57 protein-coding genes and 1 riboswitch (1 of these 58 cut by a window edge) are annotated in these 56,998 nt (G+C 50.9%); of the genes, 44 read left to right on the forward strand and 13 right to left on the reverse strand.

Annotated features, from left to right (window positions below; genetic code table 11):
- Positions 1-687: 687 nt before the first annotated feature.
- The gene (locus tag DFP94_RS21150; protein WP_114498466.1) at positions 688-1,059 is read right to left on the reverse strand and encodes a hypothetical protein; all 372 of its coding nucleotides are present in this window, start codon (positions 1,057-1,059) and stop codon (positions 688-690) included.
- 212 nt (positions 1,060-1,271) lie between these two features.
- Between DFP94_RS21150 and DFP94_RS21155 the strand changes: the two genes are divergently transcribed.
- The 4 genes from DFP94_RS21155 (at position 1,272) to DFP94_RS21170 (ending at position 4,979) form a co-directional block, all read left to right on the forward strand.
- Positions 1,272-2,018 carry a zinc-ribbon domain-containing protein gene (locus DFP94_RS21155; RefSeq protein WP_114498467.1) on the forward strand — a complete coding sequence of 249 codons (747 nt, stop codon included), beginning with the start codon at positions 1,272-1,274 and terminating at the stop codon, positions 2,016-2,018.
- Between the two features lie 315 nt (positions 2,019-2,333).
- On the forward strand, positions 2,334-2,639 hold the full coding sequence (locus DFP94_RS21160) for a hypothetical protein (protein WP_114498468.1): 306 nt from the start codon (positions 2,334-2,336) through the stop codon (positions 2,637-2,639).
- An 84-nt stretch (positions 2,640-2,723) separates the two neighbouring features.
- Positions 2,724-2,823, forward strand: a riboswitch (purine riboswitch).
- A gap of 182 nt (positions 2,824-3,005) precedes the next feature.
- On the forward strand, positions 3,006-3,596 hold the full coding sequence (locus DFP94_RS21165) for a xanthine phosphoribosyltransferase (RefSeq protein WP_114498469.1): 591 nt from the start codon (positions 3,006-3,008) through the stop codon (positions 3,594-3,596).
- A 51-nt stretch (positions 3,597-3,647) separates the two neighbouring features.
- Positions 3,648-4,979 (forward strand): nucleobase:cation symporter-2 family protein, encoded by a 1,332-nt coding sequence (locus DFP94_RS21170; protein WP_114498470.1) that lies wholly within the window; start codon positions 3,648-3,650, stop codon positions 4,977-4,979.
- A 15-nt stretch (positions 4,980-4,994) separates the two neighbouring features.
- Here the strand turns inward: DFP94_RS21170 and DFP94_RS21175 are convergent, their stop codons facing one another.
- From DFP94_RS21175 to DFP94_RS21185, 3 genes are read right to left on the reverse strand one after another with little or no spacing between them, the layout of a single operon-like run.
- A complete protein-coding gene (locus DFP94_RS21175; RefSeq protein ID WP_114498569.1) occupies positions 4,995-5,333 on the reverse strand; it encodes a DUF4870 domain-containing protein in 339 nt (112 codons plus the stop codon).
- Positions 5,334-5,376: 43 nt separating this feature from the next.
- On the reverse strand, positions 5,377-6,549 hold the full coding sequence (locus DFP94_RS21180) for an MGDG synthase family glycosyltransferase (RefSeq protein ID WP_114498471.1): 1,173 nt from the start codon (positions 6,547-6,549) through the stop codon (positions 5,377-5,379).
- Positions 6,550-6,564: 15 nt separating this feature from the next.
- Positions 6,565-7,524 carry a serine hydrolase domain-containing protein gene (locus tag DFP94_RS21185; RefSeq protein ID WP_114498472.1) on the reverse strand — a complete coding sequence of 320 codons (960 nt, stop codon included), beginning with the start codon at positions 7,522-7,524 and terminating at the stop codon, positions 6,565-6,567.
- Between the two features lie 400 nt (positions 7,525-7,924).
- Here DFP94_RS21185 and DFP94_RS21190 point away from each other — a divergent pair, with 400 nt between their 5' ends.
- From DFP94_RS21190 to DFP94_RS25620, 19 genes are all read left to right on the forward strand, one after another.
- Positions 7,925-8,113 carry a hypothetical protein gene (locus DFP94_RS21190; protein WP_114498473.1) on the forward strand — a complete coding sequence of 63 codons (189 nt, stop codon included), beginning with the start codon at positions 7,925-7,927 and terminating at the stop codon, positions 8,111-8,113.
- A 154-nt stretch (positions 8,114-8,267) separates the two neighbouring features.
- Positions 8,268-9,017 (forward strand): type I methionyl aminopeptidase, encoded by a 750-nt coding sequence (map, locus tag DFP94_RS21195; protein WP_114498474.1) that lies wholly within the window; start codon positions 8,268-8,270, stop codon positions 9,015-9,017.
- 364 nt (positions 9,018-9,381) lie between these two features.
- The gene (gene coxB, locus DFP94_RS21200; protein WP_114498475.1) at positions 9,382-10,440 is read left to right on the forward strand and encodes a cytochrome c oxidase subunit II; all 1,059 of its coding nucleotides are present in this window, start codon (positions 9,382-9,384) and stop codon (positions 10,438-10,440) included.
- 94 nt (positions 10,441-10,534) lie between these two features.
- Positions 10,535-12,385, forward strand: coding sequence for a cytochrome c oxidase subunit I (gene ctaD / locus DFP94_RS21205; RefSeq protein ID WP_181873256.1), 1,851 nt, complete (start codon positions 10,535-10,537; stop codon positions 12,383-12,385).
- Complete coding sequence (locus DFP94_RS21210) at positions 12,382-13,011, forward strand: cytochrome (ubi)quinol oxidase subunit III (RefSeq protein ID WP_114498477.1); 630 nt, start codon at positions 12,382-12,384, stop codon at positions 13,009-13,011. The genes ctaD and DFP94_RS21210 overlap by 4 nt, the downstream gene beginning before the upstream one ends.
- A gap of 3 nt (positions 13,012-13,014) precedes the next feature.
- Complete coding sequence (locus DFP94_RS21215) at positions 13,015-13,335, forward strand: cytochrome C oxidase subunit IV family protein (RefSeq protein WP_114498478.1); 321 nt, start codon at positions 13,015-13,017, stop codon at positions 13,333-13,335.
- Positions 13,336-13,437: 102 nt separating this feature from the next.
- On the forward strand, positions 13,438-14,352 hold the full coding sequence (ctaG, locus tag DFP94_RS21220) for a cytochrome c oxidase assembly factor CtaG (protein WP_114498479.1): 915 nt from the start codon (positions 13,438-13,440) through the stop codon (positions 14,350-14,352).
- 71 nt (positions 14,353-14,423) lie between these two features.
- The gene (locus DFP94_RS21225) at positions 14,424-14,888 is read left to right on the forward strand and encodes a DUF420 domain-containing protein (protein WP_114498480.1); all 465 of its coding nucleotides are present in this window, start codon (positions 14,424-14,426) and stop codon (positions 14,886-14,888) included.
- Between the two features lie 819 nt (positions 14,889-15,707).
- Positions 15,708-16,430 (forward strand): ABC-2 transporter permease, encoded by a 723-nt coding sequence (locus DFP94_RS21230; protein WP_114498481.1) that lies wholly within the window; start codon positions 15,708-15,710, stop codon positions 16,428-16,430.
- A gap of 43 nt (positions 16,431-16,473) precedes the next feature.
- Positions 16,474-16,887 (forward strand): GntR family transcriptional regulator, encoded by a 414-nt coding sequence (locus tag DFP94_RS21235; protein ID WP_114498482.1) that lies wholly within the window; start codon positions 16,474-16,476, stop codon positions 16,885-16,887.
- On the forward strand, positions 16,884-17,801 hold the full coding sequence (locus tag DFP94_RS21240; protein WP_245955040.1) for an ABC transporter ATP-binding protein: 918 nt from the start codon (positions 16,884-16,886) through the stop codon (positions 17,799-17,801). Before DFP94_RS21235 ends, DFP94_RS21240 begins: the two co-directional genes overlap by 4 nt.
- 20 nt (positions 17,802-17,821) lie before the next feature.
- The gene (locus DFP94_RS21245) at positions 17,822-18,727 is read left to right on the forward strand and encodes an ABC transporter ATP-binding protein (protein WP_114498571.1); all 906 of its coding nucleotides are present in this window, start codon (positions 17,822-17,824) and stop codon (positions 18,725-18,727) included.
- Positions 18,720-20,018, forward strand: coding sequence for an ABC transporter permease (locus DFP94_RS21250; RefSeq protein ID WP_114498483.1), 1,299 nt, complete (start codon positions 18,720-18,722; stop codon positions 20,016-20,018). Before DFP94_RS21245 ends, DFP94_RS21250 begins: the two co-directional genes overlap by 8 nt.
- A 334-nt stretch (positions 20,019-20,352) precedes the next feature.
- Positions 20,353-20,847, forward strand: a complete 495-nt coding sequence (locus DFP94_RS21255; RefSeq protein WP_114498484.1) for a low molecular weight protein-tyrosine-phosphatase — start codon at positions 20,353-20,355, stop codon at positions 20,845-20,847.
- Between the two features lie 364 nt (positions 20,848-21,211).
- On the forward strand, positions 21,212-21,487 hold the full coding sequence (locus DFP94_RS21260; protein ID WP_114498485.1) for a metal-sensitive transcriptional regulator: 276 nt from the start codon (positions 21,212-21,214) through the stop codon (positions 21,485-21,487).
- Positions 21,488-21,556: 69 nt separating this feature from the next.
- Positions 21,557-21,868 carry a rhodanese-like domain-containing protein gene (locus DFP94_RS21265; RefSeq protein WP_114498486.1) on the forward strand — a complete coding sequence of 104 codons (312 nt, stop codon included), beginning with the start codon at positions 21,557-21,559 and terminating at the stop codon, positions 21,866-21,868.
- A 3-nt stretch (positions 21,869-21,871) separates the two neighbouring features.
- Positions 21,872-22,240, forward strand: coding sequence for a rhodanese-like domain-containing protein (locus DFP94_RS21270; protein ID WP_245955042.1), 369 nt, complete (start codon positions 21,872-21,874; stop codon positions 22,238-22,240).
- 255 nt (positions 22,241-22,495) lie between these two features.
- Positions 22,496-23,647 carry a phosphodiester glycosidase family protein gene (locus tag DFP94_RS21275; RefSeq protein ID WP_114498573.1) on the forward strand — a complete coding sequence of 384 codons (1,152 nt, stop codon included), beginning with the start codon at positions 22,496-22,498 and terminating at the stop codon, positions 23,645-23,647.
- Positions 23,648-23,732: 85 nt separating this feature from the next.
- Entirely contained in the window at positions 23,733-23,888 is a 156-nt protein-coding gene (locus DFP94_RS25620) for a hypothetical protein (RefSeq protein ID WP_181873251.1), read from the forward strand.
- A 228-nt stretch (positions 23,889-24,116) separates the two neighbouring features.
- On the opposite strand, the gene DFP94_RS21280 is transcribed toward DFP94_RS25620, so the two are convergent.
- From DFP94_RS21280 to DFP94_RS21295, 4 genes are all read right to left on the reverse strand, one after another.
- Positions 24,117-24,824, reverse strand: a complete 708-nt coding sequence (locus DFP94_RS21280) for an AIM24 family protein (protein WP_114498487.1) — start codon at positions 24,822-24,824, stop codon at positions 24,117-24,119.
- A gap of 72 nt (positions 24,825-24,896) precedes the next feature.
- Positions 24,897-25,322, reverse strand: a complete 426-nt coding sequence (locus DFP94_RS21285; protein WP_114498488.1) for a hypothetical protein — start codon at positions 25,320-25,322, stop codon at positions 24,897-24,899.
- A gap of 212 nt (positions 25,323-25,534) precedes the next feature.
- Positions 25,535-26,398, reverse strand: a complete 864-nt coding sequence (locus DFP94_RS21290) for a DegV family protein (protein ID WP_114498489.1) — start codon at positions 26,396-26,398, stop codon at positions 25,535-25,537.
- A 126-nt stretch (positions 26,399-26,524) separates the two neighbouring features.
- Entirely contained in the window at positions 26,525-27,427 is a 903-nt protein-coding gene (locus DFP94_RS21295; protein WP_114498490.1) for an AraC family transcriptional regulator, read from the reverse strand.
- Positions 27,428-27,584: 157 nt separating this feature from the next.
- Between DFP94_RS21295 and DFP94_RS21300 the strand changes: the two genes are divergently transcribed.
- Complete coding sequence (locus DFP94_RS21300; protein ID WP_425459272.1) at positions 27,585-28,997, forward strand: MATE family efflux transporter; 1,413 nt, start codon at positions 27,585-27,587, stop codon at positions 28,995-28,997.
- 356 nt (positions 28,998-29,353) lie between these two features.
- Positions 29,354-32,632 carry a discoidin domain-containing protein gene (locus DFP94_RS21305; RefSeq protein WP_425459274.1) on the forward strand — a complete coding sequence of 1,093 codons (3,279 nt, stop codon included), beginning with the start codon at positions 29,354-29,356 and terminating at the stop codon, positions 32,630-32,632.
- A 67-nt stretch (positions 32,633-32,699) separates the two neighbouring features.
- Here the strand turns inward: DFP94_RS21305 and DFP94_RS21310 are convergent, their stop codons facing one another.
- Positions 32,700-34,571: an LTA synthase family protein gene (locus DFP94_RS21310; RefSeq protein WP_114498492.1), complete on the reverse strand. Its 1,872-nt coding sequence runs from the start codon at positions 34,569-34,571 to the stop codon at positions 32,700-32,702.
- 587 nt (positions 34,572-35,158) lie between these two features.
- On the opposite strand from DFP94_RS21310, the gene DFP94_RS21315 reads away from it, so the two are divergent.
- Complete coding sequence (locus DFP94_RS21315) at positions 35,159-37,186, forward strand: endonuclease MutS2 (RefSeq protein WP_114498493.1); 2,028 nt, start codon at positions 35,159-35,161, stop codon at positions 37,184-37,186.
- Between the two features lie 178 nt (positions 37,187-37,364).
- Here DFP94_RS21315 and DFP94_RS21320 read toward each other — a convergent pair whose 3' ends face one another.
- Positions 37,365-37,865 carry a GAF domain-containing protein gene (locus DFP94_RS21320; RefSeq protein ID WP_114498494.1) on the reverse strand — a complete coding sequence of 167 codons (501 nt, stop codon included), beginning with the start codon at positions 37,863-37,865 and terminating at the stop codon, positions 37,365-37,367.
- Between the two features lie 118 nt (positions 37,866-37,983).
- On the opposite strand from DFP94_RS21320, the gene DFP94_RS21325 reads away from it, so the two are divergent.
- Both DFP94_RS21325 and DFP94_RS21330 read left to right on the forward strand, forming a co-directional pair.
- Positions 37,984-38,292 (forward strand): hypothetical protein, encoded by a 309-nt coding sequence (locus tag DFP94_RS21325; protein WP_114498495.1) that lies wholly within the window; start codon positions 37,984-37,986, stop codon positions 38,290-38,292.
- 151 nt (positions 38,293-38,443) lie between these two features.
- The gene (locus DFP94_RS21330) at positions 38,444-38,650 is read left to right on the forward strand and encodes an aspartyl-phosphate phosphatase Spo0E family protein (RefSeq protein ID WP_114498496.1); all 207 of its coding nucleotides are present in this window, start codon (positions 38,444-38,446) and stop codon (positions 38,648-38,650) included.
- Positions 38,651-38,655: 5 nt separating this feature from the next.
- Here the strand turns inward: DFP94_RS21330 and DFP94_RS21335 are convergent, their stop codons facing one another.
- Entirely contained in the window at positions 38,656-39,636 is a 981-nt protein-coding gene (locus tag DFP94_RS21335; RefSeq protein ID WP_114498497.1) for an alpha/beta hydrolase, read from the reverse strand.
- Between the two features lie 195 nt (positions 39,637-39,831).
- On the opposite strand from DFP94_RS21335, the gene DFP94_RS21340 reads away from it, so the two are divergent.
- The 7 genes from DFP94_RS21340 to DFP94_RS25625 all read left to right on the forward strand — a co-directional run bounded on the left by DFP94_RS21340 (position 39,832) and on the right by DFP94_RS25625 (position 45,695).
- Positions 39,832-40,419 carry a GNAT family N-acetyltransferase gene (locus DFP94_RS21340; RefSeq protein ID WP_114498498.1) on the forward strand — a complete coding sequence of 196 codons (588 nt, stop codon included), beginning with the start codon at positions 39,832-39,834 and terminating at the stop codon, positions 40,417-40,419.
- A complete protein-coding gene (locus tag DFP94_RS21345; protein WP_245955048.1) occupies positions 40,416-41,159 on the forward strand; it encodes an energy-coupling factor transporter transmembrane component T family protein in 744 nt (247 codons plus the stop codon). Before DFP94_RS21340 ends, DFP94_RS21345 begins: the two co-directional genes overlap by 4 nt.
- 98 nt (positions 41,160-41,257) lie before the next feature.
- Complete coding sequence (locus tag DFP94_RS21350) at positions 41,258-41,860, forward strand: ECF transporter S component (RefSeq protein ID WP_114498575.1); 603 nt, start codon at positions 41,258-41,260, stop codon at positions 41,858-41,860.
- Positions 41,861-41,863: 3 nt separating this feature from the next.
- Entirely contained in the window at positions 41,864-43,498 is a 1,635-nt protein-coding gene (locus DFP94_RS21355; protein ID WP_114498500.1) for an ABC transporter ATP-binding protein, read from the forward strand.
- A 123-nt stretch (positions 43,499-43,621) separates the two neighbouring features.
- On the forward strand, positions 43,622-45,109 hold the full coding sequence (locus tag DFP94_RS21360) for an MDR family MFS transporter (protein ID WP_114498501.1): 1,488 nt from the start codon (positions 43,622-43,624) through the stop codon (positions 45,107-45,109).
- Between the two features lie 46 nt (positions 45,110-45,155).
- Positions 45,156-45,500 carry a hypothetical protein gene (locus DFP94_RS21365; protein ID WP_114498502.1) on the forward strand — a complete coding sequence of 115 codons (345 nt, stop codon included), beginning with the start codon at positions 45,156-45,158 and terminating at the stop codon, positions 45,498-45,500.
- An 18-nt stretch (positions 45,501-45,518) separates the two neighbouring features.
- Positions 45,519-45,695 carry a hypothetical protein gene (locus DFP94_RS25625; protein ID WP_181873252.1) on the forward strand — a complete coding sequence of 59 codons (177 nt, stop codon included), beginning with the start codon at positions 45,519-45,521 and terminating at the stop codon, positions 45,693-45,695.
- A gap of 413 nt (positions 45,696-46,108) precedes the next feature.
- Here the strand turns inward: DFP94_RS25625 and DFP94_RS21370 are convergent, their stop codons facing one another.
- Positions 46,109-46,576, reverse strand: coding sequence for a MarR family winged helix-turn-helix transcriptional regulator (locus tag DFP94_RS21370; RefSeq protein WP_114498503.1), 468 nt, complete (start codon positions 46,574-46,576; stop codon positions 46,109-46,111).
- Positions 46,577-46,839: 263 nt separating this feature from the next.
- Between DFP94_RS21370 and DFP94_RS21375 the strand changes: the two genes are divergently transcribed.
- From DFP94_RS21375 to DFP94_RS21385, 3 genes are all read left to right on the forward strand, one after another.
- Complete coding sequence (locus DFP94_RS21375) at positions 46,840-48,138, forward strand: MFS transporter (RefSeq protein ID WP_245955050.1); 1,299 nt, start codon at positions 46,840-46,842, stop codon at positions 48,136-48,138.
- A 97-nt stretch (positions 48,139-48,235) separates the two neighbouring features.
- Positions 48,236-48,964 (forward strand): ABC transporter ATP-binding protein, encoded by a 729-nt coding sequence (locus DFP94_RS21380; protein WP_114498505.1) that lies wholly within the window; start codon positions 48,236-48,238, stop codon positions 48,962-48,964.
- Positions 48,965-48,983: 19 nt separating this feature from the next.
- Complete coding sequence (locus tag DFP94_RS21385) at positions 48,984-50,243, forward strand: ABC transporter permease (protein WP_114498506.1); 1,260 nt, start codon at positions 48,984-48,986, stop codon at positions 50,241-50,243.
- On the opposite strand, the gene DFP94_RS21390 is transcribed toward DFP94_RS21385, so the two are convergent.
- Complete coding sequence (locus tag DFP94_RS21390) at positions 50,238-51,512, reverse strand: BaiN/RdsA family NAD(P)/FAD-dependent oxidoreductase (protein WP_114498507.1); 1,275 nt, start codon at positions 51,510-51,512, stop codon at positions 50,238-50,240. The genes DFP94_RS21385 and DFP94_RS21390 overlap by 6 nt on opposite strands.
- 137 nt (positions 51,513-51,649) lie before the next feature.
- On the opposite strand from DFP94_RS21390, the gene DFP94_RS21395 reads away from it, so the two are divergent.
- The 6 genes from DFP94_RS21395 to DFP94_RS21420 all read left to right on the forward strand — a co-directional run.
- Positions 51,650-53,395, forward strand: coding sequence for a two-component system sensor histidine kinase NtrB (locus DFP94_RS21395; RefSeq protein ID WP_114498508.1), 1,746 nt, complete (start codon positions 51,650-51,652; stop codon positions 53,393-53,395).
- Between the two features lie 163 nt (positions 53,396-53,558).
- The gene (locus DFP94_RS21400; RefSeq protein ID WP_114498509.1) at positions 53,559-53,993 is read left to right on the forward strand and encodes a BrxA/BrxB family bacilliredoxin; all 435 of its coding nucleotides are present in this window, start codon (positions 53,559-53,561) and stop codon (positions 53,991-53,993) included.
- Positions 53,994-54,108: 115 nt separating this feature from the next.
- Positions 54,109-54,918 (forward strand): NAD(+) synthase, encoded by an 810-nt coding sequence (gene nadE / locus DFP94_RS21405; protein WP_114498510.1) that lies wholly within the window; start codon positions 54,109-54,111, stop codon positions 54,916-54,918.
- A gap of 212 nt (positions 54,919-55,130) precedes the next feature.
- Positions 55,131-55,772 carry a YIP1 family protein gene (locus DFP94_RS21410; RefSeq protein WP_114498511.1) on the forward strand — a complete coding sequence of 214 codons (642 nt, stop codon included), beginning with the start codon at positions 55,131-55,133 and terminating at the stop codon, positions 55,770-55,772.
- A gap of 29 nt (positions 55,773-55,801) precedes the next feature.
- Entirely contained in the window at positions 55,802-56,869 is a 1,068-nt protein-coding gene (locus tag DFP94_RS21415) for an efflux RND transporter periplasmic adaptor subunit (protein WP_245955051.1), read from the forward strand.
- Positions 56,866-56,998: the 5' portion of an ABC transporter ATP-binding protein gene (locus DFP94_RS21420; protein WP_114498513.1), read on the forward strand. Its footprint extends 557 nt past the window's final position; 133 of the gene's 690 nt are visible here — the first part of the coding sequence; the start codon lies at positions 56,866-56,868; the stop codon falls past the right edge of the window. The genes DFP94_RS21415 and DFP94_RS21420 overlap by 4 nt, the downstream gene beginning before the upstream one ends.

Below are 56,998 nucleotides of genomic sequence, written 5' to 3' on the forward strand. Positions count from 1 at the left end.
TGCTGTGCTGTACTCTCATATGGACTACCTCCAGCTAATTTTTATTGTATATTGTTTAGCCTGTAAGTGTCCAAGGTGATTAGGGGGCTTTATAGTTTAGCTGTAGTTTATCCGGTTAATTTGAGAAAAAGGGACTTTCCCTCCAAATTAACTGTAGGTTTTCCAGCTAAATTATAGGCAGAGTCGCTCTTTCGTTTAGTCGCCTTGGTAAAGAGCGATGAACTTAGCAAGAAGCAACTCTAATGATATCAGGCAACTCCAGCGGTATTAAGTAACTCTAACGGCATCCAGCAACTCTAACAGTATCCAGCAACTCTAATGGTATCAGGCAACTCCAGCGGTATTAAGCAACTCTAATGGTATCAGGCAACTCCAGCGGTATCAAGCAACTCTAACGGCATCAAGCAACTCTAATGGTATGAGGCAACTCTAACGGGATCCAGCAACTTCAGCAGTATTAAGTAACTCTAACGGCACCCGGCAACTCTAACAGTATCAAGCAACTCCAACGGTCCAAGTAACTCTAACGGTATCAAGCAACTCCAACGGAATCCAGTAACCCACGGAAACAAACAACTCCAGCTATCTAGCAACTTAAATCCAAAGAATGGCCTGTAACCGCAAGAAGCCGTCCCCAAGATCGGATTGATCCAAGAACGGTTCTTTATCGGTTCGGAAGAGGGGGCATCATTTGTTCAAGGGCGTACCGCCGCCATATCCGGGATGGTTATAGTCCGTGTTCGAAAGGCTGCTTAGCACGCCCATTTCTATGATGGACCTGCGGGTACGCTCGCTTCCGGTACGGTAAAGGAGAACGTATAGTTCGGTTAGCTGCCGGTTGAAGTGTTCGGTAGCCTCGTCATGATCGGTAGACTTGTAAGGGACGGGCGCGCGTTTGAAGGTATACTCGTCCTCTTTTGACAAGCCGGCGATTTTGTCCTGGAGTAGGGCGAGGTCTTCGTCATCGAGAAGCACTTCGAATTCGGTGGAATCGTTCGGTACTTCCTGAATGAGACGGTGCGACACGGATACATAGTAGGGGGTCTTTTGAATAGCCATTGCCAAATCCTCCTCTCTGAAGAACTATGGAATCTACTCTTTTTTACACGAAGCCTATTCCCCTGAATCAAAGGGCTGATTTTCACAGGAGCGCCAAATCTGGTATGATTACTTCTAGAATTTATAATCCTACATGGATTTTGTAAGGTAAGGCGGGGAGTTTCCTTGCCGGTAAGGTGTTAAGGAAACAAATGAATGGGAGGATTTCAGTCATGAATTTTTTACAGCGAATTAAAGACGGTGCTGGGAAAGTGACCGATCGCGCGCAAAACGCAGTGGAAATCGGGCGTCTGAACACACAAATTTCGAATATCGAACGTGAAATGGGACTTTACTTTCAACGAATGGGCGAGGTCTTCTACGAGGGATACTCCCGTAAGGATATGTCCAATGCGGAAAAGGAAATGGTGGAGCTCGCTAAAACCTGCGATTTGCTTTCGGAGGAACGGGATGAAATCCGCTCGAAGATCGCCGAATTGAAAAATGAACGCCTTTGCGGCGCCTGCGGCAAAGCGATTACCGAGGATGCGCTGTTTTGCCAATACTGCGGCCATAAGCTGGAAAGATCCAAGCCCGCCGCTGCGGCCGACCGGGTGAAAGAGCCGGATCACGAGCCTGTGCCGACGCAGGAACCGGTGAAGGAAGTAAAGCCGCTGACCGACCCGCTTGCTTTGTTTGAAGGGCCTGCGAACGATGACACCATTATTTACAGGGAACCTAAGGCGCAGCCGGTGGACGAGGAACAAGAGGCTCGGCACCAGCGCGAATTGGAACGAGAGCGGGAGCGCCAGGAGGAACTGGACCGCCGCATACGTACCTGGAAAGAGGATGTTGTGCCGAGGGATCAGGTTTCTTCGACTTTAGAGAGTGCGGTTCCGACGACGAGTTGTCAAATCTGCTCCGCGATACTGGTAAAAGGAACCAAATGGTGCCCGCACTGCGGTTCAGAGCAGATCTAAGTACGTCTTTTTCGAAAAATTCACCAAGTTGTAATATGTGGCGCCTCGTGGCTTGCGGGTTAAGCCGTAGTAAGAGGTAGGCGCAGAAATCGCCGGCACGGAGATCAGAGAATTTTTCTCTGGCACCGTGCCGCTTGCGTTTCTTTCCGGGAAATAGGTCACCGGGATGAGGCGCGGTAAGCGGGGGAACGCTTATAAAGATAGTGTCATTAGCTGCATATGATCGTGCGGCGAGTCCTGACCAGACGAACGGGCATTTTTTATGTAGGTTAATACGATTTTGAAAGCATTTATTTTGAAAGGGGAGTTTAAGCAATGGAATGCATTGTTCATTTTGAGGTGCATCATCTTCACGAAATCAAGGAATTAAGAGGTCTGATCTTTCTGGAGGAGGGACAAACTCCTTCCGAGATTGATTTTCTGACGATGTTCGAAGAAATGGGATATAAACTCCGTTTGGAAGATAAGGAAAATCTGGTGTTCACGCCGGTGGAGCCCGGTGCGAACTACAGTAAGATACGGGTGAAACGCCTCGACACAGGCGAGAAGAGCTACAAGGAAGATAAAGAACTGCGATCGCTGTTGGGCAATTTGCTGCCGGGTGAATCCAGACCGCTGTAGTTGCAAAAAGGCAGTTGAAAAAATTCCTCTTTATTTCCCCACCCGGTTTGCGTTATACTTCTAACATTGCATGAAAAGAAGACTTTCATTTTCATATATTTTTCTCGTATATGTGCAGGAATTGGCCTGCATGTCTCTACCTGATCACCGGAATGATCGGACTACGGGGTGAAACCACGGTTGTGGCGGCTGGATTGAGCTGTGTACTTGTGCAGCAGCTTGAACAGAAAGCGGCAACCTGGTTTTTTGCCTTTATCAGTCCATTTTCCGGTTAGGGAGCCGGGAGATGGGCTTTTTCATGCTGTCCAGTGACTATTTGAACAAGCAATTTTAGTAGCGATTATCGATATGAGGAGGAAACGGCAGATGAAATTGTTGAAAGACAAAGTAATGGCGGAGGGCATCGTGCTCGGGGATCAGGTGCTTAAGGTGGATTCCTTCCTGAACCATCAGATGGATCCGGTATTGATGAGGGAAGTAGGCGGCGAGTTTGCCCGGAGATTTGCCAGTGAGGGTATTACTAAGGTGCTGACGATTGAATCGTCGGGTATTGCCCCTGCGATTATGACTTCGTTGGAACTTGGGGTACCGATGATTTTTGCCCGGAAACATAAATCGCTCACTTTGAAAGAGGATATTCTGGTCGAGAAGGTATATTCGTTCACGAAGCGGGAGACCAATGAAATTACGGTATCGAAGAAATTTTTGCATCCTAATGACCGGGTGCTGATCATCGATGATTTCCTGGCTAACGGCGAAGCCGCATTTGGACTGACCCGGATCGCGGAGCAAGTAGGAGCCAGCGTCGCGGGTATCGGCATCGTGATCGAAAAATCGTTTCAGCCGGGGGCCAGACTGCTGGAGGAAGCCGGTTACCGGGTGGATTCGCTGGTTCGGATTGCTTCTTTGGAGAACGGCACCGTTACTTTTGTGGAAGAAGTGCATGAACAGCTGTAACAAAAAAAATAAGCTAGATCATGGGGGACCATGGGGAGGAGTATTACTACAATGGAACGCGAACGTATTTTTCAAAGAAACCGGCATCCGTTCAAAACGTTTTCGCTGGGAATTCAGCATGTGCTGGCTATGTATGCGGGGGCCATCATCGTGCCGCTCATTGTCGGCGGAGCGCTGAATTTTACCCACCAGGAATTGACATATCTGATCTCGATCGATTTGCTTGCCTGCGGGGTAGCCACCTTATTGCAAGTATGGGGTAACCGCTTCTTCGGCATCGGACTGCCGGTGATGCTGGGTTGTGCGTTCCAGGCCGTTTCTCCGATGATTGCCATCGGGGGGGAAGCGGGGATGGGCGTTACGGCCATCTATGGAGCGATTATCGCTTCGGGTTTGTTTGTGTTCCTGTTCTCCGGCTTGTTCGGTAAGCTGATCGCCTTCTTTCCGCCGGTTGTTACCGGATCGGTCGTTACGATCATTGGGGTGACTTTGATCCCTGTGGCTTTGACCGACCTTGGCGGCGGGAATTTGTCGAAACCGGATTTCGGCAGTCCGAGTAATCTGGCGCTGGGATTCGGAGTACTCGCTTTCGTTATTTTGATGAACCGGTATGCCAAGGGTTTTATGCAATCCATTTCCGTTCTGCTCGGATTGCTTGCGGGGACGCTGGTGGCAGGCCTGATGGGTAAAGTGGATCTGACGCCATTAAAAGAAGCAAGCTGGTTCCATATGGTCCAACCGTTCTATTTCGGAGTGCCGACGTTTCACGTCTCAGCCATTTTAACGATGATCCTTGTCGCGATCGTCAGCGTGGCTGAATCCACCGGGGTGTTTATGGCCTTGGGCAAAATCGTGGATAAGGATATTACCTCAAAAGACCTTTCGCGCGGGTATCGGGCCGAAGGCCTGGCCATTATGCTCGGCGGCGTGTTCAACTCTTTTCCATATACGACGTATTCCCAAAATGTTGGGCTTGTCCAAATGAGCAAGGTAAAAACCCGCGACGTCATCGCCGTAGCCGGCGGCCTGCTGATTCTGATCGGCTTTGTGCCGAAGATTGCCGCCCTGACCCAACTCGTGCCGACATCCGTGCTTGGCGGAGCGATGATCGCCCTGTTTGGATTGGTGTTATCCTCGGGGATCCGAATGCTCGGAGACCAGGTCGATTTGAACCGGCACGAGAATCTGCTGATTATTGCTTGCTCGGTCGGTATGGGGCTCGGCGTGACGGTAGTTCCGCAAATTTTTGACGCTTTGCCGGGTTGGCTGCGTATCTTGGTAGACAACGGGATCGTAGCGGGAAGCTTTACGGCGATTGTGATGAATTTACTGTTTAACGGCTTAAGTGGGGGAAAACAGCAGGAAGCCTCGGCAGAGCAGTAGTCCTGTTGCCATGGCTTACATGCGATTCAACTGCTTCTCGGCCAATTCGCCGATCCAGGGGAGCTTTAACCATTTACCCTGCAGGGCGGCCAACATCATGATCACCCATAACACCAGGCCCAGCATGGAGAGCAGCAGATTGACGGCAACGCCGATGATCGGTAAAAATCCGGCTAATGCATGCGCGACCATCAGTCCGGCAAACAGGATGACGGACTGCAGGGCATGAAACAGCACGAAACGGCTTCGGCGTTCAATGGCCAGAAAGACGACGCCGCCGACGAAGGCGAATAGATAACACAAAAATCCGGCTACATTTTCGTAAAGCCCGGTTGAAGATTTGAATGGGGACACGGTAAACACCTGCTTTCCAATGACGGATAACCTTCCTTAGTACTCAATGTATGACGAGCCTAGGGTCGGCAGAACCGATGGAGTCAGGTGTTTTCCCTTCGGGCTGAAACCATGTTGCCATAATATCGTTCACGATTGCCTCTGCGGCTTCCGGCTTGCGGAGGCTTTCCATTTTGGCCTTGACGTTGGACAAGCGGTCCCCGTCCAGGAGCAAGGCCTCGATCTCTTGCCGCAGAGAGTCGGCATCATAGACTATGGGGGCAATCCCTTTATGCTGCAAATAACGGGCGTTATTCAGCTCTTGGCCCGGAACAGGCCGGTATAGAAAGAGCGGCAGCCGGCAGGCTAATGCTTCAGATAGCGTGATTCCGCCAGGCTTTGTAATAATGCAGTCGCTGGCCTGCATTAAAAGAGCAATCTCATTTACGAAGCCGAATGCATGAAAGTCCGGGTGTTCGCCATACACGGAACTTAGATCCTTGTACAGCTCCTCGTTCCGCCCGCAAACGGCCAAAACTTGATACTTCCCCCCCTCGAGGAGCATTTTGCAGATATCCTTGTTTCCTTGCATAACTCCGTAAGCCCCAGCCATCAAAAGCACGGTTTTTTTAGCGGGATCCAGCCTTTCGCGGAAAACCGGGGCCGCTTCCCGGACGTGATGAAAATCCGAGCGAAGCGGAATTCCGCTAGCCAGCACGCGGTCTCCGGAAACGCCCCGGCGCATCATTTCCGTTCTCATATCTTCGGTCGCTACGTAATACCGGTCGACGCCAGGATGGATCCATCGGGCATGCACATCGAAATCGGTAATAATATTCACGACAGGCAGGGACAAGCGACTCTTTTTCAAAATATCAGGCAAAGCCATCTGAGGGAAGGTGTGTATGAAGAGATCCGGTTCATGCCGGAACATGGCTTCTTTCAACTTGGATGTACCGAACGAATTCAACGCACGCAGGAGAGCAGCCTCTGGGGGCAGATCCTTGGTCATTTCATAAGCAGCCCCGTAAACGGACGGCAACATCTTGAAACTGCTGTGATAAATGAATTTCGTCAGTTCGTTCAGTACAGGATGCGCTTCCGCCAGTAAATCAAGCAGGACGATTTCTTCGATTCCCTTGCTTTGAAAGCAAGCCTCAATCGCTTTGGATGCGCGGTAATGGCCGTCTCCGTAGCTGGCGTATAAAATCATGATTTTCGGCGGTTTGGCGCTCATGGAGAACCCTCCTGTTTACATGGGATGAAGTGCGGGCAAGATGATTTTTTCCAGCAGTGTTTTCGGATTTTTAAAACGGTTGACCCGGCTCTCGGAAGTGAAAACGACGACAGCTTCGAGATCGGGAACGATATAAATTTGCTGCCCGCCATGTCCGTGGGCATAGCTGTAACGAATGCCGCCGGTTTCCGCGCTCCACCAGTGAAACCCATACTGTCCATATCCGTTAAAGGACGGAGCATGGGGCGACATCGACCTGTCGAGCCAATCGCGTGAAAGCAGGGTCCGGCCTTCCCAGCACCCGCCTTGAAGACATAGGAGGCCGATTTTCAGCAGGTCTCTAGTTGTCATATAGAGTCCGATATGTCCGCTGGAATGGCCCTCCGGGCTTGACGTCCAGATGACTTTGGATATCTGGAGCGGACGAAACAGGTAACGGCGCGCGTACTCCAAGGCGCTGTATCCTGTCCATTTTGTAAGCAGGACCGATAGCAAGTGCGACCCGGCGCTGCAGTACTGGAATTTCCCGCGCTGCTCCGGTATTACCGGGAGTCGCAAAATAAAATCGGCCCAGTTTCGGCTGAGATGAAACCGGCGGAGAAACCGTTCCCCTAACCTGGGGCCGGTTTGCCAATACAGCCCGGTCGTCATTGTCAGCAGTTCTCGGAGCGTCAGCTCTGACCATAACGGATCGGGGCGTTTCGGTGCGTGGTCATTGACGCTGTTCCAAACCGGTTGGTCAAGGTCGGGAAGACGACCATGGGCGTCGGCAATTCCCAACAAAATAGAAAGTACGCTTTTGGTCGCGGACCTGAGGTCATGCAGGGTTGAGACGTGATATCCGCTATAATAGGCCTCGAACCTTGCTGTTCCGCCTTGGGCCGCGAGAAAGCTCCGTATTTTGGGATAATCTTTGCGGATTGCTTGATCGGCCGCGATCCAGGCCTCTTTCGCAATGGCTGAGTTCATATGCATGGTGTCCTTCCCTTAATATTACGGCGGATTGATTAACTCCGGATAAAATGGGAGCGAATAAATGCCGATATAAACTTATCTTAACCAGAGTTGTCAAAACTAAATAAGAAAGATTAAACTGGAATAAGAAATAGGTATTTGGAAGAAAGCTGTAACATGAAGCTGAATATGTTACAATATGGGAGGTAGTGGTCTTTTCTACTTTTTCATCAAGACATACTGACAATTGCAAGAAGCTGTTCTAACCATGCCCTGATTCACCGGGAAACTGTTCGGGTATGTATAGTGTCATGCGCCAGCTGAATTGGCTTATCCGCAGGCTGACTTCATGAATAACTGCTTTTTACGCATTCTCGAGATCGGAGCATTGAACTAGAATCGTTCTGGGAGGGAATTTGGTATGGCAACGAAAGGTCACAATGAGGTGAAGGAAAGTTTGCGGGAAATGACCCGGATCTTCAAACCGAAAGACCCGAAAAAGTTCGTGAAGGAATACGTCCGCAAATACCGGATTACCGGAGGGTATGAGGAAGAATTGACGCATCTTGTTGAAATGGAGATGGGGAAGCTGGATTCATCCGTTTCCTGAAGGACTGAACAGGTTTTGACAACCAATTAAATGGTTAACTACCGTCCCGGCGATAGCCGGGGCGTTTTTTCATTGGATTCTACATATATTAGAATATCGAGGTTGAATTTAATGAGCTACAGCACAGCTTTGTGTCGCGAAAGGAGTTTGAACATTGAAAATCAACTTAAAGTCAAAAGAAGAAATCGCGCGGATTCGCGAGGCGGGGGCCATTTTGGCGGAATGCCACAGAGAGATCGCCAAGCTGATCGCACCTGGAGTCACGACTGCGGGAATCGACGCCTTTGTCGAGTCGTTTTTGGCCGGGAAGGGGGCGACCGCCGAACAGAAGGGCTACCGGGGATTTCCTTATGCTACTTGCGCATCCATTAATGAAGTAGTGTGCCATGGTTTTCCCCGGGACGTGAAGTTACGGCAGGGAGATATCGTAACGATTGACATGGTCGTTAACAAGAAGGGGTGGCTTGCGGATTCGGCATGGTCTTACCGGGTCGGGGAGGTTGGTCCGGAGGCCGACCGACTGCTCAAAATTACCGAGAAGGCGCTCTATGCCGGAATCGCACAGGCGCTGCCGGGTAATCGCGTCGGCGATATTGGGTACGCTGTCCAGCGGGTTGCCCAGGAGGCCGGGATCGGGATTGTAAAACCGTTGATCGGGCACGGGATCGGTCAAAAAATGCATGAACCACCGGATGTTCCGAATTTCGGCCGTCCTCATACGGGCGCCAAGCTGCAGCCCGGCATGGTCATTACCATCGAGCCGATCTTTACGCTTGGTGAGACCGGAGCGGTGCTGTGGGACAATGACGGCTGGACGATCCGGTCGGCGGACGGCAGCCTGGGGGCTCATTATGAACATACTTTGGCAATTTTGGAAGAGGGTCCAGTAATACTTACGTCCTAATCAGAGAGCTAAGCTCTCTTTTTTTTGTATTTTAATAATAAAGTTTTGGGAAATGTCAAAAATGAATGAAAAGTGTATTCGGCTGAAAACGGAGGGGATACGATTCGGTTCAGGAGTCAATTCGGGGGGCGATCCTTAGCTGAAAACGCTCGCAAATCCTTTTATGGCGCGCCTTCTCGGCTTTTTGAACATTCTGTGAACTGCCTTTGAATCATTGACAAAACAGGGGTTCGATCATATATTTAATAGGTGATTGTTTTAATTGACAGGAGTGCAGTTTCCGTGCTAAGGCAGGTGGCTTTTATTTGGATATGCTTAAAGCCTGTACATAACCGGGAAGAAAACGGAAAAGTGGGGTAGATCAATGATGAAACCGTGGAAGGCTGTAAAGCGGCTCGTACCTCTGTTTGTCGGCTTGATGCTTTTGCTGTCCGCATGCGGCCGCGAAGACCTGTCGGTGCTCAGACCGCAAGGGACGGTAGCAGAAGGGCAATTAGGTTTGATTAAACTTTCGATCACGATCATGGTGGCGGTTATGCTCATCGTATTCGGGATCGCGGCCTATGTTTGGATCAAGTTCCGCCGGAAACCGGGGCAAAACGAAGTGCCGAAACAAGTGGAGGGCAACTTTAAGCTGGAGATTATCTGGACGGCTATTCCGCTGGTACTGGTACTGATTCTGGCTGTTGCTACCGTGCAGAAGGTGTTTGCGTATGGAGAAAATTATTCTGCCGATAAGAATGCCGTGAAGGTGAAAGTAACTTCTCATTTGTTCTGGTGGGAGTTTTCCTACCCGGACTATGGCGTAACAACAGCTCAGGATTTGATTATCCCGACGGGTAAGAAGATCGCACTTGAGTTGAAGACGGCCGATGTGTTGCACTCTTTCTGGGTACCGTCGCTAGCTGGCAAAACCGATACCAATACGGACGGAACGATCAACAATACCTGGTTTGAAGCCAAGAAGGAAGGCGTTTACCTCGGCAAGTGTGCCGAACTTTGCGGCCCTTCCCACGCATTTATGGAATTTAAAGTGAAGGCAGTCAGTGAAGAGTCCTTCAAAAACTGGGTAGATTCCTTGAAAGCACCTGCAGTGCTTCCTGAAGATCCGGCAGTGGCCGAGGTGTTCAAAAATCAATGTCTGACTTGTCATGCAGTAGGAGACCAAGGCGGTCCGATAGGGCCAAACCTTACGGGCATTGGCAGCAGAGAGACTGTGGCCAGCATCTTGCTCAACGAGGAAGGTTCCGGGAAACCGATTGGAGGCAAACCGGTCAAGGATAATATGGTGGAATGGCTGACCGATCCGCAAAAAGTAAAGCCGGGCAACAAAATGCCGCAGCCGAAAGAGGATCTCGGGCTTACGGATGAGGAAATCGATGCGATCGCCCAATACTTGGCCGATTACAAATTATCATATTAATCTTTGGTGCCTCGGGCGGCATTGATGGTATAGGAACTTAAAGGGGGTACAAACCTTGGCTCACGCTCACAGTGTCAAGCGTCACAAGGGTTTGATGGACTGGCTGACAACGGTCGATCACAAGAAAATCGCTATCCTGTATTTGGTAGCGGGCGGTTTGTTCTTCGGCATCGGCGGGATAGAAGCGCTGTTGATCCGGGTGCAGCTTGCCAAACCGATGAATGATTTCGTAACGGCCCAGCAATTTAACGAATTGATTACGATGCACGGAACGACCATGATTTTCCTTGGGGTTATGCCGGTGATCTTTGCGCTCATGAATGCGGTAATTCCGCTGCAAATCGGCGCCCGCGACGTGGCATTTCCTTTCTTGAATTCGCTTGGATTTTGGACGTTTCTGTTCGGCGGCCTGCTGCTCAACCTCAGCTGGATTATGGGTGGCGCACCGGATGCCGGGTGGACCGCTTATACGCCTTTGTCCTCAACGACCTACAGTCTGACGCATGGCGTGGATTTTTACACGATCGGTTTGCAGATAGCGGGTCTGGGTACGCTGATCGGGGGGATTAACTTTCTGGCCACGATCATTACGATGCGTGCGCCTGGGATGTCTTTCATGCGCATGCCGATGTTCACGTGGACTACATTTGTAACTTCGACGATGATTTTGTTCGCATTCCCGGCGATTACGGTCGGTCTGGTGCTCCTGACTTTTGACCGAATTTTGGGCGCCAACTTCTTTAATGTAGAAGCGGGCGGAAATCCGGTGCTCTGGCAGCATATTTTCTGGATCTTCGGTCACCCTGAAGTGTACATCCTGATCCTGCCAGCGTTCGGAGTTATCTCCGAAGTGGTCAGTACCTTCTCGCGCAAGCGTCTGTTCGGTTACAGCTCGATGGTTTTCGCTACGATTCTGATCGCTTTCTTAGGCTTCATGGTCTGGGCGCACCATATGTTCACTACCGGTATGGGACCTGTGGCGAACGCGCTGTTCTCTATCGCTACGATGCTGATTGCCGTTCCGACGGGGATCAAAATTTTCAACTGGCTGTTCACGATGTGGGGCGGACAGATCCGCTTTACTACAGCGAATTTGTTTGCGGCCGGATTTATCCCGACGTTCGTTATGGGCGGGGTAACCGGGGTGATGCTCGCCTCGGCACCGGCGGACTACCAATACCATGATACTTACTTCGTTGTGGCTCACTTTCATTACGTTATCGTTGGCGGCCTGGTGCTCGGCTTGTTCGCGGGCCTTCATTACTGGTGGCCGAAAATGTTCGGCCGCGTGCTGAATGAAAAGCTTGGCAAGGTGGAATTCTGGACGTTCATCATCGGCTTCCATTTGACGTTCTTCCTGCAGCATTTTCTTGGGCTTATCGGCATGCAGCGCCGTGTATTTACGTATTTGCCGAACCAGGGCTTTGACACGATGAACCTGATTAGCACCGTCGGGGCATTTCTGATGGGAGTTGGCGTGATTATCTTCCTGGTCAATGTGGCCATTTCGTTCAGACAACCGAAAGGCGTGCCTGGCGACGTTTGGGAAGACGGACGTACGCTGGAATGGGCGATTCCTTCGCCGCCGCCGGAATATAACTTTAAACAGACGCCGCTGGTTCGCGGTATCGATGCCTTCTGGAAAGAAAAGATGGCTGGCAATACGGAGATGACTCCGGCCGAACCGGTCGGCCCGATCCATATGCCATCGCCAACGATCTTGCCGTTCGTGATGTCCGTCGGTTTGTTTATCGCCGGACTGGGGTTTATGTTTACGAATGATGATTTCGGCAACGGCCTGTTGAACTTCTTGTTCGGCAATTACATTATTACAGGCATCGGCCTGGCGATTACTTTGGGTTCGATGTTGCTTCGCTCGCTCTTTGACGATCACGGCTGGCATATTGAACCGGAAGAATTGAATGACAAGGGGGTAAAAGCATGACGACACCTCATGCACAGCAGGCTTCCGGCGCGCTTCCCCATGAACCGGAGAAAGCGACGCTGGAAGGGCGCAACAAAGTGCTTGGCTTCTGGCTTTTCCTTGGGGGCGAGGCGGTTTTGTTCGGCACCCTGTTCGCTACCTTCCTGACGCTGCGGAACCAAGTGGCCGACGGCCCTTCCGCCAGTGAGTTGTTCAGTCTGCCGATTACGGCAGTGGCTACGTTCATCCTGCTGGTGAGCAGCTTGACGAGTGTCTTTGCGATCCAGGCGATGCACCGCGGAAACCGGACGTCTTTGGCCCGTTGGTTAGGGGTTACCGTCCTGCTCGGTCTTGCGTTCCTTGCGCTCGAAATTTACGAGTTCGCGGAGTATATCATTCACGATGACTATGGAATGACCACTAGTGCCTTCAGTTCCGCTTTTTACACGCTGGTCGGTTTCCATGGAGCGCACGTCTTGTTTGGAATTCTTTGGATTTCAATTTTGATCGGACAGCTGTACAAAAAAGGATTGACCGTGGTTACGGCTCCGAAAGTATATGTATCCGCCATGTATTGGCACTTTATCGACGTCGTGTGGGTATTCATCTTTACGGTGGTGTACCTGCTCGGAAAGGTGGTAGGGTAAAAGATGACAAACCACGATTTGGATGACGGGAGCGCGGTTAAGCACCGCCATCGTCATGAAGGACCGCAAAAGCATGTCGTTGCTTTCATCTTTTCTATCATCCTCACCCTGATTGCATTTGCAACGGTGGCTGCAGGCGGCGTAAATACCGCATTTACGGTACTGCTCCTGCTGGTCATGGCCGTTCTCCAGGTACTCGTTCAACTCGGGTACTGGATGCATTTGAAGGATAAGGGCCATATGATACCGATCGTATTCATGGCCGGGGGATTTTTTGTTGCAGGGCTTGCAATTATTGCCGCGCTATACTGGATGTGGTGGTAAAATAAAAAGAGGTGGGCTTGATATCAAGCCACCTCTTTCATGCTATTAAGGGCCTGTTCACAATTTGGACAGAAAAACAAAGCGGCGGAAGGAGGGTTAAGCGTGTTGGGGTTAGAATACTTTAAATTTGCGGATGTTTGGAGCCCTGTGTTCCTGGCGGCCATGCTGCTCGTTACGGCCGGGTATTTTTTGCTGGCAGGACCCCTTAATGAAAAGTACGGACAAGGAGAGCCCGTATCCGCCGGAAAAAAGAGTTTGTTCATACTTGGTATGGCCTTTCTGTATTTGGCCCAAGGCGGTCCGGTGGAACTGCTGGGGCATATGATGTTCAGCTTCCATATGGTCAGCATGGCGCTTTCCTATCTGGTCGCCCCGCCGCTTCTAATGCTCGGCCTGCCTCGCTGGATCTGGAACGCTGTCGTTACATTCCTGGGACGCAGCCCGCTGCGCCGCTTGAAATTTTTGACGCATCCGATTGTAGCCGCCGTCGTGTTCAACGGGCTGTTTTCTTTTTATCATATCCCGGTTGTGCATGACTATGTGATGCTCCATTTCGGAATTCACCGGCTGTATTACGTCGTATTGTTCTTAGCCTCGCTTTTGATGTGGTGGACGCTGGTCAAACCGCTGCCGGACCGGGGGGAGGCACAGGGTCTAAAGAAAATGGGCTTCATTTTTCTCAACATGGTGCTGCTTACTCCTGCGTGCGGCTTGATAATTTTTGCGCCCGATACTTTGTATGCCACTTATAGCGATCCTGGGGTTTGGGCCAAAGCTATGGGCTATTGCATTTCGGGGGATCCGACGCTGTTGCTGGGCAAATTCGGAGGACCGGAGTTCTTCGGCTATCTGGAACCGCGGATCGATCAGCAAGTCGGGGGTATTCTGATGAAATTCATCCAGGAGATCATCTTTGCCTCGATGCTGGCCTATGTATTTTTCCAGTGGTACAGGCAAGAGAACCGGGAGGAAGAAGACGGGCAGCTGCCTGACGATGTTAAACTGAATCAGATCTAAATTGATTGAATTTGAAATAATAAAATATGGATGGACGCCGTGTAATTTGTAGTCTGGACAGGAGGATTCACATGGATTTGTTTACCTTGTTCCCAACGATCAGCACCTCGTTTATCGTGATCAGCGCAGTGCTTGTAGCGATCGGCTGGGGCCTGATTATTAAGGGAAAGCGGGAAGCGCACAAGAAAACGATGATCGCGGCGGCTATCGCGGCGCTGCTCTTTTTTATCATCTACATGTCGCGTACCGTGTTTATCGGCAATACGTCCTGGGGCGGACCTGATCATCTGCAGCCTTATTATCAGATATTCCTGATTTTTCATATCGTATTGGCCACGGTGGCGGCGGTATTCGGGATCACAACCCTGGTTCTCGGCTTCAAAGCAAAATACGCGAAGCACCGCAAATGGGGCCGGACAACTTCGGTAATTTGGTTTTTCACGGCGATTACCGGCGTTATGGTTTATGTGCTTCTGTACCTGCTGTATCCCGGCGGTCATACGAAACCGGTATGGCAAGTTATTTTTGGATTATAGAATACCTAAGAAAGACGGGTAGACCGCTGGGGCGATTTTTCGCTCCGGCGTTTTTTTGTATCTGAGGCAGGTGAGTTAGGGGCAGGTGAGGGGGAACGTGGAGGGGACGGGTGGGAGTGGCGATAGAGGCGTTTGTGTTGTAGGATCCGATAGGTTTGTTTAGTTGGAGTTTCCTCGGAGCGAATCCGTTGTTGATTGGGATTGCACGATGCGTTCCTGCTCTAACGGACACCAGGGACCTTAACTCCTCTAAAATCGCCTTTTTCAAAATCTAACGGACACCGGTGACCTTAATTGCGCCTGATTTTCCCTTTTATGAGGATTTTTTGGGGATTAACGTCTCCTGTGTCCGTTAGGCGATTTCACATCCCGAAAAGTGCCGTTTAACGTCTCCTATGTCCGTTAGAATTGGATGGAACTATCCGGTGATGTACGATTTACTATTTTTTGTGGAGAAAACAGAGTTGACGCAGAAATATACACAGTATATACTGTGTATAAAGATATGAACAGTAATCACAGTAAGCACAGTGAAAAAGACGCTGTGGAAAACGGTGGTACAGCGCATATTTGTATTCTACACGGAGCAAGGGGTACGGAGCACGGGGCACAGAGCAAAGCAGTTACCAGTAACACCACTGCACTCTATAAGCACACCGGCAGGCACACTAAGTAATCACACTACCAAGAACATCGATTAAGCACGCCGCCGAGCAAACACACCAAGCAAGCGCACTTGATTAAGCACACTAAATAACCACAATAAACCGGGGACCATTAATCCGCCGGATAATTTTCAGCAAAGAAGGGTGAGCAAAATTGAACACGTGGAAAGACGCCTGGGCTATTTTCTTAAAGGATTTGCGCATAGATCGGATGTATCTGCTTTGGAGCGTCATCTTTATGATTTATACCGGAGGGATGATCGGCGTGATGCTCCGAGGCCGGGAAGCGGCCGGAGATGTGCTCGATCCGATGGCGGATTTTCTTATGCTAATCCTTACTCCATTTTTAGGGTTCTACTTCTCCAGAAGATCGTTCAGCTATATCAAGGAAGATTCGTATACGCAAATGTTGCTTTATTACCGGACATTGCCGATTTCGGACAAAACGATCATGGTAAGCAGGTTAATCCAGCTTGTTAGCGCCTTGTTGTTTAACGGACTTATTTTATTTTCAGTGATCTACTCCATTTTCCTTGTTTTTGACATCGAAATCACGTTGGTCCAATATCTTGCTTTTGCTTTGACCTGGATCGGATATTCCCTCGCGATGAACGGGCTCTTTATCCATCTGGAATTTACGAGAAAAGGTCGTACGTACTTGTGGCTGACGATCCTGCTCATGATATTCATGGGGGGAGGCGCGTTCGTTTTTACCTGGTTCGACGGCAGCCTGCTTAATTTGACCCTCGATTTTTCAAAGCGGTATGGGTTGCTTTCTCCTCTGATGTGGGGAGTTCTGGCCGGCGGCGTTATCGTGCTGGGCGTGTCAAGCTCGATAACCCGGCGGACGATGCATAAGCGGGATTTGGCTCGATGAATAGCATACGTGATTTGGTCAGAACCGGAGGTGAGTTTGGAAGGTGTGGATTCCTATTCAAATTAATGAAAATAGCGCCGAACCCCTTTATCACCAGATAGAGACGCAGCTTAGGTCGCTAATCGTAAGCGGGCAGATTGATGAAGGAACCTTGCTCCCCTCCATCCGCGAATTTGCCGGAAGTCTAAACTGCAGTGTCATTACTGTGCGCAGGGTGTATCAGGATCTGGAGAATGAAGGTCTGCTGCGGACGAGACAAGGTACGGGGACTTTTGTAGCGAGTGTCGGTGCGGGAGAACGGAATGAATATCGGCGGATCGTTGTTCAGGAAGCGGTAGAGGTAGCCGTGGACAAGGGGATTTCGGTCCAGTACGGAGAAGATGAGCTAAAACAGCTGTTTCTCCGGATTTTAAAGAAAAAATACAGCGAGGCTGAAGGCGGGAGGAAATCCAAGTGACGGAGTTGACGGAACAAAAAATAGCCATTGAATTTGCCGGCGCGGTAAAAAGAGGACGGAGAAAGCCGATCGGTCCTCTGAATCTCCGGATTCCGCAAGGGTATGTAGTTGCTTTGGTCGGTCCCAACGGTTCCGGGAAAAGCACGATGATGCACCTGATGCTGGAAACCATTCATCCCGATGAGGGAAACATCTCCTGGTTTGGTGCAGCGCCGGAGGAAGGTTTACCGCTAACGCTCAGACAGCAAATCGGATATGTTCCGGAAAATCCGGCGCTGGAGGAGAATTTTATGACGGCGGAGATGGCGGCAAAATTCAGAGCCCGCTGGTATCCTACCTGGGATCAGGAGCGGTATGAGGCTCTGATGACCCGGTTTGAAGTGCCGCGCCATGAACGGCTCAACCGGATGTCAAAAGGGGAGCGGCGCAAGTTTGAAATCGCCGCCGTCCTCGCGGCGAGACCGAAGCTTCTGTTGCTGGACGAACCTTCGTCCGGGCTCGATCCGTTCGCCTGGAAGGACATGATCGACGAACTGAGAGCCCTCCTGGTCGGGGAAGACGTGACGATCGTGCTGTCCACGCACATTGTCGATGAAGTAAAGCGGCTGGCCGATTTTATCGTGCTGGTTCACCAGGGCAAGATTGTGGGAATGGCGGAAAAGGATGATCTTTTCGGCAGTTGGAAAGAGGTTTGGATACGCGGAGCAGGACCTGAGGAACTGAAAACACTGCCCGGCTTATTGACCTTCTGTGAGGACGGACCGTCCATCATGAAGCTCGTCGTAAGCGACGGCCGTGAATTTGACGAGTGGTGCTCCGGCGGGGCTGTTCAGCTCATCAAGAGCCGCAGCCTGGAACTGGATGAAATCTTGGGGCTATGGATTCAGGGACATCAACCTGGGCAATTATTATAGGAAACGAGGGGTAAGCAATGATGACGAAGCCATTAATTTTAGAGCAAGTGGTCAAGCAGTTTGGCGAAAAGACGGCAGTCAATCAAATTTCGCTGCAAGTGGAGCAGGGAGAAATTTACGGGCTGCTTGGTGCCAATGGTGCAGGCAAAACGACAACGATGCGGATGGTGCTTGGGCTGATCTATCCCGATGGCGGGAAGATTTTGTACAACGGTAAGCCATACGGAAACGAGCTTCAACATCAAATGGGGTACTTGCCAGAAGAGCGAGGTTTATATCCGAAAGTAAAAGTTAGCGACCAGATCATTTATTTGGCCCGCCTGCGCGGGATGTCCGCCTCAGAGGCCGACAAAAGCCTGAAATACTGGCTCGACCGGTTTGAAGTGCCGGAGTACTACGACAAGAAGATTGAAGAATTGTCCAAAGGGAATCAGCAAAAAATGGGCTTTATTGCCGCAGTTGTCCACAAACCGCAGATCGTAATTATGGACGAAGCGTTTAGCGGCCTGGATCCGGTCAATGTGGAACTGCTGAAGGCAACGGTCAAAGAATTGCGTGATGCCGGAACCAGCATTTTATTTTCCACCCACCGGATGGAGCATGTGGAGGAACTTTGCCGCAATATTACGATTCTGGACCGGTCCAAAACCGTGCTGCAAGGCAACTTAAGCGAGATTAAGAAGCGTTACCCGCGCGAGGAGATTCTCCTGCATACGGCAAGTGAAGTGTCCGGTCTGGAATTGATCGAAGGCGTAAGCCGGGTGGAGCGCCGGGAGCGGGGTTATTTGATCCGGATCACCGATGTCGGTGCGGCCAAGAACATTTTGCGTATCGCGATGGAACAAAGCGATGTCGAGCATTTTGAGATCAAAGAGCCGACTTTGAATCAAATTTTCATTAAGGAAGTAGGTGAGTCAAATGAGTAAAATGAGCACGGTCATCGGGTTTACTTTTTTGAACAAAGTCAAGGCGAAATCTTTTACGATAACTACGCTGGTGCTGGCCCTGTTGGTTACGATCGGCATGAATGTACCCTATTTTATCGACAGGTTCACAGGGAATGACGACGGCCCGACGGTGATCGGATTAATACAAAGCAACCAGCCTGAGCTCGCGAACTCGTTGAAAGCTTACCGGGAGAAACAGCAACCAGGCACGACCGGGTTTGCGTTGGTGGAGTACGAACAGGCGGATGAACAAGTGCTCCGTAATGATATGGAAAACGGAAAAATTGACGGCTATCTGCAGTTCGGGGACAGCAAAGAGGGGGCTTTTCCTTCCGTCACTTATATTTCCAAGAAGGACAGCATCCCGCAGGGGTTGCAGACCTCGCTGCAGGCTGCGCTGCAAAGCGTGAAGGCCGAGTACATTACGAAAGGAACGCTGAGTGACGAACAGATTGCCGCTCTCACATCGCCCGTTCAAATCGAAGCGATGAAGCAGGCGGTATCGGGAGGAGACGGCGCTGGATCGGGCGAAGGAGCGACAGCTGAAAAGGCGGCAACTATCAACTACGTGATCGTTTACGTGCTGGTCATCCTGTTCTTTATGACCATTATGATGACGGGGAATATGATCGCGGCGGAAGTAACAGCGGAAAAGAGCTCCCGAATCATGGAGATCCTGATTACGAGCGTGTCGCCGCTGGCTCAAATGTTCGGCAAAATCATCGGCATGTTCTTCATCGGATTGTTCCAGATCGCTATTTTTGCAGCGGTGATCGCGATCAACGTGTCGTTGCCTCATAACCGTCCCGTTCTGGCCGGCTTTAATATGGACTTGTCGCAGATCAATATTGAAGTACTGGTGTTTGGACTGATTTTCTACATCCTCGGGTATTTCCTGTACGCGACCCTGTTTGCTGCAATTGGCTCGCTCGTAAGCCGTACTGAAGAGCTCGGGCAGGCGATCATGCCGATTACGATGCTGTCGCTGGCCGCTTTTTATATCGGTATTTTCAGCCTGGCAGCCCCGAATTCCACGCTGCTAAAGGTCAGCAGTTATATCCCGTTCTTCTCTCCGGTTTCGATGATCGTGCGGATTGGCGTCGGAGACACGCCGGTATGGGAGATTCTCATTTCAATCGTGATCCTGGTCGTTGCGATCCTGATTTTCGGATGGCTGTCCGCTAAAATATACCGCACGGGCGTGCTCCTGTACGGCAAACGTCCGACGTTCAAAGAGCTTCGCAAAGCGATGAAAGCTTATAAAATTTAGGGAGGAAGAATTTAATTACAAAAATCAAAGAATATAGGTTCACTCCTTAATCTGGTCGGCATGCTGTTGATCTGTGCGACAATCCTTCCGGTGCAGTGATTATCATGCGAACGATTTTCTCGTGGCCTAATGAGGTGTTTGTATATTGTGTAAGGGAGGGGCTCATGCTTATGGCATGGGTTCCTTTTTTATGCAGTTGAAAATGCGGATTCCCAATACCAGATGAAGGGCGACCCTGCTGAATCCGTAAGGATGGCTTCCGGTTGCACGACTTGTTGAAAGCAGCGGCCTGTAGTAGTATCAGAAAGTAGTATCTGACATGAGGTGAGAAGAAATGGATGACAACAACAAAATCGGCGTCTTGTTCGTCTGCCTGGGGAATATTTGCCGCTCTCCCATGGCTGAGGCGGTGTTTCGGCATTTGGTGGTTCAGGAGAACCTGGAACGGAAATTTCGGATTGATTCCGCAGGAACTGGAAACTGGCACATTGGGAAGCCGCCCCATCAAGGGACAAGGACGATTCTGGATCAATACGGCATCTCTTATGAAGGGCTGCAAGCACGTCAGGTGGCGGGAGATGATTTTAAGCGTTTTGGCTATATCGTAGCGATGGATGATCAGAATGAACGCGATTTAAAGGCATTGGCGCGGCAAGCGGATGCGAATATCATCAAGCTGCTGGACCTGGTTCCGGATTCGGTGCTTAAAGAGGTCCCGGACCCCTATTTTACGGGCAATTTTGAAGAGACTTACGAACTGGTAGGTACGGGTTGCAAGGCGCTGTTGGAACGGATTCGGAAGGAAAAGGATCTTCGCAATCCCAACTAAAATTGTCGCCCGCAACGTATAGCAATTCAATAAGCTTCCATTGTGGACGGAACATGTCCGGAATGGGAGCTTTTTGCCGTCAAAGAAACCAAAAGCAGGCAAAGAAGCAATAGTCCCGAAAGATCGGCTCCGTATCCAACTGCTGAAATAAATAACAGGGTAAAAGGGCATACACCTTGTGAAGATAAAGAGGTATGAAGCTTTTGGCATTTTAAAGATTCATGATGTTTGGAGCATCATCGGCGTGAGGATAAATGCTCGTCTCATGCAGAGTCTTTGTCCCATCCCCGGGTTTGACAAGTACGGCGGGATTTATTATCATGTATACCCATAGGGGTATTTCACAAGGTATGGAGGGACTCCAATGGCAGATCATGAAGTACATTATTCGGAAGATTTAAAACGGCGCCTGAAGCGAATTGAAGGTCAGGTGCGCGGTGTCTTACGCCTCATGGAGGAGGGCAAGTCCTGCAAAGACGTCGTCAGCCAGCTTTCCGCGGTCCGCAATGCGTCCGACAAGGCGATCGCGCAGATCGTGGCGGATAATTTGCAGCATTGTCTGCTGAAAGAGAAAGCAGAAGGTCATACTACCGACAAGCTGGTTCAAGAAGCGGTAGAGTTGCTTGTAAAGAGCAGATAGTTGTTATAGAAGATGGCATGTTTAGGATATTATTCAAACCAAAACTGATGTCAAGGAGCTGACCGAGAAATGAGTTTTCAACCCGATAGAGAAATTTCCGCCCATGAATTAGCCGAAAGAATCGAACGTGGGGATGCCTTGAATATTGTGGACGTAAGGGAGCCTGTTGAGTGGGAAGAAGGCCATATCCGGGGGGCCAAGCATATTCCGTTAGGGCAATTGCCCGAGAGATACGAAGAGCTCGATCCGAAGCAGGAATGGTTTATCGTATGTCGCAGCGGAGCCCGGAGTGGACTTGCCTGCGAACTGCTTTCCGAACGAGGCTATAAAGCCGTGAATATGGCCGGCGGTCTGCTGGCCTGGAGAGGTGAATTGGTTTAACGCATGATGATATTGATATTTGCCGCTTTGGTTAGCGCTGGCGCCGCGGGCTTATGGCTGGTGCGTCGCTTTTGGCCCGTGAAAGGGTTGGCTTACGTGGAAGCGGGCAAGCTCCGGGAGACGTCCGAATTGACGGGTCAGGCTAAGATGATTGATGTCCGCGATGCGTTCTTTTACGAACAGTGTCATGTTAATGGCGCGATCAATATTTCGATAGGACGGCTTCCGTACCTCTGGAACAAAGAGTTGTCCCCGGATGAACCGGTAGTCATCCTCTCGGACAGCCTGCGTCAAAGCAAAAAAGCAGCCAGATTTCTGAAAAGCCGGGGTTTCCGGGAGATCTATGCGGTGCGCGGAAGATTTTGCGCATAAGGTAGCCCGCCGCAAGTTAATATACGAAACACCAGTCCTTAAAGCAAAGGGACTGGTGTTTTTTTATTGTATAAAAATGATATTTACAACAATAACAAGAATGTGGTGACTGCTGCTTGAAGCACTTCCACCGTAGTTGGGAACCGTATTGTGTGTATAAAAGACGCGTGACGAATGAAACTTTTATCCATTGCCGGACGTTTACATGAATAGCATGTACATCAGCAAGCAGTTAGGAGAGTAAGTATGCAAGTTATGCAGCAAGAGTCCACAACGCTGCCCAGCCGTTCTTCGGCACGAAAGGGAAGCGGGGCTAACAAACGTAAACGTAAGAATAAGCGGCGCAAAGGAGGATTTCTCCGGTTTGTCGGCAGAATGATCACCGTAATGATGCTTCTAGGGGGAGTTGCGATGATCTGGTTGTTTTTTACTCCATCAGGCAATAATGTTCGTTTCCTTATGGCGGACACTTTGATTACGACGCAGCACCGCCATTGGGCGAAATATATAATCGGGCAAGCTGAGCTGGACAAAAGAGTGGCGGCTTATCAAAAGTCGTTTGACGATATGGGTACGGAAAAAGACACCCACACCATTACATTGCCTTCCCAAGAAGAAGATGAGGAGACGCAAGAGGAGAAGCCGCTGATCGAAGTGGAGGAAGTGTCCGGAACCGGATATCACGGATATGTGCTGACTGTAAACGATCCGACGAAAATCCGGCTGGGCGTTCCCGCCAAAAGAGGCAAAGGGGAGAAGGTATCCAGCATGGTTGCCCGTACCGGGGCTGTGGCCGGAGTGAACGGCGGCGGCTTTGCCGACCCGAACTGGAAAGGCAACGGCTTTAAGCCGATCGGGGTCGTCATCTCGCAAGGCAAGCTGTATTACAACGGAATCAGCAAAAATGCATCGACCCAGGTGGTCGGGCTCGATAAGCAAGGGAAGATGATCGCCGGCAAATATACGCTCGATGAGTTGGATAAGCTGGGCATTCAGGAAGCCGTGACCTTTCAGCCGCGGATTATCGTTAATGGCAAGGGTCAAATCCGCAGCCAGAAAGAAGGCTGGGGAATCGCGCCCCGGACCGCGATGGGGCAAAGAGAGGACGGCGCAATCCTGTTCGTCATCATTGACGGCCGCCAGCCGGGGTACAGCATCGGAGCGAGCCTTTACGATGTCCAGCAGATCATGCTGGACCACGGCGCGGTCATCGCCGCCAACCTGGACGGAGGATCTTCCTCCGTACTGGTAAAGGAAGGCGGAGACATTGTCAACAAGCCGTCCTCCGAATACGGCGAGCGCTATTTACCGACGGCGTTCCTCGTGTTCGAGGATCCGGAGAAGGTAGATATCCCGAACATTTGGGAGGGCTTGCGTCCGCAGGATATTGATGCGGGGAAAAAATAAACCGGCGCAAAAAGCGCGCTGCTCTCAAAGCACCTGGGTGCTTTGGCGGGCAGCGCGCTTTTGTATTTTGTAGGAGAGGATTAGGATGGATCGGCTGCGCTCTCTTTATTCCACCGTGATTCGAACCGATCCGAACCGAACCGAACCGATCCGATACAATCCGACCCAATCCATGTTGCTCATTCCGTTCGTCCCCGGGTCAGCAGACCTGCGCGAAATTAACTGTATTTCCTGTATCTAATTTTCACGATTGGCCTTCTGCAAACTAATTAACTGGAGAACCTACAGTTATTTGTATCCCATCTGCCCGGAATCGTCGGAAACCTTAGAATTAGCTGGAGGTTTTACAGTTAAATCGCAAAAGGCAGGCCCTTTTCGTAAATTAACTGTAGGTTATACAGCTATTTACACCAACTTGGGCAGGGCAGGCAGTCTGCACGAGCCTCCACAGCCTACACGCGGCTATGTCCTACTTGATAAACACGCCTCCGAACGGAATGGCTTCGCGCAGGAACCGTTTGACGATCCCGTCGTTGTTGTCCAGATCGCGTTCGAGCTCCCGGCTTCCGCCGCCGGATTGGATAAGCACCGAGCCATGGCCGGTGATTTTCCATTGGTATTTCATGTGCTGGCTCGCCAGATGATTGCCGTACACGGATAGCTCCAGCTTGGCGTTCTCGGGATAAGCGATAACGCAGCCAGCTTCGACATACAGCGGATCATCCGGTTCGAGCGGAAGTTCAAGCACCTGACCCTGCGTCAGAATTCCGATCTCTCCGTCTCCGGAAAATTTCATTTTTATCGCATCGCGGGTAATCATCATATTTTTCATGCTGAGCAACCGGGATTCCATCCGGACACCTTCCGTATAAAAAAAGAGATGCCTGAAGTCATACAGCAAGTCGCTCCCGTGTGTCAGCTTGATAGGTTTAAGGGTGATGGACGGAGGCATCGATGCCACGAATTGGCAAGCCCCCATGAAATCGGCCCGGATCAATTTCTTTTTCCGGTACATGCCTTTCATGTTCATAAGCTTGTCGGTGCGACTACCGGAGGGCCCTTTGAAGGCAATAATTTGCGCCGGATGCAGGACATGGAGTTTTTCGCCTTCATGAACTTCGAAGGTAACGGCTTGTCCTCCATAGCCCGCAGGCTCGTTATCGTAAACAATTCTCATCGTGCAGATTCCCCTCCTTCTCATTTCTCTAGGGAAGTAGCTTGGTTCAGACCGGATAACCTTGCCATGCGATTATCGCCGGAGCACCAAGCGAATGACTCGAAGCAGGATAAAATATCCGGCAAGCAGAAGCACACCGGTCAGGATCAGGATCCGCGTCTTTCGGGCATTCGCCTCCCGGGCTTGCTGGGCTTCGGTCAGGGCAGCCACCGAGGCGCTTAGTTCGCGGTTCTGCTCCAGCAGGGCTTCGTTTTGCTGCCGATACGCTTCCATGGTCGATTCCGCTTCCGCAAGCTTGTCCTGCGTCATTTGGTAGTTTGCTTTAAGCTCGTTTACTTCGCTAGGGAGTTCCGACAGTTCTTTTACCCCTTGATACAGATCGCTGAAGTAGCCGGCGTAGGCACGGGGTTGGCCCGGAAGAACCAAACCGCAAACCAGCAATATACCGCAAACCAGCAAAGCGCAGACCGTTTTTTTATAGATGGAGCCCCGAATCATCCGTACCACCTCCGCCAATGTGTAGTAGCCTCTAATTCATTATTACGAACCGGTTTCCGAAAAAGTTTCCGTATCCTTTATTTACACCTAAGCAACACGAGTATAAGCAAAAAAAGGCCGTCTCCCGGGTAGAGATAAATTCCCTTTGGGAGAGGAGCCTTTTCGCAGGCGAATTCTGTGTGCAAGACAAGCTTTGCATGACTAGAGGATGGTTACATGGTATACGCCTTATTGCGCAAATACATGATGGCTACGGTGCGCGGTCCGCAGTGGCACGAAATGGCGCAGCCGCCTTCGATAATGGCGACTTCCCGGGTATCCGTCTTCTCTAGCAGCGTCGTTCGGATATAATCGGCGGCCCTTTCCGCTAAGGTTTGGGCTACGATGATTAATTCCCGGTCAACCTTATGAATATTTTCCGTGAAGTGATGGAGCATGCGTTCCACCGCTTTTTCGGTTTTGCCTCTATATTTATCTGCGGAAATGACGAGCCCCTCCTTGATGCGCAGCACGGGACGGATTTTCAGCAGACTTCCGATCATATGCTGCATGTTGGAGACGCGGCCTCCCTTATGAAGGTAATCCAAGCTGTCTACCAGCACTTCGATTTCGACCCGGTCGCGGAGATCCTCCAGCATCGTAACGATCTCGCCTGGGCTTGCTCCGGTTTGGGCTGCCTGAGCCGCCTTTATGACAAGCAAGGCAACGCCTCCTGACACATTGAGTGAATCTACGACGATGACGCGTCCTTCAGGTAGCTCATCCGCGGCGATCAGGGCGTTCTGGTAAGTTGAGGAGAGCTTGGAAGACATGCTGATAAACAGGATCGTATCGCCTCGCTCAATCCAGGGCGTGAAGGCCGCAATGAAATCTGCGGGGGACGGTGCCGACGTGTGTGGCAATTCCCCGGTTTCGTCGACCCGCCGGTAAATATCAGTCGTGGTGATTTCAAGTTTATCCTTGTAGGCCTTTTCACCGAACACGACATAAAGCGGAACAATTCCGATATCGTACTGAGTCATCCAGGATTCCGGAATATCAGAGATGCTGTCTGCGAAAATTTTCACTTGTGTCAACGCATTTCCTCCAGTAATGAATTTATTAGATTAATAGAATGGCTTTCCTTGATTATAGAGGAGCGTCGACCTATACGCAAAAATATTTAGCCAGGTAATAATTGTCGGGTCTTTCGGCCCTCGGGTTTACGGCTTGTTCCAGGCGAAGCGCTGCCGGTATTTCCGGGGGGACATCCCTTCAAACCGGGTGAAACTGGCGGTGAAGTAGGCGGCAAGATTAAAGCCGACCTCTTCGGCGACGCGTTCCACCGGCAAGTCCGTCTGAATCAGCAATAGCTTGGATTGATCGATCCGCAGCCGGAGCAAATAGGTGGACGGCGAGCAGCCGAACACTTTTTGCATGCAGCGGGCGATGTAGACCGGATGGAAGTTAATGGCCTCTCCCAATTTTATTGCCGAAAAAGGTTCGCGGTAATGCTCGCGCAAGTAAGAAGCCGCACGTTCGGCGCAGGCGGACTGGGGCGAAGGACCATCGGCCCCCAGCGAGGCTGACAGCAGCATGATGACTTCTTGAAATAACGTTTGTTGCCTTAGCCGGACACTCGCCAGATGTATATTCCGGTTCATCTCGTTTAATTCGTTGATGGCTTCGGCCATTTTTTGCGGCTGGGCCAGTTTGGTGAACTGGGGAAGCGCCACCGTATAGGAGGAAACCGCAAAAGGGGGGAGCGATAAATACCCCTGTTCTCCTTCGGGATGCCGTCCATGGCTGATATGATATTCAACTTCATCGACGACTCTCCATTCCCCGAGAATTTGAAAATGAGTCCAGTAATGAAGCGTCTCCTCTTTGCAGCCCTCATAGGAGTAGTGATAGCTGTCGGGAAGCAAAATTAGCGCATGTCCTTCTGTAATTTCATACTTGTGGCCACTCTCTTCGACATAGAGGCAACCCCGAACTACGACAAGCAGATCGAATGCGCCGATGTTTTTGCGGCTGGGGTGTTTGCCGCCGATCGGAAGCGGGGACAATCCGCTGGTAATATAGTGGGGGAGCGGCGGAGCGGTGAATTCAATTACAGGCGGCATAAGACACCTCCAGTTATCCATAATTAAGGTTTGAATAATGAAAGATTGAGTTGATTACCTGATACATCGATTTTACTATACCATCTATAATTTGTTTCATGCTAAAAGTTTAATGCGGGCAAGTAGAATCGTCCCCGTTCTACAGGAGGTTGTAATAATGATGAAAAATAAGGACAGCGAGAAAAACAAATTTTCCCTTTGGCTACTCGCATGGCCCATCTTTATCGAACAGTTTTTGCAATTTTTGCTTGGATCGGTCGACACGCTGATGGTAAGCCGGATCTCGGACAACGCGGTTGCGGTGGTCGGGTTTTCCAATCAGCTGTTTAACGCCCTGACGACCCTGTTTGCCACGGTGGCAAGCGGAGCAGGGATTGTAATTGCTCAAAAAATCGGCTCGCGCAAAGAAGAAGAGGCGCGCACCGTTGCAATAATCGCGTTTAAAGTAACAGTGGCCATCGGCCTCTTCCTTAGCATCCTGCTGATCGCGGCTCCTGAGCCGATCGCCGGAATGCTGCAGCTTCCGGAGGAGCTGCTGCCGTTAGCGAAGGTATATATCTCCGTAGTCGGCGGCGGCATGATCCTTACCGCCGCAATGGCGGTGCTCGGCACGGCGATCCGGAATACCGGCAATACGAAGGGTCCGATGATGACGGCGATCGGCATGAACGTCATTCATATTATCATGAATTACGGTTTCATCTTCGGAGAGTTCGGGTTCCCGCAATGGGGACTGACCGGGGTGGCGATCTCCACTGTCATAAGCCGGCTTTTGGCCACGATTGTATTATTTATCATTTTCCTGGGTTCTTTTCAGCGAAAAATCGGGCCTCGCGATTTCTCGATCTTTGACCGTAAGCTATTCAAAGAAATTTTAGTCATCGGCTGGCCGCTCGGCGTCAATTCGGCGAGCTGGGTGTTTTCGCAATTGGCGATCTTCTCCTTCCTTGCGATGCTGGGCTCAACGGAACTGGCTGCAAGGACCTATATGAATACGTTGGAATCGTTTTGTTTCTTGCTCGGCTTCTCGCTGGCCCTGGCCGCGCAAATCCAGATCGCCCATCTGTATGGAGCGGGCAAGACCAAAGAGGCTTACCATGCCGTATTTAAAGTGCTTAAGGTCGGTTTGCCGCTCGTTATAGTCAATGCGTTTATCCTGGTTCTATTCGGCCGGAACGTACTTGGATTGTTTACGAAAGATACCGATATTCTGAACCTTTGCACGGCACTGTTATGGTTAAACCTGTTGCTTCAGCCGGGAAAAATGGTCAATATGGCAATCGGCAACTCGCTGAATGCGGTAGGCGATACCAAGTATACGATGAATATCTCGCTGATCTTTATGTGGGTCGTCGCCACCGGATGCTCGTACGTATTCGGCGTTTCCCTGGGCATCGGTATCATCGCTATTTACTCCTGCATGATTACCGATGAATATGTACGGGGCGTGCTTTCCTTTTTCCGCTGGCGGGGTCGCAAATTTTTGCGCATGAAAGAAGACGATCTTCAGAAGGAGAGAGAGCAGGAGCAGAATCGGTGCAATGAAGCTTTAGCCAGTCCGGCGCTTTAGAAGTATAGAAAGTTTCATATCCGATCCGAAAATGAAAATCAATTTGGGCTGCCCCTTAAGCAGTGCTTGGCTGTAAAGGGGCAGCCTTTTGCATTGAATCGAAAAAATGCGTATTAATTGACCTGTTTTTCTTTAAATTACACCTTAGATATATAAAAATTGAAATCTATAATTTGGATATCCTGGTTTATCCAGGGGAATTAAATGTAGAGGAGGCGATTTTGTAGACGATGCGTCATTCAGAAATGTAAGCGCTAACAACGAGGTGAGGACGGTTCATGTGAATTCTCGATTCCAAATTATTGAGGAGGAGAATAATGCGCAATAAATGGTTGGTCTGGACGATTGTCGCAACTATGCTGTTCACATCTTTGTTCTTGAATATTGTGCCTCATGCCGCAGTATTTGCGGAAGGTAATCCCAATTTGACACTCGGTAAGAATGTCACGGCAAGCAGCTATGCCGATGTATATGAAGCGAACAATGTAAAGGACGGGAACCAAGGCACTTATTGGGAAAGCGCAAACCATGCATTTCCGCAATGGATCCAAGTCGATCTTGGCGAGAGCACCGGCATCAATGAAATCGTACTGAAAATTCCGGCAGGGTGGGAAACGAGATCGCAAATGCTGGAAGTTCAAGGCAGCACAGACGGCTCGACGTTTACGAATATAGTAGGCTCCTCGGATTATACATTTAATCCTGCGGACAATAATACCGTAACCATCTCTTTTCAGGAGATAAGCACCAGATATTTGAGACTGAATTTTTCGGCCAACTCAAGCTGGCCGGCAGGTCAGCTTTCCGAATTCGAGATTTACGGAACAGACGAACCGACGCCGGAGCCGGGCGGGGACAACCTGGCGTTGGGTAAACCCATTACGGCTTCATCTACCATTCATACGTTCATTGCCGAAAATGGCAACGACGGGGACACGGCTACCTATTGGGAAGGAAACGGAAATCCCAGCCAACTGACGGTTGACCTGGGCGCAAACCACAACGTCACCTCGGTCGTCGTGAAACTGAATCCGTCTTCTGCATGGGGTGCAAGAACACAAACAATTCAAATATTGGGTCATGACCAAAGCACGACTTCGTTCAGCAATCTGGTTGCCGCGCAATCCTACACTTTCAACCCGGCTTCCGGGAACTCGGTCACGATTCCAGTCTCGGCCCTGGCAAAGCGTATACAACTGAATATTACGGCAAACTCCGGCGCGCCTGCGGGACAGGTCGCGGAATTCGAAGTGTACGGAACGGCCGCGGCGAATCCCGATTTGACGATTACCGGCATGGCATGGTCTCCGTCATCTCCCGCCGAGCCGGATAACATTACGCTTAGCGCGACCGTCAAGAACCAAGGGAACTTGGGCTCCTCGGCGACATCGGTTAATTTCTACCTGAACAACTCGCTCGCCGGATCGTCTCCGGCAAGCGCTTTGACAGCCGGAGAAGAGATTACGGTAACCGCCGAGATCGGCGTCCTTAACGCCGGTTCCTACGTATTGGGTGCCAAGGTCGATGAGAATCAGAACGTTGTCGAACAAAATGAAACGAACAACGCTTATAACCATATCCCTTCCTTGGCGGTGGGACAGGTTCCAAGCTCGGATTTGGTAGCAACAGTGGCGTGGAATCCGAGTAATCCGAGCGCCGGCAGCACGGCAACGTTTACGGTAAATCTCCAAAATCAAGGAAACATCGCTACTTCAAGTGGCCCGCATCCCGTCACCTTAGTGCTTAAAAGTGACCAAGGAACGACCCTTCAAACATGGAACGGCTCCCACGTCGGAACTTTAGCGGCGGGAGCATCGGTTAACGTCAGTTTGGGAACGTGGACAGCGGCGAACGGAAGCTTTGCCTTGTCGACCTCCGTTGCCCCGGACAATACGGAAGTAGCAGCCAAACGAAGTAACAACACAAGCACAACAAGCCTTTATGTAGGCCGGGGCGCGAATATGCCTTTTACAGTGATTGAGGCGGAGTCTTCTTCAAATCTTACAAACGGCACCGTATTGGCTCCGAACTTCAAGCCGGGCGATTATGCAGGCGAGGCTTCGGGACGTTCGGCGGTTTACCTGGATGCTAACGGGGAATACGTGGAGTTTACGCTGACGGCCCCGGCCAACGCTTTTGTGCTTCGCAATGCCGTTGCGGAGAATATGAGCGGAACGGTCAGCATTTATGCGGATGGAGAAAGCGTGGGGAAGTTCAACGTAACTTCGAAATTCTCCTATTTGTACACGACGCCGAGCAATCTTGGACGGCTTGGTTACGATAATCAGCCCGGGGCCGGATTAACGGCTTATTGGCTGTATGAGGACTCTCAATTGCTGTTGGATCAGGTGTATCAGGCGGGCACCAAAATCAAAATTCAAAAAGATGCCGGGGACGTACCTTGGATCTATGTGGACATGATCGAAACTGAAAATGTTGCTGCGGTAACATCCAATCCGGACCCCGGGAAATATGTTGAAGTATCGGCCAGCAAATCCATAGAGCAGGCGCTGAATGAATTCAGGCAAGATACGTCCAAAAAAGGGATCTTCATCCCTGCCGGCGAATGGACGATCAGCAATAAGATTTACCTTTACGGACGTGCGACCGAAATTATCGGTGCCGGCCCTTGGCATACCAAATTGGTCGCTCCGCCAAATCAAAGCAATACGGACGTGGGCTTTAATATCGGTTCATCGGCGAACGGTTCCACGATCAGAGACTTGTCCGCCTGGGGAAACTATGTGTACAGAGTGGACGGTCCCGGCAAATTCATCGACGGCGACGGCATGCAGAACGTAACGGTCCAGAATATTTGGGTCGAGCATTTCGTCTGCTTGTATTGGGGCGTCAAGTCCTCCAACAACACGTTCAAAAACAATCGCATCAAAAATACGTTCGCGGACGGAATCAATATGACGAACGGTTCGTCTTATAATGTAATCGACAACAATTATTCCAGAGGTGCCGGGGACGATGCTTTTGCTTTGTTCAGCGCCATCGATTCCGGGGGCTCCTACAATGTGGGCAACAAGTACACGAATCTAACGGCGACCTGCGTAAGACGGGCGGCGGCGTTCGCGGTATACGGCGGTTCCGATAACCTTTATCAGAATCTCTATGCGGCGGATACGCTAAACTATCCCGGACTCACGATCAGCAGTTTAAGCTTTGGATATAATACTTTAGGATTCGGAGACAAGGATACGGTCATCGATGGGGTTACCTTGGACAGGACCGGCGGAGACTTTTGGACCAGTGTCGGAGCCGATGACAAGATCAATGAATATCAAAATTTCGGAGCCGTTTGGTTTCATGGCGGAGACAGAGCTTTCAGAAACGTCCTGGTGAAAAACGTGGATATTAATAATCCGGTTTACTTTGGCTTAATGTTCCAGACAAAATCACCAGAGAATCTGGGCATGCAAAATGTCCGCATAGAAAATGTCAACATCAATAACCCGTCCCGCTACGGCATCAAACTTGTAGTACGGGCCGAACAAGGCCAAGGGCCGGTTGCCGGAGAAGCGCGATTCACGAATGTGAAAGTGAATAATCCCGGAATTACCGCGATTTACGGTGAAGATCAGACTCCGAATTTTAACGTCATAAGAGTTTCGGGGAACAACTGGTAAGGTTGTGGCATCATAAAAAGAGGTGTACGGGCAATTCCCGTACACCTCTTTATTTTGAAAAATTCAATTATTCCGATTCTGTCACCCGGTCGGGAAGCTGCTGCACATAGCTGTCGGACATGCGAAGCAACTCGAGCGCACGGTTATATTCGTTTTCCGTCGTCAGAGCCTGACTAACGCCGCCCTCGGCGAACGGATATTGGGTTCCGTCCTCGTACCAGACGCCCGGCATAAACAAAGCCTTGTCGTTCAGGAAAGAGCCGGAAGGCAGGTAATAGCGCTGAGGAAGCAGATTATAGCTTTGATTCAGAATATCTTCCCCGAAGTGAAGGTGATCCTCCAGCGAGATGCCCATCAAGTTGGCGACTGTAGGCAGGATGTCTACCTGTCCGCCCACATTGTCGAAGATGGTCGGCGAAGTCATGCCCGGCGCAGAAACGATAAGCGGAATGTTAATCATATCGATATAGCCGTAATCTCGTCCATAGATCTCATGCATCAGCTCCAGGCCGTGTTTATCCAGCGAATACATCGGCAGGCCGAGGTGGTCGCCGTAGATGACAACGACGCTATTATCCCAAATGCCTCTTTGCTTCAAATCATCGATAAATTGGCCCAAGGCATTGTCGGCATAGTTCTGGGAACGGATATAATCGCCCACCATATTGTCCTGGAAGCGTTCCGGCAGCGTAATCAGGTCCTTCTCATGCGGCATCGTAAATGGATGATGCGCGGTCATGGAGATGACTTGGGAATAGAACGGTTTGCCGGACTGCTGTATTTTATCAAGTTCCTCAGCGGTCTTCTTGTAAAGTACTTCATCGGACGGTCCGAAGAATACCGTATCTTCCTGTCCGAAAAACTTCTGATCGTAATAACGGTCGAACCCGATGGCCTTATACAGTTCGCCGCGATTCCAGAAATCCACAACGTTCGTATGGAACGTAGCGGTATCATAGCCCGCCGCCTTCATCATTTTCGGAAGGCTCGGCAGAACTTTATTCGGATAGTTCTGCGTTGCGGCTTCGTTGTAAGGAATATAGAACGATGTGTTGACTACAAATTCCGCATCCGAGGTATTCCCTTGGCCGACCATTTGATAAAAATGCTTGAAGTACAGGTTATCCTTCACCAGCGAGTTCATATTCGGCGTGATTTCCTGTCCGTCGATCTTCAAGTTGATCAAGAAGTTCTGGAAGGATTCCAGCTGGATGATAATCAGGTTCTTGCCCTTGGTAGCTCCGAAAAATTTCGGGTCGCCCGGTTGCGTAGCCCCTTTTAACTGGTCAACCTTTGCTTGAGAAATCTGATTCTTGTCCACCAGATCTTCTTGTTTGCTGGAGAAAATGGCATAGGTTTCATAATTGAGGATACCCATTTTCTCAGCTTGTTTGATCTCGTTCATGCTGGCCCGGTTCGGCCAAACGTTGAAGATACAGAGCGCGATGGAAATCCCAAAGACCGTGGCTATAGCGCCGGTACGCAGTCTTTTCATATTGAAGTAAGCTTTCAGCTTCTCGGCTCTTTTTTTCCGCAGCAGCCAAAAGCCGATTACGATGATATCCAGGAAGATCAGCAGATAGTAAGGCGCCAACAGGGAGAAGACACTGTTACTGACCGCTGTCACCTGGTTGACTTGTTGAAGCGCATGATAAGTTACGATAACGCCATAATATTTATGATACATGATAGCCGCGAAGAAGATCGCCGTTACGGCCAGGTTGACGGTCAAATATATGCCCATTTTACGTTTGGATGAGAACCATTCAATCAGACAGAACAGGACCCAGATGAACGGAAGCTCTTTTAGCAGCGGACCCCAAGGAGGAATCCCGTCAAAAATGGAGATCCAAGCAAGATACGTTTTAAGAATCATGATCAGGGTAAAAAAAACGAACGGCTTTGTATTGCCAAGCCTGATACGGTTAAAAACGGACACAGTACGATCCTTCCTTTCGGTTTATCTCTATTTGTTTATTATTTAACACAGCAATTACAATTCAAATACCCCTAATATAATACATGAAATGAAGCAAAGATGAAAATAAATCAATTCACTCAATTAACAAGAAATTCCATGTTAGGGTCAGGTAAATCGGAGCAGGGCGGTCTTATTGACTTTTAACCGCTGTTTTTGGTAAATTAATGACATCCGCAAGTAATAGGAGAGATTTTGATGTCGGTGAATGTTCTTAACTAATTAATTTCATATGGACTGTAAATCTGGTCAATCGGGAAGCGGGCTTTTATTTTTTTGAGTCGCGAAGCGCCCTTTATTTTTTGTACCTGTTTTCAGTCTCTGGATTTAGTTAAGAACACACGCAGAACATCATTCAGCGCTCTCAGACCGCTGTTTGTTCCTTCGGAGTACGAACCGAAGCCGTGCTGTTTTCAGCACGGCTTTTTTTGTTGCTCCGATCATGAACAGACATTTATATTGCGGAAAAGAAAGGGCAAAGGATGGCATTCGTGCTGCCTTTTGCCCTTTTTGTCGTTAGTCAATACATTAATCAAGGAGGCATCCCCATGGAAAAATTCACTTTGCACATGCTGGAATATGAAAGTATCAAACAGGATCTGATGACGTTTGCCGTTTCTTACGAAGGCCGCGCACGGATTGCGAAACTGGCGCCGATGGAGGAACCGAGAATGATCGAGCGGGCGATCGGAGAAACGGCTGAAGCGCGCGAACTTATCGGGAAAGGCTCTAGCATTCCCCTTCCTTCGCTGGACGGGATCGAGTTGGTCATGTCGCTGATGGGAACGGGATATTTGTTCACGGAGCAGGATCTGATGGCCGTGCAGACCTTTTTACAAAGCTGCGGCCAGTTGAAAAAGTATATGGAATCCAAGGGAGACTTGGCTTGGCAAATCGGCGTTTACGCCGGCTCGCTCCGGGATCTTCCCTCGGTGAGACAGGAAATTTTGCGCTGCATCCGGCACGGCGTCATCACGAATGAGGCAAGCCGGGAGCTTGAGAAGGTGCGCAGGAAGCTGGAGATGGTGAAGGAGAAAATCAGCAAACGAATCCAGTCCGTCATGTCCCGTTACGCATCCATTTTACAGGAGAACATCGTCAGCGTGCGGGGAGGACGGTATGTAATTCCGGTCAAGAAGGAATTTTACAGACAGGTCAAAGGCCGGATGCTGGATCAATCGACCAGCGGGCAGACGGTGTTCATGGAACCTGACGAAATTTCATCCCTTCAAGGAGAACTCGAGGCGCTGCAAGGCGAGGAATCCAGGGAAGAATCCAAAATTCTCGGGTATTTGACCGATCTGGTGGAAAAAGAAAGTGATGAGATTGCCCGGAACATTGAGATCACGGGTACTTATGATTTCATTTTCGCCAAAGCGAAGTATGCGGCTTCCATTGGCGGCGTCCCCGTCCAGTTGAGCGCGCGCGGCGACACCGTACTGCGGGGAGCAAGGCACCCGAAGCTGCTAGGAAGCATGGTGCCGCTGGACTTGGAGATCGGCTCCGACTATAAAACCCTGATCATTACAGGACCCAATACGGGCGGTAAGACGGTGGTGCTAAAAACATTCGGCCTGCTGGCGCTTATGGTGCAATCGGGATTGCTCGTGCCCGTAAGCCCCGACAGCCGGTTTGCGGTATACCGCGGGATTATGGCCGTGATCGGAGACGGGCAAAACCTGGAGCAGTCGCTCAGCACCTTTTCGGCACAGATTCAGACCTTGGTGTCGATGCTGAGGGACGCAGGCCCGTCCACCCTGCTGCTAATCGACGAATTGGCCGCAGGTACCGATCCTGGCGAAGGCATCGCCTTGTCGATCGCCATCCTGGAGGAGTTCAGCCGCAAAGGGGCCACGGTTCTTGTTACGACGCATTTTAACGAGTTGAAGACGTTTGCCTCCAGGGCGGAAGGATTCCAGAACGCCCGGATGGAGTTTGACGCCGAAACGCTGCGGCCGCTGTATCGGTTGACGATCGGACTGGCCGGCCAAAGCTATGCAATCGAAATCGCCAAAAAACTGGGAATCACGTCCGATATTATTGCCAGGTCGCAGCATATCGTAAGCCGCCAGATCGGCGAAGGCGGCAAGGTGTCGCTCTGGGATGAAATCGTTCCGGAGCGGGGGGATAGCGGATCAGTCTCGCAATCGGGCATCCCTGACCGGTCTGAAGCCGGAGAGAGGGCGGATCCTAGGGCCAGCCGCGATAAGATTGCCAGAGGCGGCCGTCATGACCGCGAGGAAGCCAAAGAAGACTCCGAAGAGATCGGCGCAGTCAAACCGGCAAAGACGGTGTTTGAAGTCGGGGACGCCGTCTACGTTACCGCCTTTGGAAAAATCGGCATCGTCAGCGAACCCGAGGATTCCCGGGGAATGGTCGGCGTCATGATTCAGAAGCAGAGGGTGAAGATGAACCGGAAAAGGTTGAAGCCTTATCTCAAGAAAGAGGAATTGTATCCCGAAGATTATGATCTGGATATTGTCCTGGACTCGAAGGAGAATCGGAAGAAACGGAAACTGATGGGAAAACGGCATGTGGAAGGACTGGAAATCATCCGCCGGCCCGGTGAACACTAAATTGATCAAACATGAAGGAGCGATGGGATGAGTCGTATTGATAAAAGAAATTAAGCGGGGGAACGAAAGGAAAGAACGCTAGAATTTTAGAACAATGGCCCTATTGGAGCGGAGTTGCATCCAAAAGGGCCAAATTTTTGCCTAACAGGGAACGAATTTCATGCGATTTGTCTCAGTTCTAGAATAACGTAAGCGGAAGCTCCAGCTTGTCCGTTAGCAACCCGACAAACCGTTCCAGGAATGTCTGATCCAGTCCATCAAAGCGGCCTTTAAGCGGACTGTCGATATCGAGTACGCCCAGAAGCTTACCTTCTTTTACGATCGGGACGACGATTTCGCTGTTCGACGCCGCATCGCAGGCGATATGTCCCGGAAAGTCATGGACGTCCTCAATGCGCAGCGTTTTCCGTTGCTCCGCGCTTGTTCCGCAGACACCCCTTCCAAGCGGGATGCGGATGCAGGCGGGAAGCCCCTGAAACGGGCCAAGCACCAATTCGGTTCCGTCAAACAAATAAAAACCTACCCAGTTAATATCCTTTAAAAAGAAATGAAGGAGCGCGGAAGCGTTGGCCAGATTGGCGGCTGTGCTTCGTTCCCCCTCAATGAGCGCTTGCAGTTGGGACAAAACGTTATTTTGCTGCTCCTCGCGGGAACCTGTTAGATCACCGGCATGAAACATAGCTGGCATTCCTCCTTTGTTTGTACAACCTATTATACTGAATATGCGCTGTTTCCGCCTAATTATCGAAGGGTAATTTAAAACTGGAATGATTTAACGCCGGAAAGGGGATAATACCATGCGCGCCGACGTGCAAAATCTGTTCATACGCATTCATATGCTCCATCAGGCTACACGCGAGGATCTTACCGTCAGCGATACGCTGCCGCTTTTGGAGGCACAAGGGTATAAAGTGGGAGAACGCGAAGTAAAACAGGAGCTTGAACGCTTAACGGAAGACAATTTTCTCACCTCTCACGATGATGTATATTCGATGACCGGCGCCGGGATGGAAGAGTTGAAAGAAATTCGCGCGGTGCTTGGGAAGCTATGCGAAACGGTAATTCAGCCGGTTGATGACGGAAAGACAAAAGCAGATTCAACATAATGTCATAATAGTCAAAAAACCGCCCGGACAAAACCCGGGCGGTTTTTTACACTCGCCGACAAAGAGTGATAAAATTTTCAAAATTTGCAAAATATGTTTTTTGGCATCATGCACTATAATGGGCTCCAAGAATAAAAAGAAGGTGAAATGAATGGTTTATCCCTCCTTCAAAAACTTCAATCGGACCCAGGGACGCCCGAAGGTTAGCTACGAATTGAAGGAAATGATTGAGCTTTTGCGGTCCGAACTCGTGATTGCAGCAGAACACGACAATTTCAATAGCGATACGGTGGTAGAATTAAGCCAAAGATTGGACCAATATATTGTAATGGCACAGAATCAAATGCTTGGCAGATAAGCAAACTACGTAGCTGCAGCCGTGTCGGAGCGGTCGTAAAGCCGTTCGACGTCTATATGATGGCCTTCCGTTTCCAGTGCGTTCCGAATCAAGGCATGAACTTCCTCGGCATAACGTTTACGATCCACGCTATAGGCATTGGCATGAACAGCCCCTTCCACCAGCAGAAGCTGCTTGGGTTCCGGCTTCCGCTCGTATAACTCCTTGCTCATATAGGTAGGGACATAATTATCGTCGGTCCCGTGCACGAAAAGAACAGGCATCTTGCTGTGTTCCACGGCTTTGAGCGGACTGACCTGTTCCATTCTGAATCCCGCTACGCGCTCCATCCGCCGGTTGACTAGCTTCAGTAACGGGAAGGTGGGAATCTTATTGAGCACTCGTATCTGATGATGCATTAAACGCGTCAGATCCGAATAAGGGCAGTCTGCGATAACGAATTTGACATGGTGATCCGCAATTGCAAGATACTCCAGCACAGTCCCCCCGCCTAACGATTGCCCGTGCAGCCCGATAACGCACTCCTCTCCGTAATGGTCCAAAATCCACTCAATCCATGTCTCCACATCGAATTTTTCATGGAAGCCGTAGGTGGTATATAAGCCTTGGCTGTTTCCGTGTCTCCGCTGGTCGATTAACAGCATATTAAATCCTTCTCGGTCAAACATATCGATATACTGGGTGGAGACATGCAGGGAAACGGTATAGCCATGGAAGATAATCATCCACCGCTTAGCCCCGGGATGGGTTTCCAGCGCGTAACCGCTTAACGTTAATCCGTCTTTCGATTTCGTCTGCACTTCCCTTTTCTCCAGGCTGTTGAAACGTTGACGGGAATACACGCCTGTCGATTCCAAATACTCGAAAATGTTCTCGTGCTTCTGCAGCTTCATCTGGGTAATCTGGCGAAAGGCAAACTTCGTCATCCCGCTTATGGCAAGGGGTAACGTCATCGTGATCGCGAAAATAATCATGGAGTATATCATAAGCAGGATCCTCCTTTTTTCCAGTCCCGTCATTCCTGTTTTCTATCTCTATAAATAGTATCACCGAAAGGCGGGCGCTAAAATCGCGGAAGCTGACTTTTTCCTGCGTATCGGTCTTTGACGGCTTACAGGCTTTGTGATTATATAAGTGAATGAGGCATGGTTGAAGAAAGAACAGACGTTAGGGGGAGAACAATGTATAAGTGCGGCGGTGAAATTCCGGCTTTGGAAAGCGAAAGGCTGCTGCTGCGGCGAATGGAGGCGGAGGATGCGCTTGAGATGTACCGGTACTGGAGCGACCCCGAGGTAGTTCGGTATATGAATATGCCGCCGTTTGCTTCCACCCGGGATACTCTCGAGATGATCGATTTGCTCAATGGCCTTGCGGAGAGCGAGGATGCTTTGCGTTGGGGCATTGAGTTGAAGGAAAGCGGCAAACTGATCGGGAGCTGCGGCTTTAACGTTTGGGAGCTTGCGGGGGCTTACCGTGGAGAGATCGGTTACGATCTTGGACGTGAATTTTGGGGTCACGGGTATATGTCGGAGACTTTGCATATCGTGCTTCCTTACGGATACGAAACGATGGGGCTTAACCGGATCGAGGCGCTGGTGGATCCGAGGAATGTCGCGTCCAGGGCGCTGCTTCAGGCATTCGGGTTTCGGAAAGAAGGATTGCTGCGCGATTATCAGAAGACGGAAGAAGGTTTCGTCGACCTATTGATGTACTCATTGCTTAAAAAGGAATACGGCATGCCGCGAAAGAGGGAATGGGATATCACATGAAAAGAAGCCGATATCTCCTGCAGGCCCTAGACCCGCTCAGTAAGCTGATTGCCGTATTCAGTATTGCGGTTTTGGCGATGCATTGGGATACTCCCGTTCCACTCTGCATCATGCTTCTTCTGCTTACTACTACGGCCGTATTCGGAGCGGGAATGTCATGGAGCAGGTTGTCCTCGCGGATGATGTTCATAACGGTTTTCGGGCTGCCCTTGTTCTTAATTACAGCGTTAACCTCACCAGCAGGCGAGGAATATATGGAGTGGGGAGTTCTCCGGATGTCGCAGGATTCGCTGTTGTATGCGGCCGCGATAACGCTCCGGATGTTTTGCATGTTTTTGTCATCGCTGATTTACATCGAAACGACGGATCCGCAGGATTTTGTGGTGATGATGACGACCCGGCTGAAACTGCCGTACCGGATCGTATTCGGCGTATCGATGGCGCTGACGTTTCTACCGCTTCTGGAAGACGAAGGGAGGAATGCCGCAGAGGCCCGGAAAATCCGGCTCGGCCGTAAGCCCAAGGGACTCTGGGAACGGCTGTCGATCTGGCGCGGAAATCTGGTTGCCGTATTCGCGGGGGCGATCCGCCGGGTGGAACAAACCGCAGGCTCGATGGAGAGTAAAGGCTTCGGGGCATATGCCAAGCGCACTTTTTTACGCGAGGTCAGGATATCGGCCGGAGGATACATGCTCATGGTTCTAAGCATTGCTGCCGTGGCCGGAATATGGTTGTTGTGAAGGCCCTACCCAAAAAGGTCTTGACGAATTCTAATTGTCAACCTATATTTTAAAACATGGTTAACAATTAGAACGAGAGGATGACGAAACCTGTGAACATGAATGATCGAGTGAAAACGAGGATTTTTCCCTTTAAGGCATTTACCACCCTGGATATCGTACTGATGGCGATGCTGGCTGCCGCCAACGCCGTAATGACGGTCTATCTATCGCCGTTAAATCAGGCGCTGAACGGCTTGGGAGGACCGATTGCGGCCTCTACGGTAACGGGATTGTACATGATCTACGGATTGCTTGCCTGTTATATTATCCGTAAACCGGGGACAGCGGTGATCACCTACGGGATCGGAGCGGTGGTCCAGGCTTTTATGGGTTCGGCATACGGGATAGCTTCCTGTTTTGTAGCTGCGGCCTGTTATATGGTCGTTGCCGAAGCGGTATTCGCCTTTTTCCGGTACAGAAAGTGGAACATGCCAGTAATGCTGCTCGCGGGAGGAGCCCTGGTGCCGATTTGGTTTTTCTTTGCCGCCCGGATGTTCGGCTATACGAAATGGGGGACCGACATTCTGTTGATTGCGCTGGTTGTCCGTATTTTGAGCGGAATCGTGCTTTGCGGAATGTTATCCAAGCTGCTTGGCGACACGCTGGCACGAAGCGGCCTGTTGCGGCGGTTCGCCGTGAAGCAAGGGGCGGAGGGCTAGACGATGGCTCCCTGGATTTCTTCTTCCGAACCGGTTCGGCAGGATTGTGGAATTCCGGCCATTAAAATGCAGAATGTGACTTATGCTTACGAATCCGGAGCCCGTCCGATCATTGACGGAGTTTCGCTTACCGTTAATGCGGGAGAGTGGGTGACCGTCACCGGGCCTAGCGGCTGCGGCAAGTCGACTTTGTCCGGGCTGCTCAGCGGATATTTGCCGCGTGCGGGCGGGGGGATCCGGACAGGCGGCTTGAAGGTGAGCGGACTTGATCCGGCTACGGCGGAAATCGCTGACATGGCGGGCTTGATCGGCATTGTTTTTCAGGACCCGGACGCGCAGCTTGTACAGGGACGGGTGGAGGACGAAGTAGCTTTCGGTCCGGAAAATCTTTGCTATCCGCCCGAGATTATCGAGGGGCGGGTAACTGCGGCCCTGCGGGATGTGGATCTGCAGGGGCGCCGCCGGGACAGCGTGAACCAGCTGTCCGGCGGGGGGCGCCAGCGGACGGCAATCGCGTCCGTGCTGGCGCTGGAGCCGCCGATCCTCGTGCTCGACGAGGCGGCGGCAAGCTTGGACGCCGCGGCCCGGCGGCGTCTGCTGGCGCTGCTGCGCCAGCTTCACCAGCACGGACGGACGCTGGTGACGGTGACGGGGCGGCTCGACGAGCTCGCCCTGGCCGCGCAGCGGATGGTCGTGCTGAACGCCGGCCGCGTCGCGGCGGACGGGCCGGCGGCGCAGTTGTTGCGCGAGCATCGCCCGCTGCTGGGGCGCCTGGGGCTGCTGCCGCCCGGGGCCCCAGCAACAGGCGAAGCGTCCCTGGGGGCCGCGGCACCTGAGATCCAGCCGGGCGGCTCCGATGCCGTCTCCGGCGCGGCCGACAGCATTGCCGGGCCTAATCCGGGCCCGCATCGTTCGGGCGGATCTCCGCTGCTGGAGATCGCCGGACTGTCCTTTGCCTACGGGTCAAAGACCCGGCGGCAAAGGAGAACGTCGGTTCAAGCGATGGAACCGGCCGCCGTGCTGCAGGATATCCATATGTCGATTCGCGAAGGCGAATGGCATATTTTGCGGGGGGAGAACGGCTCAGGCAAAACGACGCTCTCCCGCCTTATGCTGGGACTGCTACAGGCCCCCCCTGAATGCATCTACTGGAGGGGACGCGATGTTTCGCGGCTCTCGCTGTACGAACTGGCAGCTGACATCGGCTATGTCTTTCAGCACCCGGAACGGCAATTCGTGTCTTCGACGGTGCTGGACGAGCTGCTTTACGGGCCGCGCAGTACTTTGAGGCTGCGGCCCAAAGAGAACGCGCCGGGACCTGTACTTCGGCAGGCCCGGGACATGCTGCGGCTGGTCGGACTGGAAGGCCGGGAGCAAACATCTCCTTACTTGCTCAGCGGCGGAGAGAAGCGCCTTCTGAGCGTTGCGGCATGTTTTATGTTGGGAAAGAAATTGATCCTGCTGGATGAACCGACGGTAGGTACGGATTACGCAGGGGCAAGGTTACTTTCGGAGCTATGCCGCAAGACGGTCGCGCAAGGAGCCGCCCTCTTGATGATCACGCATGAACCGGAATTTTTCGCCGGGGAGAACACTAGAATCTGGACGCTCGAAAACGGTCGTTTGCGGGAAGAATAGCAAGTAAGGGACAGCAGGCACTGAGCTAGGCTCAGTTACTTGGTGTCTTTCTTTTTCAATGGGCTTCCTATATAATAGTTAACTTGTGAATGTCCGTTTGGGGAGAGAAAGGAAGTCATTATTTTGGGTACGGCTTTAAAAAGAAATTATATTTTGATCGGGTTACTGCTTTCCACGTTCCTTGCCGCGATTGAAGGAACGGTAATTGGCCCTGCCGGGCCGAGAATCGTAGGAGACTTGGGCGGCGTTGAGCTGCTGAGTTGGGTATTTACGGCCTATTTGTTAGCCATGGCCGTCACGACGCCGATTTTTGGCAAAATCAGCGATTTGTACGGAAGAAAACCGGTGTTCGTTATCGGATCTGTCCTGTTCTTGGCCGGTTCGCTTTTGTCCGGGCTGGCGCAGAGCATGGAGCAGTTGATCTTGTTCCGGGCCATCCAAGGGATTGGCGCGGGCGGATTGACCCCGGTCACGTTTACGATCATCGGTGATATATATTCGATCGAAGAACGGGCGAAGGTCCAGGGTTGGATCAGTTCGGTCTGGGGGATTTCCTCATTGGTTGGCCCGCTGCTGGGCGGATATTTCGTGGATTCGCTCAACTGGCGGTGGGTATTCGGGTTTAATGTGCCGTTCGGTCTGTTGTCGCTCATATTCGTTATCAAATATTTAAAAGAAGACATAAAGAAGCGCAAAGTGAAAATCGACATCGCCGGAGCGGTGACCTTTACGGTCGGCGTAACTGCGCTGTTGTTCAGCCTGGCCACGGGAGGCCAACAGCTGGCCTGGAGCTCGCCGCTGCTGATCGGGATGCTTATCCTTGCCGCCGCATCGATTGTGTTGTTCTTTATCGTGGAGAACCGTGCGGAAGAACCGTTGGTTCCGTTGAAATTATTCCGCATCCGGGATATCGCTTATTCCAATTTGGCAAGTTTGCTGGCGAGCGCCTTGCTGATCGGGCTTACTTCCTATTTACCTTTGTGGGTTCAAGGGGTCCTCGGCAAAAATGCAACGATTTCCGGCCTGGTGCTCGCCCCGATGTCGATCAGTTGGATGTTGGGTTCGGTCATCGGTTCCCGCTGGATCATCAGTCGGGGGTCCCGGCTTACGTCGCTGATCGGGATGCTGATTATCTTGCTGGGTGCAGGCGGGATGGCGTTTATTCATGAAGGAACGCCGATTATCGTCATGTTAATTTTCAATGCGCTGTACGGTCTCGGCTTCGGCTTTTCGTTTTCCGTGTTTACGATTATTGCCCAGTCGTCCGTCAACTATAATCTGCGAGGGGCATCCAATGCCCTAAATTCATTCACCAAATCGATCGGCCAGACGATCGCCGTGACGGTGTTCGGTGCGTTAATCAATTTGGGAATTGTGTCCCGGACGTCCAAGGGCACGGCATCGGGGGCTCAAGTATCACAGGATGATATCAACAACTTGCTGTCGCCGGAAAAAGTTCATCTGCTTCCCAAAGAATTGTGGGGAGAGCTGAAGCATGTGCTCGGAGGCAGCCTGCATACGTTATTTCTCATCATGGCCATCCTGGCGGTCCTTGGCGTTCTGTCCACGCTTGGATTGCGCAGTAAAGCCCCCGAGCCGGAAGAGGTATAAAACAACCGTCTCCTCCACACCATAACGGGAAAGGGGAGGTGTTAGGATGAATGAGGAAATGAATCTGGATCAAAGCTCGCTCGTCCATGCTTGGCAACAACAGCTGCCGGACTATCTGGATTCGGGAGACTCGGTGCAGGTTGAGGCCGATCTTGGTAATCCGCAAGGACTCCGTATCCATATCAATGCGTCGGGGCGCCAGTTTTATTCTTTCGATTTTGAGTGCTCTTATAAGGATGCGCGGGAGGTTTCCGTTCAATTGGTCGATGTGGAAAGAGACGGAGTAACCGTCAATGAACGCAGCGATAAAATTCAGGAGCTGACAGAGGACTACGTCCGTCATCTTCATGAATGCGCGCAAGCCCTGCATCGGGTTACAAAGCCTAATTAGGAAAGCGAGGACTGCCATATGACGAGAGCCAATGAGTTTCCCGGGGATAAAAATCCGGGAAATGTCGTTCACGATTTGGAGCAATCGCCCGTAAACAGCCATCAGGCCCAGCAACTGCAACAGGACGTTAATGACCGTCGCCGCCATGATGTCCGCAATCATAACAAGGAAAGAGATATGGATCCTTCGCATTAGCATTAGTATCAAACAAAAAAACGGTCTGACCGGAGTAAACCGGATCAGCCGTTTTTTTGTTTTCTTGCTTGTTAGTTCGCACACCATACGATGCAACCACACTGACTGCCCCACGCAAAATTAACTGTATTTCCTCCAGCTAAATATAGCCGAATTCCTCGTTTCACCGGTTTAACTGGAAAAACTCCATCTATTTACGCCGAAATCCCCGCAATCAATCACAAACGCACAATTTAACTGTACATTCTCCAGCTAATGCCGAAGAGCAGCGTAAAATCGGAGAATTAACAGCCTATTTTCCAGCTAATCACGGCGTCTAGGACGCCGTTTTTGCACGTAAATATTTTCACGAGGGTGATCCGGCCCAAAAATCTGCTCATATGGCGGCAGGAGATGGCCCAGCAATTAGCAATTTATTTGCGGGCCAGAGGCGCCAGTTTTTCGGCTTCGCGTCCCATTTTTTTGAGCAGTTCGATCATGACTTGTTTCTCGTCTTCATTCAAGCCGCTGAGCGCATGATCGATCCGGTCGGAAAATTCCGGGTACAGCTGGTCCATCAATTCTTTGCCCTTTGGAGTAAGTTCGGCAAAAATAACGCGCCGGTCGCGTGGACAAGGCGTACGGTGCAGGAATCCCGCCGACTCCAGCTTGTCGATCACATAAGTGACATTGCCGCTTTGCAGCAGCAGTTTGGCTCCGATTTGCTGAATCGGTTGTGCGCCTTTGTAATAAAGTACTTCCATTACGGCAAAAGCCGTAGGGTTAAATCCTTGAATTTTGCTTCCCGTCACGGCATGCTCGTTGACGCTTTTGAACGACTTGCTAAATACCCGGTACAGATGTAGCGACAAATCGGTTCCGCGTTCTTCGGTTTTCAACATGTTCATCCCGCCTTTTTCTATATTTTGACAATGTTTAAAGTAGTTAGGATCATTGTTATCTTAGAACACGTAAAGTTTAAAAAAAATATAATTTATCACAATTTTCAGATTTAATTTTTAAAACTAACGGGCTCCGTCCAGAGACGGATTGGAATTTCATTCCAAAGGTCTTCGGATAAATCATGCGGTCGACGGATGGAGGCGGAAGGCCGTTTATTTAAGATAAATCCATAAGATATTTAATGGATAGGTGGATGATAAACATGGTGCAACAAACGGCAACGGCAGGAAAAGGACTGCTGCAAAACCGTCCTTTTCTGGCTTTAATGGCATCACAGCTCATATCAAATTTGGGAGATTGGCTGCATGTCCTGGCGCTGCTTACCATGGTCGGTCTAAAGTGGAACGCAACGCCATGGCAAATCACGACGGCGATGCTCTGCATGTTGCTGCCGATGCTGCTCGGCGGACCGGTCGCCGGCATGCTTGCCGACCGCATGGAACGCAAAAAGCTGATGATCCTGTCGGACGTAGCCAGAATATTTATCGTACTCGGCTTGGTTTTCGTGACGCAGATCTGGCATGTCTATGTGCTGCTGATCGCTAAAAGCATTTTCGATGTGCTCTTTTCCCCTGCAAAAAACGGTAAAATCAAGGAAGTAGTCGCTCCGGAACATTTGGAGAAGGCCGTTTCCTACAGTGCAATCATTGAGCAGGGTACCAAAATTGTAGGTCCCGCGATAGGCGGGATGCTGGCTGTAGCCTTCGGGATCGCGTCCTGCTTTATCATTGATGCAGCTTCCTTTCTTGTATCGGCCATCATTTTGTTTGGAGTTCCGGGCAAAAGGGTAATTGACGCGGAATTTGCAGAAGGCGAAAAGGATGGCAGCCCGGCCAAATCCGGATTTTGGAGTGGAATGGCAGCCGGCATGAAGATAATTGCAGGAATCCCCATGATCGCTTTCGGCTTGTTGACCCTGGCGATGGCGCTGCTCGTACTTCAGTTGGCCGATTCGCAAACCGTCGTGCTATTCCGCGAAATTCCCGGCATTCCGGAGAATTTGCTGGGCTGGTCCATCGCGCTCAGTGGGGTAGGGGCGCTGATGGCAGCCGGGATCTCCCAATTACTGCGCAGCTTTTCGCCTTTAGCAAAAATGGGAACCGGTGGAGTAATGCTCGGCATTGTGTTTGTCGGTGCCGGGTTCTTTGCCCAGCATGGGCCTTTTAATGGCTTTGGTTATTCGCTAATGTTGATCCTATTTTTCGTCGCCGGCTTGGGTGCGGGGCTAACGTTTATTCCGTTTCAAGTCGCGCTTCAACAGCGGACCCCTGAGTCACTGACAGGGAGAGTATTCGGTACCGTTACGAGTGTTACTTCAGCTGCATCCGTCATCGGCCCCATTTTAGGAGGATATCTGGTCACCGCCATCGGGCCGCAATTTGCCTTTATCTTGTCCGGAGGATTGATGGCGCTGTTCGGAGTGCTGCTCCTGATATTCAAGCCGATGATCCTTAAACGGGATAAGTCAGCCACGGCCGTACAACCAGCCGCCAGCGCCTGATGACGAAACTTTAGGATATCATGGAGCGTATTAAAAGTACGTGTTCAAAATCAGAATATTATAGAAAAAATGTAATCGGCATAAGCGGGGAGAACCAATGAAAGAATCATTCAATAAAAACTTCCAAGAATCATTGCTGCAGGTAAACATCGAAGAAGCCGGCTATGAGGCCGGGAAGCCGAAAATCGAGCATGTTTCCCTCACGGTCAGGTCCGGCAAATTGACGGGCCTGATCGGCCCGAACGGGGCGGGGAAGAGCACGACCCTGAAGGCTATTCTCGGCTTGTTGCCGGAAACCAAAGGGGATGTCAGGTTTGCCGGAAACTCGGACAAGTACGCCTATGTTCCGGAGCATCCGGTTTTTTACGATACATTGACCTTGTGGGAGCATTTAGGCCTGGCAGCCGCAGTCTATGGAATGGATGAGACGGATTTTGAGCGCGAAAGCGGTCTGCTGTTGGAGAAATTCAGAATGACCGAGGTGCGCAATCATTTGCCGGGGGGATTTTCCAAGGGGATGCGTCAAAAGATGATGCTGATGATCGGTTTTCTTCTTAGACCGGACGTATACATCGTGGACGAGCCTTTTATCGGCCTTGATCCGCGGGCGACCAAAGATTTTCTTGGACTTTTGGAAGAGGAACGGCGCCGCGGAGCCGGTGTGCTGATGTGTACGCATGTTCTCGACACGGCGGAGCGGATTTGCGATGACTTCATTCTAATGTCGGGCGGAAAAGTGGCGGCAAGCGGAACGCTGGAGGAGATCCGGTTTGCCGCGGGGCTGCCTGAAGCCTCCTTGTTCGACTGTTTCGATGTTCTGACATGACGACAGGGAGGGAAGTTATTTGATCCGGATTACACCAGACATAAGCGTTCGAGGATTATTTTTCCGCCGGTGGCTCGATCACTTCCGGAAACAGCTTAACTTACTTCGCTCAACGTTCGACGGGATCGTCCTGCTGTATATTGGCATACCCGCTCTGCTTCTGTTGGGGCGGGTTTATTTCGGTCTGTGGAGGGAAGAACTGCCGGAATGGCTGCTGCAATTGCCGTTGACGGCGGTGCCTGTTTTGCTGCTGCTTTTAATCTACGTCCTTGGTGGGGTAATTTTATATATAGAGGCAGCCGATGTGCTATTTCTGAAACAGCGTTCAAGCTGGAAAAAGGGGCTCCTGATAAGAGGCGCGCTGGCCGGAATGGTCAGCAGCTTATTGATTATCGGGGTCTGCTTTGTGTTGATCGCCCCGCTGCTGAACAGAGTCTATAGTATGGGGCTGACTGATATCTTGCTGCTGTTTGCCATAACTTGCGGCTTTAAATCCGTTCACTTGTTCGGAGCGAATCTGATCGCGATCCTCTGGTCCGGCTGGAAGTCGGCCGTGCTGCAATCGGCTGCATTCAGCATATTGGGGAGCGGCTTTACGCTGTGGGTGCTCCTGGGTAACGGACGCCCGGCATCCGCAATCCTGCCTGTCGCCATCTGCCTCGGTCTGACTTGGCTGATGGCCTGGATACGACTTCGGCTTAACGGAAGATTTCATGCCGAAGTGCGTGAGGACGAACGGCAAAAGACGCTGCTGACCGGCCTGCTGTTGGCGGGATCGGTGGATCGCCCCCCCGCCGTTCGGACGCGGCCCTGGCTGTTCCGCCGCGGGGGCCGTCTGTTCCGCTCAAGTCGGCCCGAAGTCCGCATCGCGGAGGCGACGTTCAAATCGTTTTTCCGCGGAAGAGAGTTCAAGCTGTACAGCCAGTTTGTATTTTTCGGTTGCCTGGCGGTTTACTTTCCGCCGTACCCGGTAAATTTCATCGTGTATGCATCGGTACTGGCACTATTGATCTACTGGCTAAACGGCCACCGTCGCGCCTTTTTTACCCGCGATCTGTTGTCCATTTTGCCGCTGGAGGAATTCACCGAATACCGGGCAGCGTCCCGGACGATGAGGTTGCTGCTCTATCCGGGAGTGCTTTTTATGACCGCCGTGATCGGGGCAACCGTGTTCCATACCTGGTGGGGAACGGTGCTCGCGGCTTTGGTCAGTCTGCTCGTCACCATAGTCCTCGCACCGATGTGGAAGCTGTTCGCGGGAGGGTATCGGCGGTCATAGATCCCCCTGCGCCGATTTGCCGGCGTGATGGCCCGCCGTATAGCCGGTGGTGAATGCGGCGGTAATATTATAGCCGCCGGTATAGCCGTGGATATCGAGCACTTCGCCGCAGAAAAACAAGCCGGGCATCAGCTTCGAGCCCATCGTCTTTGGGTTGATTTCCTTCAGATTGACGCCGCCGCCGGTGACGAAGGCTTCCTCAAACGGACGGGTGCCGCTTACCTGGATCCTGAAGTTCTGCACTGCAGCTACGAAGGCAAGCCAAGCTTCCTTGGGAAGATGTTCGTAGGTTGTTTCGCCGGGCAGTCCGGCTCGATCGAACAGCAACGGGAGCAGGCGTTCGGGAATCGTTCCCTTGAAAACATTTTTCAGTGCCTTTTTGGGCTCGTCCGCAGCAAGTTTGCGAAGAAATGCCTCCAGATCCCCCGATGAGCGGTCGGGAAACAAGTTGATGGTCATCGTCACTTCGGAAACGCCGTGCTTTTTTTTGACGCCGCGGATGAATCCGCTGCAGCGCAGGGCAATCGGTCCGGACAGACCGAAATGGGTGAAGATCATGTCCCCCCGGTGGGAGACAACGGTCTTGCCCTTTGGGTCCAGGACGGACAGCTTCACATCGCGAAGCGATAGTCCTTGAAGTTCCCTGCCTGCGATAAATTTTTCTTTCGAGATGATCGGGACCTCGGTGGGAAACAGATCCGTAATCGTATGTCCTGCGGCTTCCGCCCAAGGATATCCGTCTCCGGTTGAGCCTGTATGGGGCACGGACTTCCCTCCGGTGGCCACGACTATCGATCTTGCCGCAATCTTTTCCCCGTTAGCCAGCGTAACTCCTTCCACGCCCTCGGCTCCGTAACGAAGTTCCCGGACGGGGTGATGCGTCAGGAGCTTGATCCCCAGCGATCTTGCTTTGCCGACCAAGGCATCAACTACGGTTTTGGCTTTATCCGATACCGGAAACATCCGTCCGTTGTCCTCTTCTTTTAAAGCGATACCCAGGTTTTCGAAAAAGGCGATGATATCCCGGTTGCTGAACATAGCGAAGGCGCTGTGAAGAAATCGGCCGCCTCCCGGGATAAAGGTGATCAATTCATCGATTTCCTTGGCGTTCGTAACGTTGCACCGTCCGCCTCCCGAGATGCCGAGCTTGCGCCCCAGCTTGTCCCCTTTATCCAGCAAGGCCACACGGGCCCCCTGCTCTGCGGCCGCGATGGCAGCCATTAGGCCCGACGGTCCTCCTCCGATTACAATTACCTCGAAAATATCCATATAAACTTCCTTTCCAATTTGTACTTTTTTCACAAACAGGCCTTGTTTTTTTTATCTAAAACAAGAAATATTGTAAAACTTTGTCGCCTATGATTTAATCGGAAATAGGATAATTCTTCCGCCAAAGGAGGGAGAACATGGGGGAAATAAAAGAAATTCTGCTGCAGATGCTGATCGCCGGCGTACCTGCATTTTTGTTCCCGTTGATCTATGGGAATTGCACCTCCAATCACATGTCGAAGGAAGGGGGCATCTGCAAAAATTCCTATTCCGTTGGGCTTTTTTATACTTGCACGGTAAGTATGTTGCTTTGCTCGATATTTTCCACCCGATTATGGGATGAGCTTCCGATTAATTATGGTATTTTGCCGCTGTTTGCTTTGATGCTATACGGCCGGTTGCGCGACGGCGTAGCGCTTGCACTGATTCAACTGCTTCTTTATCCTTTATTTGCATTAAACTTCACTTTTTCCGGAATGATTCTGGAAACGGGCATGCTTTTGTACCCGATGGTGCTCCTGGCATCGAATTATTTTAAAGTGACGACAAGGCACGGGAAGGTTGTAACGCTTTCCGTATTTTTTGTCGCAGGCGAGTTAATGATCACGTCCTCCCCGTTCATGACCGGGACGGAAACGCTTCGAACCGATTTGTCCTCCCTGGCGGCAACTGCGGTCAATGTACTCGTTACCTTGATGATCGGAGCGTTGTTCGTCTATATGATCGAGCATACGCTGGAAAAGGAAAAGCTCCGCTTGCAGGTTATGCAGTTGTCCCGTAATTATTTCCGCGAAGCGGAAAAGCTGCAACAGAGCCTCGACGCCGCTCCGCTCAGCATTATTTTGCTCGACCGGCAGAGAGATATTATGGCGATCAACGAGACGTTCCTCCGTCTCTATCGCCGGAGCGATCCGACAGCTACCCGCGAAAATCTCATCAGGCACAAGCTGAATATTGTACTTACGGATATCCAGTTTGAAGTATTAATATCCCGGGCCGCCCAGACGCTCGAGGAAAATGCGATAACCCGCGAACTGCTCCAAAGCGGGGATCAAATCTATTTTACCAGTACGTCACCGATCAAAAAAGGCCACACCGACGAAACGATTGGGGCTGTACTGATTATTCAGGACATTACCGAGTTGGAGACGTTCCGTAAGGAACTGAATCATATTGAGCGGTTAAGCCTCGTCGGGCAAATGGCTGCAGGAATCACCCATGAAATTCGTAATCCTATGGCCGTTGTCCGGGGATTCCTGCAATTGATGCGGGAAAAGAGTCCATCTACCCTGGATCATTATTACCGGATCGTGTTGGAGGAACTGGACCGCGCCAACAGCATCATAAACGACTTTTTATCCCTGGCACAGAATCGGTCGGTCAAAATGGAACTGTGCAGCCTGCATGAAATCATCAAGGAGCTGACGCCGCTGCTTTGGGCGGACGCCAATCTGCGGGGCCAAAGTATCGAGGTCATGCTGGATGAGGAAGTGCCGGAACTGCTGTTGAACCAGAAGGAAATCAAGCAGTTAATACTGAATCTGGGACGCAACGGGATGGAAGCGATGGATGAAAAAGGTCAGTTGACTCTGGAGACGAAATGCGGCACGGACGGCGTGGAATTGTATGTTAAGGATACCGGCGCCGGCATTTCCCCGGCTCAGCAGGAGAGGCTGTTCGAACCGTTTTTCACGACGAAATCGCAGGGGACGGGCTTGGGCCTTTCGCTTTGCCTCAGCATTATGGAGCGCCACAGCGGAAAGATCAGCGTAGATTCCGAAGAAGGAAAAGGCACTACATTTACGGTTTTCTTCCCTTTTACTCAAACTGATCCATCTTCTCAGCGTCTTCGTAGCGGCACCTTGCCGCCGCTTGTCGATTAATAGGGATTCTTTTGTTTTTGGGGACGATGCTTATTGAAGGGTACATAGAAACGTTCATACAAAGTTGCTTTCCTTCCTTATGAATGTATAATTATATATAGTTTTAATACGAAGTGTGTGATCGCGCTTTCGGAACATAAGTTTTATAAGGAGTGAAGCAGCTATGTCAATGTCGTTTGATCAATATATGAGAGACATGGTTCAACCGATGCGGGATGAACTGACCTCTCTGGGAATCCGGGAGCTTCGGAGCCCTGAGGATGTGGAAGGAGCGCTGCCAACCGCGAAGGGAACGACGCTGGTCGTAGTGAACTCGGTTTGCGGCTGTGCGGCCGGACAATGCCGCCCGGGCGTGGCCAAAGCGCTACAGCACGATTTGACCCCGGACCACCTGTTTACCGTATTTGCAGGTCAGGATAAGGAAGCGACGGCAACGGCCCGCGAATATTTCGCGCCATATCCGCCGTCTTCACCATCCATTGCGTTGATGAAGGATGGCGAGCTCGTTCATTTCATCGAACGCCATCAAATTGAGGACCGTTCGGCTGAAGAAATCGCTGCCGATCTGACCGGTGCTTTTGACCGCTTTTGCCGGTAAGATATTCAGTAAGACAGTATCATAACGATTAGACCAGGCGTCCCGCAGTTCGGCAATCACAGCGACTTGCGGGGCGTTTTACATATGTCTGCAGAATGAGCGGAGGGATACCGGGATGAGCTTGCAGCAGGAAATCATTGACCGTTTAAGGGTAAAGCCCGTAATCGATGTGGAAGAGGAAGTCCGCATACGCGTGGATTTTTTGAAGGAATTCGTAAAAAGCTCCCGTACCACGGGACTGCTCGTCGCGATCAGCGGCGGCATCGACAGTGCGGTTGCAACCGGCTTGTGCAAGAAGGCAAGCGATGAACTGTCACGGGAGTCGGGCCGGGATTACATTACGCTCGGCGTATTCCAGCCTTACGGCGATCGGGAGGATATCGTGCATAGCTATGAAGTCGCCAAAGCTTTCGAATTGAGCCATACCGTGGAGACGAATATCGAGGAAGCGGTCGATGAAATCGCGCTGGAAGTAGAATACGGGCTTAAAAACATCGGGCAATTCCGGCATATGAGTCCTCAAGGGAAAGACCATGTCAAAGCCCGGACCGGGACGGCCGTGCAATATGCGCTGGCATTTGAACTCAATTTGCTGGTGGTCGGTACGTACCATGCTTCGGAAGTGTTCACGGGTTTCTATTCCGGGCATGGAGACGGGGGCGGCGATATTACTCCGCTAAGTTCGCTCAACAAGCGCCAAATCTGCCAGCTCGCCGCTTACCTGGGCGTGCCGGAAAGCATGATCGACAAGGAACCGACTGCCGGGCTGGGGGAAGGACAGAGAAATGAGAAGGAACCCGGAATCAGCAACGAGGATATTTGCGATTACCTGGAAGGCAAGGAGGTCGATTCCGCAATCCGGGAGCGGCTGGAGTCTTTCTACCGGAAGACCGAGTCTAAGCGCAACCCGATTCCGGGAATTTAATAAAGAAGCATACGCGTAACGGCTAACCGCTGAGAGCTACGGGCTCCGGCGGATTTTTTTATGTGCAAAAAAGTACAATCTTTGGAATATGGCAAAGTTTTCAAGACTTTAATGAATCTTTTAAGTCTCTTGAAGCGTATATATATCAGCAACTTATTTAATACATATTTTTTTTGAAGCGTGGAAAAAACGGGAGTTAAGGAGGATTTTATTTGAAAAATTTGTTTACTATTTTTGTTTCGCCAGAGGAAACGTTCAAGAGGGTCAGAGACAAAAGCAAGACAGCATGGCTTATTCCTTTTATCTTGCTCATCGCAATTTCTCTGGTATCGATTTTCCTGCAGATGCCGGTGATTGAACAAACCGCCAAAGAAAGCTTGCAAGTCAACGGTCTTGCTGATTCCGCCACGGTTGATACCGTCGTGGCCGGCGCTATTATTGGAGCAATAGTCATGGCCCCGCTCAGTATTGCAGCCGTTACTTTTATCGGAGCCCTTCTGTATATACTGCTGAATCTGATCGTCAGAGGCGAGGCTAAGTACATGCAGTTGGTCACGATGATATCCTACGCGGCGCTGCCGGGCACGCTGGGCGGATTAATTACATCAATTATTATTTTTGCTACGGGTGCGCAATCGGCGACCGAGGTTTCGCTCAGTTTGGCTGCTTTGGTATCGGATAAATCGAGCATGTTATACCACCTGCTGTTGCTCGTTAATCCATTCAGTCTCTGGGGATTGGCTTTGTACGTGGTCGGCGCCGCGGTGATGATGAAGCGTCCCCGCAAGACGGTCGGCATGTGGATCATCGGGACGTGGCTTGTATTTTCATTGGGTTCGCTGCTGCTGGTTTGATCTGAGTCTTCAAAGAATAGGATAGGGTGATGGATGTGTTAAAGAAAAAATGGATATGGGGTATTATTATTGGCGTGGTTGTGATCGGCCTCGTTCTCGTCAATATCGTAAACACGAATCGGGCTGCACCGGTTAAGACCGTCGAGGTCGCCGAAGATTCTATCGTCGAAGTAATCTACACCAATGGTAAGCTGGAGCCGGAAAATACGACGGAGATGTATTCTCCGGCCAGCGGAGTCGTGGAGGATCTAAAAATTAAGCTCGGGGATACGGTAACCAAAGGCCAGATTCTGCTAACCCTTAAAATGGATGAGATGAAGGAACAACTCAAGAAAGAACGGTTGAATTTACAACTGGCGGAGTCCGAGCGCCTTCAGGCGAAAAAGAAGCATTTCGACAACTTCAAAAAGGTGATGAACGAGGATCCCGGACAAGACTTGGCGGAAGTGGATTTGACAGCCTATGATTTGCGCATTCAAAGCAGCAAGCTGATAATTGCTTCTTTGGAGAAAAAGCTGACGAACAGCGTCGTTCATGCGCCGGTTGAAGGGGTTGTTACCGGACTAACCGTCAATGAAGGCCAACTAATCGCGGAGGGAAGCTCGATCGTTTCGATCTCCGACTTGTCTTCGTACAAAGTTCGCGCTTATTTGAATGAGTTGGATGCCGGCAAGGCCGCTATGGGTATGAAAGCTGTCATCACCAGCGAGTCGTTCGCGGGGACGTATGACGGCGAAGTCACTTATTTGGCTCCGACTGCGAAAATTGTCGATACTACTTCCAAAGATACTTCGGTGGAGATGACCGTAGGCTTGAAGACGACGTCCGCCGAACTTCGCTCCGGCTACAACGTAGCGATCGCCATGGAAATTCCGGACAAGCCTCGGCTGCTGGTGCCGATTAGTGCCGTGCAATATGAGGGAGAGCAGGCTTTCGTTTTCAAACCGGAAGAGGGGAGAGCCGTTAAAGTGCCGGTTACGACCGGAAAAGAGGGCGATGAACAGATCGAGATCGTTAGCGGGGCCGCGAAAGGGGACCGGATTGTGGTGGACGGTGTGGACTCGCTGCGAGACGGCGATAAGGTGAGCGTTCAATGATTACGCTCAGCGGCATCACCAAAGTATACAAAAACGGACCGCTTGAAGTGGAGGCGCTCAGCCATATTGATTTGCAGATTGAACGGGGCGAATTCGTGGCCATCATGGGCAGTTCCGGCTCGGGCAAGT

The organism is Fontibacillus phaseoli (assembly GCF_003337355.1).
In the GTDB taxonomy this organism is placed as follows: Bacteria; Bacillota; Bacilli; order Paenibacillales; family Paenibacillaceae; genus Fontibacillus; species Fontibacillus phaseoli.

Excerpts from the sequence above, each read along its gene's own strand:
- DFP94_RS21260 (WP_114498485.1), top strand. The coding sequence starts at position 21,212 with ATGGCAGATCATGAAGTACATTATTCGGAAGATTTAAAACGGCGCCTG.
- DFP94_RS21285 (WP_114498488.1), bottom strand. The coding sequence starts at position 25,322 with ATGATTCGGGGCTCCATCTATAAAAAAACGGTCTGCGCTTTGCTGGTT.
- DFP94_RS21340 (WP_114498498.1), top strand. The coding sequence starts at position 39,832 with ATGTATAAGTGCGGCGGTGAAATTCCGGCTTTGGAAAGCGAAAGGCTG.
- DFP94_RS21390 (WP_114498507.1), bottom strand. The coding sequence starts at position 51,512 with ATGGATATTTTCGAGGTAATTGTAATCGGAGGAGGACCGTCGGGCCTA.
- DFP94_RS21265 (WP_114498486.1), top strand. The coding sequence starts at position 21,557 with ATGAGTTTTCAACCCGATAGAGAAATTTCCGCCCATGAATTAGCCGAA.
- DFP94_RS21210 (WP_114498477.1), top strand. The coding sequence starts at position 12,382 with ATGACGACACCTCATGCACAGCAGGCTTCCGGCGCGCTTCCCCATGAA.
- DFP94_RS21280 (WP_114498487.1), bottom strand. The coding sequence starts at position 24,824 with ATGAGAATTGTTTACGATAACGAGCCTGCGGGCTATGGAGGACAAGCC.
- DFP94_RS21165 (WP_114498469.1), top strand. The coding sequence starts at position 3,006 with ATGAAATTGTTGAAAGACAAAGTAATGGCGGAGGGCATCGTGCTCGGG.
- DFP94_RS21395 (WP_114498508.1), top strand. The coding sequence starts at position 51,650 with ATGGGGGAAATAAAAGAAATTCTGCTGCAGATGCTGATCGCCGGCGTA.
- DFP94_RS21400 (WP_114498509.1), top strand. The coding sequence starts at position 53,559 with ATGTCAATGTCGTTTGATCAATATATGAGAGACATGGTTCAACCGATG.
- DFP94_RS21180 (WP_114498471.1), bottom strand. The coding sequence starts at position 6,549 with ATGAGCGCCAAACCGCCGAAAATCATGATTTTATACGCCAGCTACGGA.
- DFP94_RS21255 (WP_114498484.1), top strand. The coding sequence starts at position 20,353 with ATGGATGACAACAACAAAATCGGCGTCTTGTTCGTCTGCCTGGGGAAT.
- DFP94_RS21300 (WP_425459272.1), top strand. The coding sequence starts at position 27,585 with ATGATGAAAAATAAGGACAGCGAGAAAAACAAATTTTCCCTTTGGCTA.
- DFP94_RS21170 (WP_114498470.1), top strand. The coding sequence starts at position 3,648 with ATGGAACGCGAACGTATTTTTCAAAGAAACCGGCATCCGTTCAAAACG.
- DFP94_RS21185 (WP_114498472.1), bottom strand. The coding sequence starts at position 7,524 with ATGCATATGAACTCAGCCATTGCGAAAGAGGCCTGGATCGCGGCCGAT.
- DFP94_RS21345 (WP_245955048.1), top strand. The coding sequence starts at position 40,416 with ATGAAAAGAAGCCGATATCTCCTGCAGGCCCTAGACCCGCTCAGTAAG.
- DFP94_RS21315 (WP_114498493.1), top strand. The coding sequence starts at position 35,159 with ATGGAAAAATTCACTTTGCACATGCTGGAATATGAAAGTATCAAACAG.
- DFP94_RS21380 (WP_114498505.1), top strand. The coding sequence starts at position 48,236 with ATGAAAGAATCATTCAATAAAAACTTCCAAGAATCATTGCTGCAGGTA.
- nadE (WP_114498510.1), top strand. The coding sequence starts at position 54,109 with ATGAGCTTGCAGCAGGAAATCATTGACCGTTTAAGGGTAAAGCCCGTA.
- DFP94_RS21375 (WP_245955050.1), top strand. The coding sequence starts at position 46,840 with ATGGTGCAACAAACGGCAACGGCAGGAAAAGGACTGCTGCAAAACCGT.
- DFP94_RS21350 (WP_114498575.1), top strand. The coding sequence starts at position 41,258 with ATGAATGATCGAGTGAAAACGAGGATTTTTCCCTTTAAGGCATTTACC.
- DFP94_RS21305 (WP_425459274.1), top strand. The coding sequence starts at position 29,354 with ATGCTGTTCACATCTTTGTTCTTGAATATTGTGCCTCATGCCGCAGTA.
- DFP94_RS21370 (WP_114498503.1), bottom strand. The coding sequence starts at position 46,576 with ATGTTGAAAACCGAAGAACGCGGAACCGATTTGTCGCTACATCTGTAC.
- DFP94_RS21275 (WP_114498573.1), top strand. The coding sequence starts at position 22,496 with ATGCAGCAAGAGTCCACAACGCTGCCCAGCCGTTCTTCGGCACGAAAG.
- DFP94_RS21415 (WP_245955051.1), top strand. The coding sequence starts at position 55,802 with ATGGATGTGTTAAAGAAAAAATGGATATGGGGTATTATTATTGGCGTG.
- DFP94_RS21160 (WP_114498468.1), top strand. The coding sequence starts at position 2,334 with ATGGAATGCATTGTTCATTTTGAGGTGCATCATCTTCACGAAATCAAG.
- DFP94_RS21155 (WP_114498467.1), top strand. The coding sequence starts at position 1,272 with ATGAATTTTTTACAGCGAATTAAAGACGGTGCTGGGAAAGTGACCGAT.
- DFP94_RS21150 (WP_114498466.1), bottom strand. The coding sequence starts at position 1,059 with ATGGCTATTCAAAAGACCCCCTACTATGTATCCGTGTCGCACCGTCTC.
- DFP94_RS21335 (WP_114498497.1), bottom strand. The coding sequence starts at position 39,636 with ATGATATACTCCATGATTATTTTCGCGATCACGATGACGTTACCCCTT.
- ctaD (WP_181873256.1), top strand. The coding sequence starts at position 10,535 with ATGGACTGGCTGACAACGGTCGATCACAAGAAAATCGCTATCCTGTAT.
- DFP94_RS25620 (WP_181873251.1), top strand. The coding sequence starts at position 23,733 with ATGGATCGGCTGCGCTCTCTTTATTCCACCGTGATTCGAACCGATCCG.
- DFP94_RS21355 (WP_114498500.1), top strand. The coding sequence starts at position 41,864 with ATGGCTCCCTGGATTTCTTCTTCCGAACCGGTTCGGCAGGATTGTGGA.
- DFP94_RS21365 (WP_114498502.1), top strand. The coding sequence starts at position 45,156 with ATGAATGAGGAAATGAATCTGGATCAAAGCTCGCTCGTCCATGCTTGG.
- DFP94_RS21320 (WP_114498494.1), bottom strand. The coding sequence starts at position 37,865 with ATGTTTCATGCCGGTGATCTAACAGGTTCCCGCGAGGAGCAGCAAAAT.
- DFP94_RS25625 (WP_181873252.1), top strand. The coding sequence starts at position 45,519 with ATGACGAGAGCCAATGAGTTTCCCGGGGATAAAAATCCGGGAAATGTC.
- DFP94_RS21225 (WP_114498480.1), top strand. The coding sequence starts at position 14,424 with ATGGATTTGTTTACCTTGTTCCCAACGATCAGCACCTCGTTTATCGTG.
- DFP94_RS21295 (WP_114498490.1), bottom strand. The coding sequence starts at position 27,427 with ATGCCGCCTGTAATTGAATTCACCGCTCCGCCGCTCCCCCACTATATT.
- DFP94_RS21270 (WP_245955042.1), top strand. The coding sequence starts at position 21,872 with ATGATGATATTGATATTTGCCGCTTTGGTTAGCGCTGGCGCCGCGGGC.
- DFP94_RS21325 (WP_114498495.1), top strand. The coding sequence starts at position 37,984 with ATGCGCGCCGACGTGCAAAATCTGTTCATACGCATTCATATGCTCCAT.
- coxB (WP_114498475.1), top strand. The coding sequence starts at position 9,382 with ATGATGAAACCGTGGAAGGCTGTAAAGCGGCTCGTACCTCTGTTTGTC.
- DFP94_RS21245 (WP_114498571.1), top strand. The coding sequence starts at position 17,822 with ATGACGAAGCCATTAATTTTAGAGCAAGTGGTCAAGCAGTTTGGCGAA.
- DFP94_RS21215 (WP_114498478.1), top strand. The coding sequence starts at position 13,015 with ATGACAAACCACGATTTGGATGACGGGAGCGCGGTTAAGCACCGCCAT.
- DFP94_RS21250 (WP_114498483.1), top strand. The coding sequence starts at position 18,720 with ATGAGTAAAATGAGCACGGTCATCGGGTTTACTTTTTTGAACAAAGTC.
- DFP94_RS21190 (WP_114498473.1), top strand. The coding sequence starts at position 7,925 with ATGGCAACGAAAGGTCACAATGAGGTGAAGGAAAGTTTGCGGGAAATG.
- DFP94_RS21330 (WP_114498496.1), top strand. The coding sequence starts at position 38,444 with ATGGTTTATCCCTCCTTCAAAAACTTCAATCGGACCCAGGGACGCCCG.